This window comes from Actinoplanes sp. NPDC051411 (genome assembly GCF_040682075.1).
Lineage (GTDB): Bacteria > Actinomycetota > Actinomycetes > Mycobacteriales > Micromonosporaceae > Actinoplanes.
In genome coordinates this window covers 1-43,193 of record NZ_JBFBAD010000084.1, presented here as the reverse complement: position 1 = coordinate 43,193, position 43,193 = coordinate 1, and the positions used below count along the sequence as shown (strand labels likewise).

32 protein-coding genes and 3 pseudogenes are annotated in these 43,193 nt (G+C 71.4%); 15 read left to right on the top strand and 20 right to left on the bottom strand.

The annotated features are described in order from the left end of the window. The first annotated feature begins 129 nt into the window (after positions 1-129). Positions 130-915 (top strand): class I SAM-dependent methyltransferase, encoded by a 786-nt coding sequence (locus AB0M88_RS35850; protein ID WP_364110260.1) that lies wholly within the window; start codon positions 130-132, stop codon positions 913-915. Between the two features lie 34 nt (positions 916-949). Beyond that, entirely contained in the window at positions 950-1,660 is a 711-nt protein-coding gene (locus tag AB0M88_RS35845; protein ID WP_364110259.1) for an alpha/beta hydrolase, read from the top strand. A gap of 120 nt (positions 1,661-1,780) precedes the next feature. Here the strand turns inward: AB0M88_RS35845 and AB0M88_RS35840 are convergent, their stop codons facing one another. Continuing rightward, positions 1,781-2,656, bottom strand: a complete 876-nt coding sequence (locus tag AB0M88_RS35840) for an aminoglycoside phosphotransferase family protein (RefSeq protein ID WP_364110258.1) — start codon at positions 2,654-2,656, stop codon at positions 1,781-1,783. 29 nt (positions 2,657-2,685) lie between these two features. Between AB0M88_RS35840 and AB0M88_RS35835 the strand changes: the two genes are divergently transcribed. After that, positions 2,686-3,414 (top strand): metallophosphoesterase family protein, encoded by a 729-nt coding sequence (locus AB0M88_RS35835; RefSeq protein WP_364110257.1) that lies wholly within the window; start codon positions 2,686-2,688, stop codon positions 3,412-3,414. Here the strand turns inward: AB0M88_RS35835 and AB0M88_RS35830 are convergent. Together AB0M88_RS35830 and AB0M88_RS35825 are read right to left on the bottom strand one after the other, a co-directional pair. Next, entirely contained in the window at positions 3,407-4,000 is a 594-nt protein-coding gene (locus tag AB0M88_RS35830) for a DJ-1/PfpI family protein (RefSeq protein ID WP_364110256.1), read from the bottom strand. The two genes, AB0M88_RS35835 and AB0M88_RS35830, sit on opposite strands and share 8 nt — an antisense overlap. Before the next feature lie 113 nt (positions 4,001-4,113). Beyond that, positions 4,114-4,377 (bottom strand): hypothetical protein, encoded by a 264-nt coding sequence (locus tag AB0M88_RS35825; protein WP_364110255.1) that lies wholly within the window; start codon positions 4,375-4,377, stop codon positions 4,114-4,116. 473 nt (positions 4,378-4,850) lie between these two features. On the opposite strand from AB0M88_RS35825, the gene AB0M88_RS35820 reads away from it, so the two are divergent. Beyond that, a complete protein-coding gene (locus AB0M88_RS35820; protein ID WP_364110254.1) occupies positions 4,851-5,972 on the top strand; it encodes an XRE family transcriptional regulator in 1,122 nt (373 codons plus the stop codon). Positions 5,973-6,065: 93 nt separating this feature from the next. After that, a complete protein-coding gene (locus AB0M88_RS35815; protein ID WP_364110253.1) occupies positions 6,066-7,160 on the top strand; it encodes a hypothetical protein in 1,095 nt (364 codons plus the stop codon). Here AB0M88_RS35815 and AB0M88_RS35810 read toward each other — a convergent pair. After that, positions 7,081-8,196, bottom strand: coding sequence for an MFS transporter (locus tag AB0M88_RS35810; RefSeq protein ID WP_364110252.1), 1,116 nt, complete (start codon positions 8,194-8,196; stop codon positions 7,081-7,083). The genes AB0M88_RS35815 and AB0M88_RS35810 overlap by 80 nt on opposite strands. A gap of 188 nt (positions 8,197-8,384) precedes the next feature. Between AB0M88_RS35810 and AB0M88_RS35805 the strand changes: the two genes are divergently transcribed. Further along, a complete protein-coding gene (locus AB0M88_RS35805) occupies positions 8,385-9,686 on the top strand; it encodes an FAD-binding protein (protein ID WP_364110251.1) in 1,302 nt (433 codons plus the stop codon). Here AB0M88_RS35805 and AB0M88_RS35800 read toward each other — a convergent pair. Then, on the bottom strand, positions 9,656-10,510 hold the full coding sequence (locus tag AB0M88_RS35800; RefSeq protein ID WP_364110250.1) for an SDR family oxidoreductase: 855 nt from the start codon (positions 10,508-10,510) through the stop codon (positions 9,656-9,658). The genes AB0M88_RS35805 and AB0M88_RS35800 overlap by 31 nt on opposite strands. A 53-nt stretch (positions 10,511-10,563) precedes the next feature. Between AB0M88_RS35800 and AB0M88_RS35795 the strand changes: the two genes are divergently transcribed. Together AB0M88_RS35795 and rox are read left to right on the top strand one after the other, a co-directional pair. Then, entirely contained in the window at positions 10,564-11,097 is a 534-nt protein-coding gene (locus tag AB0M88_RS35795) for a TetR family transcriptional regulator (RefSeq protein ID WP_364110249.1), read from the top strand. A gap of 153 nt (positions 11,098-11,250) precedes the next feature. Further along, complete coding sequence (gene rox, locus AB0M88_RS35790) at positions 11,251-12,708, top strand: rifampin monooxygenase (protein ID WP_364110248.1); 1,458 nt, start codon at positions 11,251-11,253, stop codon at positions 12,706-12,708. Here the strand turns inward: rox and AB0M88_RS35785 are convergent. The 3 genes and pseudogenes from AB0M88_RS35785 to AB0M88_RS35775 all read right to left on the bottom strand — a co-directional run bounded on the left by AB0M88_RS35785 (position 12,684) and on the right by AB0M88_RS35775 (position 14,476). Next, complete coding sequence (locus tag AB0M88_RS35785) at positions 12,684-13,676, bottom strand: molybdopterin-dependent oxidoreductase (RefSeq protein ID WP_364110247.1); 993 nt, start codon at positions 13,674-13,676, stop codon at positions 12,684-12,686. The two genes, rox and AB0M88_RS35785, sit on opposite strands and share 25 nt — an antisense overlap. Before the next feature lie 10 nt (positions 13,677-13,686). Next, positions 13,687-13,890: pseudogene (locus AB0M88_RS35780) on the bottom strand (hypothetical protein); the annotation flags it as partial. Between the two features lie 40 nt (positions 13,891-13,930). Next, entirely contained in the window at positions 13,931-14,476 is a 546-nt protein-coding gene (locus AB0M88_RS35775; protein WP_364110246.1) for a dihydrofolate reductase family protein, read from the bottom strand. Positions 14,477-14,990: 514 nt separating this feature from the next. Between AB0M88_RS35775 and AB0M88_RS35770 the strand changes: the two genes are divergently transcribed. Next, a complete protein-coding gene (locus AB0M88_RS35770) occupies positions 14,991-15,623 on the top strand; it encodes a CPCC family cysteine-rich protein (protein ID WP_364110245.1) in 633 nt (210 codons plus the stop codon). Between the two features lie 39 nt (positions 15,624-15,662). Here AB0M88_RS35770 and AB0M88_RS35765 read toward each other — a convergent pair whose 3' ends face one another. The 6 genes and pseudogenes from AB0M88_RS35765 to AB0M88_RS35740 form a co-directional block, all read right to left on the bottom strand. Then, positions 15,663-18,122 (bottom strand): DNA topoisomerase (ATP-hydrolyzing), encoded by a 2,460-nt coding sequence (locus AB0M88_RS35765; RefSeq protein ID WP_364110262.1) that lies wholly within the window; start codon positions 18,120-18,122, stop codon positions 15,663-15,665. Between the two features lie 189 nt (positions 18,123-18,311). Next, a pseudogene (locus tag AB0M88_RS35760) lies at positions 18,312-18,956 on the bottom strand (LAGLIDADG family homing endonuclease); the annotation flags it as partial. Between the two features lie 171 nt (positions 18,957-19,127). Next, a pseudogene (locus AB0M88_RS35755) lies at positions 19,128-19,388 on the bottom strand (DNA gyrase subunit A); the annotation flags it as partial. Positions 19,389-19,402: 14 nt separating this feature from the next. Further along, positions 19,403-21,454 (bottom strand): DNA topoisomerase IV subunit B, encoded by a 2,052-nt coding sequence (locus tag AB0M88_RS35750; protein WP_364110244.1) that lies wholly within the window; start codon positions 21,452-21,454, stop codon positions 19,403-19,405. Between the two features lie 143 nt (positions 21,455-21,597). Continuing rightward, on the bottom strand, positions 21,598-26,721 hold the full coding sequence (locus tag AB0M88_RS35745; protein WP_364110243.1) for a diguanylate cyclase: 5,124 nt from the start codon (positions 26,719-26,721) through the stop codon (positions 21,598-21,600). Between the two features lie 46 nt (positions 26,722-26,767). Next, entirely contained in the window at positions 26,768-27,412 is a 645-nt protein-coding gene (locus AB0M88_RS35740; RefSeq protein ID WP_364110242.1) for an adenylate/guanylate cyclase domain-containing protein, read from the bottom strand. Between the two features lie 175 nt (positions 27,413-27,587). Here AB0M88_RS35740 and AB0M88_RS35735 point away from each other — a divergent pair, with 175 nt between their 5' ends. Further along, on the top strand, positions 27,588-30,425 hold the full coding sequence (locus AB0M88_RS35735; protein ID WP_364110241.1) for an AAA family ATPase: 2,838 nt from the start codon (positions 27,588-27,590) through the stop codon (positions 30,423-30,425). Positions 30,426-30,644: 219 nt separating this feature from the next. Then, entirely contained in the window at positions 30,645-31,415 is a 771-nt protein-coding gene (locus AB0M88_RS35730; protein WP_364110240.1) for a DUF5995 family protein, read from the top strand. A 76-nt stretch (positions 31,416-31,491) separates the two neighbouring features. Here AB0M88_RS35730 and AB0M88_RS35725 read toward each other — a convergent pair whose 3' ends face one another. The 6 genes from AB0M88_RS35725 to AB0M88_RS35700 form a co-directional block, all read right to left on the bottom strand. Next, the gene (locus AB0M88_RS35725; RefSeq protein WP_364110239.1) at positions 31,492-32,037 is read right to left on the bottom strand and encodes a hypothetical protein; all 546 of its coding nucleotides are present in this window, start codon (positions 32,035-32,037) and stop codon (positions 31,492-31,494) included. Between the two features lie 35 nt (positions 32,038-32,072). After that, positions 32,073-33,428 (bottom strand): HAMP domain-containing sensor histidine kinase, encoded by a 1,356-nt coding sequence (locus tag AB0M88_RS35720; protein WP_364110238.1) that lies wholly within the window; start codon positions 33,426-33,428, stop codon positions 32,073-32,075. Then, on the bottom strand, positions 33,421-34,107 hold the full coding sequence (locus AB0M88_RS35715) for a response regulator transcription factor (protein ID WP_364110237.1): 687 nt from the start codon (positions 34,105-34,107) through the stop codon (positions 33,421-33,423). The genes AB0M88_RS35720 and AB0M88_RS35715 overlap by 8 nt, the downstream gene beginning before the upstream one ends. A 29-nt stretch (positions 34,108-34,136) precedes the next feature. Next, a complete protein-coding gene (locus AB0M88_RS35710) occupies positions 34,137-35,339 on the bottom strand; it encodes a sigma-70 family RNA polymerase sigma factor (protein ID WP_364110236.1) in 1,203 nt (400 codons plus the stop codon). Beyond that, positions 35,339-35,698 (bottom strand): YciI family protein, encoded by a 360-nt coding sequence (locus tag AB0M88_RS35705; protein WP_364110235.1) that lies wholly within the window; start codon positions 35,696-35,698, stop codon positions 35,339-35,341. The genes AB0M88_RS35710 and AB0M88_RS35705 overlap by 1 nt, the downstream gene beginning before the upstream one ends. An 80-nt stretch (positions 35,699-35,778) precedes the next feature. After that, positions 35,779-37,158, bottom strand: a complete 1,380-nt coding sequence (locus tag AB0M88_RS35700; protein ID WP_364110233.1) for a GH1 family beta-glucosidase — start codon at positions 37,156-37,158, stop codon at positions 35,779-35,781. A gap of 289 nt (positions 37,159-37,447) precedes the next feature. Between AB0M88_RS35700 and AB0M88_RS35695 the strand changes: the two genes are divergently transcribed. The 4 genes from AB0M88_RS35695 (at position 37,448) to AB0M88_RS35680 (ending at position 42,976) form a co-directional block, all read left to right on the top strand. Beyond that, positions 37,448-40,888, top strand: coding sequence for a discoidin domain-containing protein (locus AB0M88_RS35695; RefSeq protein ID WP_364110261.1), 3,441 nt, complete (start codon positions 37,448-37,450; stop codon positions 40,886-40,888). A 118-nt stretch (positions 40,889-41,006) separates the two neighbouring features. Continuing rightward, a complete protein-coding gene (locus AB0M88_RS35690; RefSeq protein WP_364110232.1) occupies positions 41,007-41,687 on the top strand; it encodes a hypothetical protein in 681 nt (226 codons plus the stop codon). A 22-nt stretch (positions 41,688-41,709) separates the two neighbouring features. After that, positions 41,710-42,063 carry a VOC family protein gene (locus AB0M88_RS35685; protein WP_364110231.1) on the top strand — a complete coding sequence of 118 codons (354 nt, stop codon included), beginning with the start codon at positions 41,710-41,712 and terminating at the stop codon, positions 42,061-42,063. Between the two features lie 121 nt (positions 42,064-42,184). After that, positions 42,185-42,976, top strand: a complete 792-nt coding sequence (locus tag AB0M88_RS35680; RefSeq protein ID WP_364110229.1) for an endonuclease/exonuclease/phosphatase family protein — start codon at positions 42,185-42,187, stop codon at positions 42,974-42,976. Positions 42,977-43,193 lie beyond the last annotated feature (217 nt).

Genomic DNA, 43,193 nt, shown 5'->3' with positions numbered 1-43,193 from the left:
GCCTGGGTATCTAAACCTATCTTCCCGCCCCCCCGGCCCCCCACCCAAAAAACCCAACCCCCCCCCCCCCCCCCGCCGCCCCCCCCCCCCGCGCCGGCCCGGCCGGCGCCTTTCGAAGGGCCTTCAGAGTTGCTTCGCGACACGTTCGGTGAGGACGCCGAACTCTACGACCGGTGCCGCCCCGGCTATCCGCCCCGGCTGTTCGCCGACCTGGCCGCGCCCGCCGGCCTGGGCCCGCACACCCGCGTGCTGGAGATCGGATGCGGCACCGGCCAGGCGACCCTCCCCCTGGCCGAGCTCGGCTGCACGATCGTCGCGATGGACCTCAGCCCCGACATGGCCGCGGTCGCCCGGCGCAACCTGGCCGAGTTCCCGAACGTCACCGTCGTCGCCTCGGCGTTCGAGGACTGGCCACCCCCGGCCGAACCGTTCGACGCCGTGCTCTCCGCGACCGCATTCCACTGGATCGACCCGAACGTACGCATGCGGAAAGCCGCCGACCTGCTGCGCCCCGGCGGAACCCTCGGCATCGTCTCGACCCACCACGTCGCCGGCGGAACCGACGCCTTCTTCGCCGCCGCCCAACGGTGCTACGAATGCTTCGACCCCACGACGCCGCCCGGCCTGCGCCTGTCGACCGGCGACGAAATCCCCGACGAGACCGCCGAATTCGAGCAGTCGGCCCGCTTCGGACCGGTCGAGTTCCGGCGCTACCGCTGGACGCGGAGCTACACCTCACCCGAATACCTCGACCTGCTGATGACCTACTCCGGCCACCGGGCCATGGCACCCCAGGCCCGCGACGGCCTGCTCGCGTGCATCGCCGGCCTGATCGACAACGACCACGGCGGCCGGATCACCAAGCAGTACATGACCCGGCTGGCGATCGCGCACACCGTTTCGCTCTCGGCTTGACCGCGGCGGCCCGCGATCGGGCAGGGTGGGTCGGGTGGACGCCGCCTTCGTACTCGTGCACAGCCCGTCCGTCGGTCCCGCGACCTGGACACCGGTCGCCGAACGACTGCCCGGGCCGGTTCTCGTCCCGTCACTCCTCGACGTGGCCGACTCGCCGCCGCCGTTCTGGCCGCGCGTGGTCGAACTGGTCCGCAAAGCCATCTCCGAACTGCCCGCCGGGCAACCCGTCATCGTGGCCGTCCACAGCAACGCCGGCCTGTTCGTGCCGCTGATCGTCGAGGCGAGCACCCGGCCGGTCGCGGGCTGCGTCTTCGTCGACGCGGCACTGCCGGCCCGGACCGAGGCCACCCCGGTCGCGCCGCCCGAACTGATCCGGTTCCTGGAGCCCAAACTGGGCGACGACGGGCGCCTGCCACAGTGGACGGCCTGGTGGGACGAGGCCGACGTGGCGCCCATGTTCCCCGACCCCGAGACGCGCCGCCGCGTCGAGGCGGAACAGCCCCGGCTGCCACTCTCCTACTACCGCCAGCTGATCCCGGTGGCACCCGGCTGGGACCGGCGGCCGTGCGCCTACCTGCTGTTCGGCCCGCCCTACGACGAGGTCGCCGAGGACGCCCGCGGGCGCGGCTGGGACGTCACCGAAATCCCCGGCCACCACCTGCACGAACTCGTCGACCCGGACGCCGTCGCCGCCCACCTCATCGCCTTCCGCGAGAAGGATCCACAGGCCAAAGGCCTTCATTGACCAAACGCCCGGACGCCCAAGCCGACCCGACGATCGCGCGGGCCGCGGCGGTCGCTCGCCGAGCGGGTCACCCTGGCCAGGCGTCCGGCACCGGCCAACTGCTCGGGCTGCTGGACCGGATCAGGTGAAGGCGCGGGTCAGCCGTTCGCAGCGTACCGGGTCCTCGGTCAGCCCGCGCGACAGGCACCACAGCCAGTAGTCGATCGCCCGGAAGACCACCCAGTCGCGGGCCCGGGCCACGTCGAGCCGGGCGGTCGCGACCACGATGTCGAACCCGGCGCGGATGTCGGCGAGCTCGTCCAGCCTCGTCCACAGCATCCGGCCCAGGTCGTAGGAGATGTCCCCGCGCAGCAGCACCGGGTCGACGGTCAGCCACTGTTCGCGCGTGCCCCGCAGCACCTGACCCGAATGCAGGTCGCCGTCGACGGCCAGGTCGCCGCCGGGCTCGGTCAGGCGGGCCGCGGCCTCGAGCGCCAGCGACAGGAACGCCTTGTCGAACGGCCGCCCCAGCCGCTCCCAGTCCGCCGACAGGGCGGCGGCCCGCGACTCGACGATCTCGGTCGTGCTCGGCACCGACTCCGGCGCGGGCACGGCCAGGCGGCGCATCATCTCACCGAGCACGGCCAGGGCCTCGTCGATCGGCAGCGCCCGCAGAGAACCACCCATCGCCAGGCGTTCCAACAGCATCGCTCCGGCCGCCAGGTCGGCGGCCTCCAGGCGTACGGTGCCCCGGCCGTCCCAGAATCGCAGCGCCGCGACCTGATCGGAGACCTCTTGTCCCGGCGGCGTCAGCCGCAGGGCGAGGCGTTCGTCGCCGCGCCGCACCGGAAGCACCAGAGCGTTCGAGCCGTGCGCGGGTTCGCCGTCGAGGCGAAGGCCCCAGCGCCGGCAGGCGGCCGCCGCCGTGTCGGGCAGGGCGGCCAGCCAGTCCGCGCCTTCGTGCCACCAGCGCGGCATGTCGAGGAACGCCTGCGGGACAACGATGCGCGGCTCCATGCCTTCCACTCTGGCCTACTGTGAATCGGATGGACACGGTCGCCGTCATCGCCGACGTGCACGGGGTGCTGCCCGTGCTCGAAGAGGTTCTCGCCCAGCCCGAGGTCAGGCACGCCGACCGCGTCGTCGTGTGCGGCGACCACGCGTCGGGCCCGCAGCCGGCCCAGGTGCTCGACCTGCTGACCAGCCTGGACAACGTCGTGCTGGTGCGCGGCAACGCCGACCGTGAACTGGTCGACATCCGCCGGGGCCTCCCGTGCCCCTACGAGATCAGCATCTGGGCGGCCGCCCAGCTGACCGACGACCACGTCCGGCTGCTGGACGGCCTGCCGCACCCGGTGACCCTGGACGTCACCGGTTTCGGGCCGGTCGTGTTCTGCCACGGCACCCCCCGCGACGACGAGGAGATCGTCCTGGTCGACACCCCGCTGGCGACGTGGGCTTCGGTTTTCGCCGACCTGCCGGACGCGGTTCGCACGGTGGTGTGCGGGCACACCCACATGCCGTTCGTGCGCCTGGTCGACCGCCGCACGGTCGTCAACCCGGGCAGCATCGGCATGCCGTACGGCGGCGCGGGCGGCCACTGGGCGCTGCTGCGGGCCGGCGAGGTGTCCCTGCGCCGGGTCGACATCGACGTGGACGCGGCGGTGGCGAGCGTGGTCGCCGGCTCGACCTATCCGGACCGGCAGGAGTGGGCCGACTACTACGTGCGGTCCCAGGGCAGCGACGCCGAGGCGCTGGCCGCCTTCACTAAATAGCCGCGGCGACGGCGGCTTTCCGCGCGGCACCCATCTCCCGCTCGGTGATCCACAGTCCGAGGTCGATGCCGGCACTCAGCGCGCCGGCCGTGATCCGGTCGCCGTCGTCGACGACCCGCTGCTCGAGGACGGTGACATCGTAGGCCCGGAGTTCGTCGTACGCGCCGCGGTTGGTGGTCGCGGTGCGCCCGCTGAGAAGGCCGGCCTCGGCGAGCAGCATCGCGCCCGTGCAGACCGAGGCCATCCAGCGCACGTCGCCCCCGCCGGCGACTTCGGCGAGACGCGCGGGCAGCAGGCCACGCCGGGCTTCGGCCCAGGAGCCGCGCTCGGCCCGGTTCATCCATCCCCCGCCGGCGACGACCACCCCGTCGGGGCGGCCCAGCACGCGGGGCACGGCCATCTCGATCCCCCGCATGCTGCGGACCGTCCCCGGGTCGCCGGCCACGACCAGCGCGACGTCGAACCCGGCCAGCGCCAGAACCTCGAACGGCCCGAACGCGTCCAGCTCGTCGAACCCGTCGAAAACCACGATCTCCACCCGCATCCCCGCAGACTCGTCCGGGTTGGCGGCGGGAGCCAGTGGCATCCGAGTCATCGTCCGTGAGTATCCGGCCATCCGGCCCGTCACCACGGCCGGGCCGGGAAACGGCTCGTCGCCCGCGACGGCTCGGGACCAGGCCGTCGCGGGGTGCCGGAGGGTCACGTGCCGAGGAGGGCCTGGACGGCGTGGATCGTCCTTATGACGACGACGTACACCGTCAGCAGAACCGCCGCGGTCGCGAGGGCTTGGAGGATGTACCAGAAGAGCTTGATGACGATCCTGATCACCGTGACGATGGCGATGAGGCTCCCGATCGAGTACGCCATCAGCTCGGCGCGTGAAGCGTCCGGGCCCGCGGCGGCCCCGGTTGTCAGGGCAAGGACGGCGATGACGGCGACGGCAAGGCAGCTCTGCCTGACCACGCGACGGGCCGGCCTCCGGCGGGGAAGTTGATTTACGGGGGCGGCCGAAGCCAGTACTTTCGGCATAACGGACTCTCCTGGAGTTCGTCAACAGCAGGCGCCCTCGAGTCATCGTTGGCAAGCGTTCCTTGGGGGCGCCTGTGCGGGATCTGAAGCATGCGTCTCGTTTCCGTCGGGTTCAGCGGTAGCGCGTCGGCGAGCACCGGGCTCCGGGGCGGCGAGCGAACTGACGGGGCGTTCCGTCGAGCGGCCGGCGACTTCATCCGGAGCCTCCAACTTCAGATAACTTCAGTGAAGTCCAGGCTAGGCGCCGCCACTATGCCCCACAAGCAGCATGAAATGTTCACGCATGTTCATGCGCTTCAATTTCCGCCATCTGCGGTGAAGATGGATCACCCTGGCGCTCGGAGACCCGCGGCCTTACTATTCACGGCATTTATCAAATTCACCTGAAATTCAGTGAAGGGCCAACGATGCAGTCGGCGACGCAGCCAGATGATCGACTCGCCCGGCGTCTGCGTGCCCTGCGGCACCAGCACTGGCCGGGCATCCGGGTCACGCAGCAGCAGATCGCCGAGGCGCTGGGCGGCGCCACCCCACTGAGCCTGTCGCTGATCTCGTCGTGGGAGTCCACGCGGCGGCCCACGATCCCCCCGGCGAGCCGGCTCGTCGGATATGCCACGTTCTTTGCCTCCCAGCGTTCGGTGGCCTCCGACCCCGCGCGCCTGCTCGCCGAGAACGAGCTGACCGAAGACGAACGGGTCACCCGCGACGGCCTGCACACCGAACTGCTCAGCCTGCGCTTCCCGGAAGGCGAGCACTATGTCGACGAGCCCCGGCAGCACAGCTCCCGGCCGCTCACGCTGTCGGGCCCGCTCGAGGGCACCATCGGCGGAGGCACGTGGTTCTTCCCCGACCAGCGGCCGATCGTCATCGTGTGCGGCAGCCTGCCGACCCGCATTCGCGAGCGGATGCCCTTCACCAACCCCGACGACCCTGACTACGTCCGGTCCTACAGCTTCGCCGACCTGGACGCACTGGTCGAACTGCACGGCCACATCCGCGCCGTCAACCCGGCCGCCGACGTCCGCATCCGGCGGGCCAACGAGCTCGACGAAGACGACTTCACCTCACATCTGGTTCTGCTCGGCGGTGTCGACTGGAACCCGATCAACCGGGACATCACCCGTCGTCTGGTGCTTCCGGTGCGGCAGCAGATGCGTCCCAGTGACGAGGACGCGGGCTTCTTCTCGACCCCCGAAGGTGCGGCTTTCGAGCCTGTCCTGGACGCGGACAGCGGCAGCCTTCTGGAAGATGTCGCGCACTTCTTTCGAGGAACCAACCCCTACAACGGCCGGCGGACTGTCACACTGTGCAACGGCATGTACGGACGCGGAACCTACGGCGCCGTTCGCGCGTTGACTGACGCGAAGTTCCGTGACCGAAACGAGGACTACGTCGGGAAGCGATTCGGCAGCGCGCCCGCGTTCAGCATCCTGATGCGAGTCCGGGTCAACCCAAACGGTACGGTGGCGACCCCAGACTGGACGAAGGATGAGGATCGGCTGCATGAGTGGCCCGTCGATGGTGCGTGAGGCGTGAGCAAGGCCGCCCACCACGCATCCCACCGAGGTCTTATCCCAGGGTCGGCCTCGACGCACGTCCGCGCGCGCGTCGACGCCATCATCGTGCCGAGCGCACGCCGGGCGGCCGCTCTGACCGAGGCCGGCCGGCTGGCCGAGCAACTCGGCTGCGCCGTGCTGGTCCTGTGCAGTAAGCATTCCGACGCGGCGAAGGCGGCCGCACGGCTGTCGCTGCGACCGGGATTCGACATCATCGCGGTCGACTTCCCGGACACCCGGATCGCCCGGCTTCCCGCTCTGGAGACGTCGACGATCCTCGGCGAGTCGAAGCTGAAACGGCGAACCGACACCAGCGCCAAACGCAATCTCGGGCTGGTGCTCGCCCGTGTGCTCGGCTGGAAGCGCGTGGTGTTCCTCGACGATGACATCGAAGTGCCCGACGCCACCGACCTGGAACGCGCGGTGGCTCTCCTGGACTCCCGCGACGGGGTCGGTCTGCACATCACCGGGTTCCCGGACAACTCGGTGGTGTGCCACGCCAACCGGGAGACCGGCGCCGCGCAGGACACCTTCATCGGCGGCGGTGCCCTGGCCGTCCCGGCCGACCGCATCGACTCGTTCTTCCCCGAGATCTACAACGAAGACTGGTTCTTCCTGCTCGGCAAGACGATGCTTCGCCCGGTGGGCCAGGTCGGGGTGGCGCGCCAACAGCCGTACGACCCCTATGCCAGCCCGGACCGGGCCCGCCGGGAGGAGTTCGGTGACGTCCTGGCCGAAGGTCTTTTCGCCTTGTTCGACGAGGGCGGCAAAATCGGCGACGCCGATGTGGGGTACTGGACCAGATTCCTCGCCGCCCGGCTGGCCCTGATCACCGAGATCAAGGGCCGGGTGCGCGAGAAGGCGCCGGCCGGCAAGGCCGCGCCGATGCTCGAGTCGCTGACCGCATCGAGCGGACGCCTGCTGATCATCGAACCCGAACAGTGCTTCGCCTACATCCAGGCCTGGCAGCGCGACCGGGAACGCTGGCGCGCCTACATGGCCGGCCTGAGCCCGATCCGGGCGACGGCGTACGGGAAGTCGGCGATCGAGGTCGCAGCGGACCGGTTCGGCTTCGAGCCGATCACTCGGCCGGCTCTCGACTCGCCCCGGTCAGCACCGGCGCGAGCAGTGCGACAAGGAGTGCGAGCGGCAGTAGGCTGAGGATCGCGACGCCGAGGCCGACGGTGTGGGCCAGCCAGCCGACCGCCAACGGCCCGACGATGCTCGCGCTGTAGCCGACCGCCGTCATGAAGGCGACGGCGGACGGGGTGGCGATGTTGCCGGTCGCGCTCAGCGCGGCCGGGAAGCCCCAGCAGATGCCGACCCCCCAGCACAGCGCGCCGACGAAGATCCAGCCGCTCGTCCGGGCCAGAACGACCAGCCCGATGCCGGCTCCGGCCAGGATGCTGCCGCCCCGGACGACCCCCGCCACCCCGACCGACCGATGTGGTCGTTCGGCCGCCAGCCGGCCGGCCGCCATGGCGCTGAGGAACAACGCGTAGCCCAGAGTCGCGCCGGTATGCGACAGCCGGCGCTCCTGGTTCAGATAGACCGCGAGCCAGTCGCCGGCCGCTCCCTCCACGGTCGCACCGCTGAACATCAGCACCCCGATCGCGACCAACCGCCGGACCGGCCGCCGCGCCGGTGAGCGCGCGGCGTCCGGCTGCGGCGCCTCGTCCGCGACGAGCGAGCGGGCGCAGACCAGGAAGGACGCCGCGCTGATCACGGCGACCGCGGTCAGGTGCCCGAGCAACGGCACGGAGAAGCGCGTGGCCACCACGCCCAACCCGGCGCCGACCATGCTCCCGATGCTCCACCAGCCGTGGAAGCGGCTCATGAGATGCCGGCCGAGACCGGCCTCGACGGCATAACCCTGCACGTTCATGCCGGCATCCCAGACCCCGCTGCCCACGCCCATGACGAGAAGGGACAGCGCCAGATGCGGCAGGGAGCGGCTGAGGGCGATGGCCACCAGGGAGGCGGCGCCGACAACCAGCCCGACGGCGAGGACCCGCCGGCTGCCGTACCGTTCGCAGACCGAACCGGTCGAGAGCATTGCGGCGAGAGTGCCCACACCGAGCAGAAGCAGGGCGATGCCGAGGCCGACGAAACCGGTGTGGGTCCGTTCGAGGATCGTGGGCAGCCGGGACAGCCAGGACGCCTGCGTGGCGCCGCTGAGCGCGAAGATGAGACTCACACTTCGAGCAGCCCGCACGCGTCACCCCCGCCGATCACTGTAGCGAGGTATCACCCTTCGTCGATCACTCGATAGCCCGCTGTGGTCGGCCGGTCAGCAGGGTTGTCAGACCGGCTGGTTGAATCGTCCCCACCCCCAGCGAGGGCGGGGCCGGGGCACATCCTCGCTTCGCTCGGGACGGAGCAGAGATGGTTCTCGCGCGCTTCGCCGCGGTGCGGCCTTTCGGCGTACGCCCGTGTGCCGCGACCGACGACGTCGCGGAAGCGCTCGCCGCGGCCCGCGGGGCCGCCCGGCCGGTGGCGGTACGCAGCGGCGGGCACTGTTTCGCCGGGCGGTCCACCACGACCGGCATCGTGATCGACGTGAGCCCGATGTCGGGAGTCGAGGTCGACGGCGACCGGGCGGTGATCGGCGCGGGGACGCGGCTGGCCGAGGTCTATGCCCGGCTGGCCGCGCGCGGGCGCACGATCGCGGCCGGGTGCGGGCCGACCGTCGGCATCTCGGGGCTGGCGCTGGGCGGCGGGCTGGGCATTCTCGGGCGGCGCTACGGGCTGACCTGCGACCAACTGCTGGCGGCCACCGTCGTGCTGGGCGACGGCCGCGTCGTCGAGGCCGGCGACGATCTGCTGTGGATGCTGCGCGGCGGCGGGGCGCCCGGAGTCGTCACGTCGCTGACCTTCCGGACGCTGCCGGCGCCCGATTCGACGGCCTTCCGCCTGGCTTTCCCGGCCGCGGCGGCCGCCGACGTGCTCGACGCCTGGCAGACGTGCCTGCCCGATCTGGACGACGCCGTGGCGCCGAGCCTGGTCATCACCGCCCCGGCCGATCCGGCCGATCGGGCGGATCCCGCCGATCTGGCCGATCCCGCCGATCTGGCCGATCCCGCCGCCGATCTGGCCGATCCCGCCGCCGATCTGGCCGATCCCGGCGCCGATCTGGCCGTGAGCGTCTTCGGTGCCGCGCCGGGCCCGGCGGCGGTCGACGATCTCATCGGCCGGCTCGGCGTGCGCCCGCTCTCCGACCGTCGTCAGCACGGGGCCCACCACCAGACCAAGCAGTGGCTCTCCGCTGGCGCCGACACGCCCGACCCGCGCTGGGCCTACCTCCACTCGGAATACTTCCGCGACCCCGTTCCGGCCGGGCGCCTGATCGCCCGCCTGCTCGCCGACCGCCGACCGGGCGAGGAGCGCGAGCTCGATTTCTCCCCGTGGGGCGGCGCCTACAACCGGGTCGCGACCGGCGCGACGGCCTTCCCGCACCGCGATGCCCGGTTCCTGCTCAAGCAGACGGCCACCGTCGCGGCCGGCGACCGGCCCGGGCCGTGGCTGGACGACTCGTACGCTCTGGCCCACCCGTACGGCACGGGCGGCGCCTACCCCAACTTCCCCGACCCGACGCTGCCGGGCGAGGAGGCCTACTACCTGGGCAACACCGAGCGGCGGGCACAGCTGTGGGCGCTCTACGACCCCGGTTCTATCTTCGCGAAATAGCGGCCCCAGTGCGGCCGGGCCCCGTCGACGTCGTCGAAGCGGTACTCCTCGGCCAGGTCCCACGACGTGAGCACCTGCCCGGCCCGGCCCGCCACCGCCGGATCCGCGGCCAGCGCGGCGACCGCCCGCCCGACGAACCGGGGTGTCTCCGAGGCCAGGAAGTGGGGGTCGCGCGCGCCGCCGTCCCGCCAGTTGGCCTCGGTCACGCCGAAGTGGTCGAGCATCGCCTCCGAACGCAGGAACCCGGGCGTGACCGCGAGCGCCGTCACCCCGTACGGCCGCAGCTCGGCCGCCTCGGCGAGCGCAAGCCGGTTCACCGCGTTCTTGACCAGGTCGTAGGCGAGGTTGCCGCGGTAGTCCGCGCCCACCCCGTCGGTGATCTCGATGATCAGCCCATGGCCCTGCCCGATCATGAGCGGGGCCACCGCCCGGCTGGTGATCACGTGGGTGAGGACGGCCCGGTCCCACAGGGCGCGCAGCCTGGCCAGGTCGAGTTCCCAGAACGGGGTGCCCCAGTCGGTCAGCGGATCACCGCCCCACACGTCGTTGACCAGCAGATCGAGGCGCTCGATGGGCTCGACCAGGGCGGCCACGTCCGCGGGGTCGCTGTGATCGCAGCGGACCGCGATCCCCCGGCCACCGGCCGCGGTGACCAGGTCGGCGGTCTCCTCGATGGTTTCCGGCCGGTCCATGTCGGAGCGGACGGCCCGGGTGCTGCGGCCGGTCACGTAGACGACCGCGCCGGCCGCGCCGAGCTCGACCGCGATCCCCCGGCCGGCGCCGCGGGTCGCACCGGCGACCAGGGCGGTGAGAGGTGTACTCATCGAGTTAGTGAACCACGGTTTACAAATGAGCGCGACGCGGTATCGTCCCCGGCATGGCACGCCCGCGGACGGTCACCGACGAGGCGATCCTGGCCGCCGCCGCCCGGGCGGTCGCGGCCACCGGGCCGGCCGACGTGACCCTCGCCCACGTCGGCGCCGGGGCCGGGCTGACGGCGGCGGCGCTGCTGCGGCGGTTCGGCTCCAAGCGCGGCCTGCTGCTGGCCCTGGCCCGGCACGGCGCCACGACGCTGCCCGCCCACCTGGGCGCGGCACACGACGTCGACGACCTCGTCGAACGCCTCGCCGGGATGGCCGCGGGCATGCGGGACCCGGTCGAGTTCGCCAACCACCTGGCGTTCCTGCTGCTCGACGTGTCGGATCCGGAGTTCCGGGCGATCAGCCGGGACTACACGGCCGCGGTCGAGGCGGCGATCGGGCGGGTGGCCGGGGCGTCGAACGCCCGGGCGGTGCACGCCGCGTACAACGGCGCGCTGCTGACCTGGGGGATGGCGGGCGGGGACGGCGATCCGGCCGAGGACGTACGCGACCAGCTCCGGCGCGTGCTGGGAAAGGGCTGGACGAGATGATGCCCCGCTTGTACCTTGCAGCTGATCGCGACGCCGACCGAGGAGGTGAGACCCATGAACGCTGTAACGATATGGGTGCTCCCCCTCCCGTCACGATCGGGCGACTGATCCAGCTGTCGCCGGGAGCGCCAAGGCACTCCCGAGAGGCAACACATGTTCGACGTAATCATTGCCGGGTGCGGCCCGACCGGCGCGATGCTGGCCGCCGAGTTGCGGCTGCACGATGTGCGGGTGCTCGTTCTGGAAAAGGAAACCGAGCCCGAATCGTCCGTCCGCATTGTCAGTCTGCATATTCGCAGCCTTGAGCTGATGGCGATGCGCGGGCTGCTGGAGCGCCTCCGCGAACGCGGACGGCAGCGCCCGGCCGGCGCCTACTTCGCCGGCATCGACAAACCCGCGCCCGCGGGCCTGGATTCGGCGTACGCCTATCTGCTCGGCATCCCGCAGCCGGTCGTCGTCCGCTTGCTCGAAGAACACGCGGTCGACCTGGGCGCAGAGGTGCGGCGCGGTTGCGCGGTGGCCGGTTTCGAGCAGGACGACGACGGTGTGACCGTCGAACTGGCGGGCGGGGAACAGTTGCGTGCGCGCTATCTCGTCGGCTGCGACGGCGCCCGCAGCACGGTGCGCAAACTGCTCGGCGTCGGCTTCCCCGGCGAGCCCTCGCGGAACGACACGCTGATGGGTGAAATGGAAGCGGGGGTGCCGCCGGAGGAGATCGCCGCCCGGGTGGCCGAAATCCGCGAGACCGACAAGCGATTCATCGTCGGGCCCGCCGGCGCCGGCGTCTATCGCGTCGTGATCCCCGCCGCGGGAGTCAGCGATCGGGCCGAACCGCCGACCCTCGCGGATTTCCAACAACAGTTGCGCGCCCTCGCCGGAACCGACTTCGGCGTGCACTCCCCGCGCTGGCTCTCCCGCTTCGGTGACGCCACCCGGCTGGCCGAACGCTATCGGGTCGGACGGGTGCTGCTGGCCGGCGACGCGGCACACATCCATCCGCCCACCGGCGGTCAAGGCCTCAACCTGGGCGTTCAGGACGCGTTCAACCTCGGCTGGAAACTGGCCGCCCAGATCCGCGGGTGGGCGCCGGACACACTGCTCGACACCTACCACGCCGAGCGTCATCCGGTCGCCGCGGACGTGCTGGACAACACGCGCGCCCAGATGGAACTGTCGTCCGCCGAACCGGGCCCGCAGGCCGTGCGCAGGCTGCTCACCCGGCTGATGGACTTCGACGAGGTGAACCGTTATCTGCTCGAGAAGATCACCGCGATCGGCGTCCGCTACGACTTCGGCGATGGTCCCGACCTGGTCGGCCGCCGCCTGCGCGACCTCGAGGTGAAACAGGGCCACCTCTACGATCTGCTGCATCGCGGCCACGGCCTGCTGCTGGACCGCACCGAACGCCTGACCGTAGGCGGCTGGTCGGACCGGGTCGACTACCTCCCGGATCCGACCGCGACGCTCGACGTTCCGGGCGTCCTGCTACGCCCCGACGGCCACGTCGCCTGGATCGGCGACGATCAGCGGGACCTGGACGCCCACCTGGCCCGCTGGTTCGGCCGACCGCTTCGTCAACCCCTTCGTCAACTGAGCGGGAAGAACGACTGAGCCCAGGGCGGCCGGTCGGAGGGCTGGATCGAGGTCACCCACTTGACCCACCAGAAGCCGCGCCGGCCGGGCGCGACGATGCGGGCGGGGAAGCCATGGCCGTACGAAAGAGGGAAACCACCCACGTGGGTGACCAGCCAGACGTTGTCGAGGGTTTCGGCGCCGAACCAGCGGGCGAAGCCCGTCGCCGACCGGACCTCGACGCTGCGCCCCGGGGTGACCCCGGCGGCGGTGAGCAGAACGCTCAGACGGACGCCCTGCCACCGCTGGCTGCTGTACCACCCGCTGGTGCAGTCGAGGACCGCCTCGAAGGTCTCCCGCGGCAAAGCAAGGACGGCGTCCAGGTCAAGCTGCGCTTTCCCCGCCCTCAGCCGGTACGCGGCGGGATCGAGCTCCGGAATCCCGTCGTTGATCCACGCGGTGACCTCGAGCTCGGCCTTCGGCACCGAGCCGGTGAAGCGCCGGTTGGCGGCGGCCCACGTGTCCCAGGCCGCGGTCGCGACGGCCGCGGCCCCGCCGAGCACGGCCAGCCGGAGCAGGGCGCGGCGGTCGGCGTCCTGGCGGCGGGGACGCACCGCGTGCAGCAGGAAGTGGGCGACCAGCACGGTCACCGCCCCGACGGCCGACCCGACGTGGATCTGCATGAGGGTGAGCGGCCCGACGAACTCGACCCGGCCGGTCGAGTGGAGCAGACCGCTGCCGGCGGTGACCAGCACGAAGAAGGCCAGCGCGAGCGACAGCCCCTTGGTCGGCCAGGGTCGCCGCTTCTTGCGCAGGCCGCCCCGGGCGACAACGAACTTCCACGGCGTGAGCAGCAGAATCGCCAGCGCCGCCCCGGCGTGGATCTGAATCAGATCGAGCGGCCAGTCGACCCCGATGGTGTTCGCCGTGATGCCGGTGAGCACCCCGGCGAGCAGCAGCAGCCCGAGCACGAGGTCGACCCGCCGCCCACCCTGCCGCAACCGCATGGCCGAAACGCTAGCGCGACGCGCGCCCGTGGCCGCCGAGATGATCGGCCAGAGTCGCTGGGGATTCGGTCGTCGTTGCCGAAATCGGCAGCCGGCCACCTTTCCCACGGCGCGAGAATGACGTCCGGGCGGGCCGGCCGACCGTGTGGGTCAGCACGTGCCGCGGCGTCGCCGTGGCCTTGCCGTGCTCACCGAACTCGGGCCAGAAGTCGCTGACCGGGGTGTCGCTGAAGCTGGTGCGATATCCCCGGTTGTCATTCGCCGAGGGTGCTACGGACCGGCCGGTAGCGCAGGTCGACGGTGCGGGTAGGTGTGTCGCCGTCGCGCCGGAGGTCGAGTGGCTGGCCGCCGAGTGCGTCGTAGAGCCGGATGCCGTCGCCGAGCAGGACCGGGGCGATGTGGACGTCGATCTCGTCGATCAGGCTCAGGCGCAGCAGCTGCGCGCAGATGGTGGGTGAGAACACCTCGACGTTCTTGCCCTGGGCCGCGTCGAGCGCGATCCGCAGTGCCTCGTCGACCGGGCAGGACAGGAACGTGACGTGCTCGGCCGGGCGGGCGTCGTCGGGGTGGTGGGTGAGCACGAAGATCGGCCCCTGCCACGCCCCGCCGTACGGCCGGGAGTCACCGATGGCGCTGTCGAAACCGCTGCGCCCGGCGAGGACCGCCCCGGTGCTCTCGATGTATTCACGGTGCAGGCCGTCCCGGACCGTCGTTTTCGCCAGGAAGCTCATGTCGTGGCCCGGTCCGGCGACGAACCCGTCCAACGACATCGCGAAATGCATCAGCACCTTGCCTGGCATGGTCACTCCCTACGGTCCTGGCTAGTGATTGCAATCTGCCACTGGTTCCGAACGCCGCCGTCGAGGTGCTCGGCGCATCGTGGGTGATGCTAGTGCTGCGCGACGGCGGTCCCGAGCTGATGGCCGCGATGATGGACGAGCTCCGGGAGCTGCACATCTGCATCCCGCGGCAGAACCTCTGCGCGGATTCCTGTTCTGGTACGGCGCCGCACTCGGCCGCCGCCCGGGAAGCCGCCGCTCTGCTGGCCGCCGACTTCAACCCCCCACCCGGCCCGGACGACGTCACGCTCTATTCGTGGCCCCGCCCCGGCGCCTGCGTCGACGCCCTGCCCGCCACGGTCGAACTGCTGCGCTTCGCCGGCGTCCCGACCTGGCCCGCGCGCATGCCCGCAACACCTACCGGCTCTGCGGCCGCCCGGACGGTGCGCTGCTGCAATGCGCCGACCGGAACGGTGCGTTCTCGCAGAACGGCGCTTCGCGGACCAGCGTCTGGTCGCGGGGCCACGCCTGGGGCATGCTCGGCCTCGTCCAGGCCGGTCAGACCGACCTGGCGACAGCGGCCGCCGACTGCGTCGCCTACTGGGACTTCTCCTCCACCGAGGTACGTGACACGTCGGCCACGGCGATCGCGGCCGCGGCCATGGCCCGGCTGGGAGGGCGATATCGCGAGGCCGCCCGCACGACCGTCGACGCCCTCATGACCGCGCGCCGCAACGCCGACGGCGCGCTCGTGGACAGCTGCACCCGCTCGAACTCGACTGAAGCGCCGCCCCGGCCGCAGAATGGTGCCGTGCCAGAGCATCCGGTGTTGCGCGGGCCCGATGACGACCCGTCGATGTCCGATGAGGAACTCCTCCACCGGCGGACGGCGTGGTTCAACGCCTACACCTCGCTGAAGAACGTGGTGGCTCCGCCGCGGGATGTGCCCTACACCTGCCCGTGCTGCGGCCACGCGACGTTGCCCGAGCGAGGCGTCTATGACATCTGCGGCGAATGCGGGTGGGAGGACGACGGTCAGGACAACCACGACAGTCACCTCGTCCGAGGCGGCCCGAACGGCCGGGAGAGCCTGGACCAGGCACGGGCCAAATCGGCGCGGCAGGGCGTAACGCTGCAACCGCACGTGCCGCCTTCCGAACCGATTTGACACACTGCGCGGCCCGGCGGAAGCGGGCCGCGCGGAGCGTCAGCCGCGTTCGATCAGGTGGCCGATGATCTGGGGGGCCATCAGGACCGCCGTGCCGGAGCCGTCGCGGCGGGCGTCGGGCTCGGGGAGCTCGACCGCGTCGCCGGTGGTGGTGGCGCCGACCGGGCGGGGGCCGACCCAGGCCAGGGTCAGCCGGGACTCGCCCTTGAGGAAGCGCTGCACCCGGACGCCGCCGGTGGCCCGGCCCTTCGCCGGGTAGGAGGCGAACGGGGTCAGCTTGACCTGGGTGCCGGTCGAGGTGACGACCATGGGCTCGCCGTGGGTGTCGTCGGCCGTGTTGATCACGTTGAACGAGAGGACCTCGGCGTCGGCGGTCAGGTTGATGCCGGCCATGCCGCCACCCTTCAGGCCCTGCGGGCGGACCAGCTTGGCCGGGAAGCGGAGCATCGACGCGTCGGACGTGACGAAGGCGACGGACTCGGCGGCCTCGCCGGTCAGCCAGGTCGCCTGGAGGACCTCGTCGCCCTCCTTGAGCGTGATGACCTCGAACTCGTCGGAGCGGACCGGCCACTCGGGCGCGCACACCTTGACCACGCCGAACTTGGTGCCCATCGCGAGACCGGGCGTGTCGCCGGCCGTCAGCGGGGCCAGGCCGATCACCTTCTCCCCCGGCTCGAGCGGCACCAGTTCGGAGGCGGACATGCCGCCGCGGATCGACACCGTGCCGATCTGCTCGGGCAGGACGGGCAGCGGCAGCACGTCGGTCTTGAACGCGCGGCCCCGGCTGGTGACGAGCAGGATCCGCCCGCGGGCCGTGGAGTGGATCACCGCGCGTACGGCGTCGTGCTTGACCCGCCCGGAGCGCCGCCGGGCCTCGGTGGCCTCCTCGCTCTCGGCCGCGGTCCGGGCGATGAGCCCGGTCGCCGAGAGAATGACCTGGCACGGGTCGTCGGCCACCTCGAGCGGGCCGGCCGGCGCGGACGCGGCCAGCACCTCCTTGAGGTCGCCGTCGATCAGCGTCGTGCGGCGCGGCGCCGCGAAGTCACCGGTGACCGCGGCCAGTTCGTCGGAGACGACCTGCTTCAAAACGTCTTCATTGTCCAAGATGCGGGAAAGGGCAGCGATCTCCTCGCGCAGATTCGACTGCTCGGTTTCCAGCTCGATGCGGTCGAAGCGGGTCAGCCGGCGCAGCGGGGTGTCGAGGATGTAGTTGGCCTGGATCTCGGACAGCGAGAACTCGGCCATCAACGACGTGCGGGCGGCCGCCGCGTCGTCGCTGCCCCGGATGATCGCCACCACCCGGTCGATGTCGATCAGGGCGATGAGCAGGCCGTCGACCAGGTGCAGACGGTCCTGCCGCTTGGTGCGGCGATATTGCGTCCGCCGGGTGACCACGTCGTAGCGGTGCTCGACGAACACCTCGAGCAGCGCCTTGAGCCCGAGCGTCTGCGGCTGCCCGTCGACCAGCACCAGGTTGTTGATGCCGAACGAGCTCTCGAGCGGGGTCAGGCGGTAGAGGTCGGCGAGCAGCGCCTGCGGGTTGACACCGACCTTGCACTCGATGACCAGCCGGGTGCCGTGTTCGCGGTCGGTCAGGTCCTTGACGTCGGCGATGCCCACCAGGCGGGCCGCCTGCCGCTGGCCGCGCTTCGGGCCGGTGGTGATCAGCTTGCCCTTCACCTCGTCGGTGATGGCCTCGATGATCTTCTCGGTGCCGACGCCGTACGGAAGCTCGGTGACCGTGATCGCCTGCCGCCCGCGGCCGCCCTCCAGGAGACCGGTCTGCGCCCGGGCGCGCATGCGCACGACGCCGCGGCCGGTCTCGTAGGCCCGCCGCACCTCGTCGAGCCCGAGCAGCTGGCCGCCGGTCGGCAGGTCGGGGCCGGGCACGAAACGCATCAGCTCGTCGAGGTCGGCCTCGGGATGGGTGATCAGGTGCTGCGCGGCCGCGACGACCTCGCCGAGGTTGTGCGGGATCATGTTGGTCGCCATGCCGACCGCGATGCCGGACGTGCCGTTGACCAGCAGGTTGGGGAAGGCGGCCGGCAGCACGCGCGGCTCGAGGTCGGACCCGTCGTAGGTCGGCTTGAAGTCGACCGTGCCCTCGCCCAGCTCGCTGACCAGCAGCATTGCCTCATTGGACATGCGTGCTTCGGTGTATCTGGAGGCGGCCGGGCCATCGTCCGGGCTTCCGAAGTTTCCATGCCCGTCAATGAGTGGCGCATTCAGGGAGAAGTCCTGAGCGAGCCGCACCATGGCGTCGTAGATCGCCACATCGCCATGGGGATGATATTTACCCATGCAGTTGTGGACGACGCTGCCCTCGGCGACGAAAGCGTGGTCGTCGGTGCCGATCTGAATGTCGTAGGTGGTGTCGTCCGGAAGCTCCTCCACCGACTCGACCCCGAGGAACGAGAACCCGGAAAGCGCCGCCAGACGCGGGGCGAGCGGCGAGCCGATCCGGCCGAGCTCCTCGACCCATCCCTCGCGCTCGGCCATCGTCAGAGGGAAGCCTCGCTCCGCGAGCGACCCGCCGCTGAACGCCTCGAACAGGGCCTTTCCGGGAAGCCGGTCGCTGCCCTGCTTCTTTCCATACCGGTTCGTGACATCGAGCATCGAGCGGAGCCCGTCCTGCTTGATTCCGATCTTGACGAACGGCAGCATGGCCGCGGCCAACGCTCGCGCGTCCTCACCGGAAAAGGACAGCCCGGACAGCGGCTTGTGATCCGAGCCGCGGCCACCGGTCGAGTAGTGCCCGGTGATGCCCAGGTCGGCCAGGATCGCGTAGATCTGGGCGAGCAGCCTCCGGCTGGTGCCGGCCAGGACGATTTCCCGCCGGGTCTTGCGGACGTACCCGTCGCCGTCGAAGAAACCGGCCAGGAAAGGCAGCCACGCACCGCGGTCGGCCAGCACGTCAGCGGGAACGCTCTTCTGATCGCTGAGCGGCGACCCGGCCTCGAGAAGCCCCTCGTGCCTCGCGAAGGTCAGAATGTGCTGATCGCGGTGGGTCGGCTTCGCCCGCTCCCGCTTGCCCCGCGAGGCATTCACGCCGGTCTCGATGGCCCAGCCGTGGGCGTAGTCCAGCGGCTCGACGTCGTACATGTGGATGCGGACCCGCCCGTCCGCGGCCCGCGACCGATCGACGGCGAAACCCTGGGCCACGATCAGGCCGCGGACGTAGGCGTAGGCGTTGTCGGCACCCGGACGGGCGGTGACCGGCCGGCCGGGGCTCGCCGTGACGACCGACCGGCCCGGGAGATCCTTCGCGTCGACCCACTCGGTGAGGTAGTCGTCGGTGAGGACCCGGAATCGCTGGCCCGGCGTCACGGTCATCGTGTGCCCGTTGGTCCACGTGACCTTGATGAGCGACGAGGTGGGATTTTCGTAGACGCCCTCCACCGGGACGACACGGCCCTCCGGATCGTGGACGAGGTCACCGACCTCGAAGCTCTCGATCGGCCGAAGGCCCTCCGGGGTGGAGACGAGAGTTCCGCGCACGAAGCAGTCGCCGACCACGCGGGCCGACTTGACGTACGGCCGGTCGGGGCGGTGACCCTGCTCGTACATCGACCAGAGGATGCGGCGGTGGACCGGCTTGAGGCCGTCGCGGGCGTCGGGCAGGGCCCGGGAGTGGATGACCGAGTACGCGTACTCCAGGTAGGAGTCTTCCACCTCGGTGGTCAGCGGGTTGTCGATGACCCGGGCGCCGGCCTGGTCGAAGGCGGACAGGTCGACGCGCTGGGATTCGTTCTTGCGGCGTGCCATGGAAACAGGACCTCTCAGGCGTCGATCGTCTCTTGGTCGATGCGGCCGGACGACTCGATCAACCAGTTCTTCCGCGGTTCGACCCGCTCACCCATCAGCAGTTCGAGGGTCGCCTCGGCGCGCTCCACGTCGTCGAGCGTGATGCGCCGGACGGTGCGGGTGGCCGGGTTCATCGTGGTGTCCCACAGCTCGTCGGCGTCCATCTCGCCGAGGCCCTTGAACCGGGGCACCGGCCGCTGCACGCTCTTGCCGGTGCGCTCGATGCGGGCGACCGTCGACTCCATCTCCTGCTGGGTGTAGGTGAAGACGGTTTCGCCGTTGCGGCCCTTGGTGACCACCTTGTGCAGCGGCGGCATCGCGGCGAACAACCGGCCGTCCTCAATCACCGGCCGCATGTACTTCGCGAACAGCGTGATCAGCAGGGTGCGGATGTGGGAGCCGTCGACGTCGGCGTCCGCCATGATCATGACGCGGCCGTAGCGCATCGACGACATGTCGAACGTGCGGCCCGAGCCGGCCCCCAGCACCTGCACGATCGCCGAGCACTCGGCGTTGTCGAGCACCTGCTGCAGCGACGCCTTCTGCACGTTGAGGATCTTGCCCCGGATCGGCAGCAGCGCCTGGTATTCCGAGCTGCGGGCCATCCGGGCGGTGCCGAGCGCGCTGTCGCCCTCGACGATGTAGAGCTCGCTGCGGGCGATGCCGGTGGCCCGGCAGTCGACCAGCTTGGGCGGCATCGACGCGCCCTCGAGCGCGGTCTTGCGACGGGCCGCGTCCTTCTGCTGCTTCTGAGTGAGGCGCACGCGGGCGGCGTCGACGATCTTCTGCAGGATCGTGCGGGCCTCGGCCTTGGTCTTGCGGCCGTCGACGTACTCCTTGAGGTGGGCCTCGATCAGGTTCTGCACCACGCGGGTGACGCCGGCCGTAGACAGTTCGTCCTTGGTCTGCGAGGTGAACTGCGGCTCGGGCACCCGCACGTGGATGACCGCGGTCATGCCCTCGAGGAAGTCGTCGAGAACCGGCACGTCTTCCTTGGGCTTGAGCAGGCCGCGCGTGTTGCGGATCGCGTCGGCCAGGGCCCGCACCAGCGCGCGCTCGAAGCCCTTGCGGTGGGTGCCGCCGTGCGTGTTGCGGATCGTGTTGGTGAAGCACTCGACGGTGCGCTCGTAGCCGGTGCCCCAGCGGAACGCGACCTCGATCTCGGCCCGGCGCTCGACGTTGGACTGCATCACACCGTTGGCGTCGGCGGCGTTTTCCTTGTAGGTGCCCTCGCCGGTGACCAGCAGGATGCCCGACACCGGCTTGTCACCCGACGGGGTGAGGAACTCGACCATGTCGGAGAGGCCGTGCGGGAAGTGGAAGGTCTCGGTGACCGGTTCCTCGGCCGTCTCGTCGCGCAGCGTGTAGGCGACGCCGGGCACCAGGAAGGCCGTGTTGCGCAGTTTGGCGCGCACCGTCTCGACGTCGAGCTGGGCGGTGCCCTCGAAGTAGCGAGCGTCGTACCAGTAACGGATCGAGGTGCCGGTGGACTCACCCTTCTTCATCCGCCGGACGACCCGCAGGCCCGACACCGGTTCGAAAGGGGCGTCGGGACCGTCGGCCGAGAAGACTCCCGGCACGCCGCGCTGGAAAGACAGCGCGTGCACCTTGCCGTCGCGCTTGACGGTCACGTCGAAGCGCAGCGACAGCGCGTTGACCGCCGACGCGCCCACACCGTGCAGACCACCGGACGCCTTGTAACCCGAGCCGCCGAACTTGCCGCCGGCGTGCAACCGGGTCAGCACCAGCTCGACGCCGTTGAGCCCCGACTTCGAGTTGACATCGGTCGGGATGCCTCGGCCGTCGTCGTCGACCTGCACCGACCCGTCGGCGTGGAGGATCACCGAGACCGCCGTCGCGTGCCCGCCGACGCCCTCATCGGTCGAGTTGTCGATGATCTCGTTGGCCAGGTGGTTGACGCCCCGGCTGTCGGTCGAGCCGATGTACATGCCGGGGCGCTTGCGGACGGCGTCAAGCCCTTCCAGGTGCGTGAGGTCGTCAGCCCCGTACAGGATTTCCGCGGTCACAGGGTCGCACTCCCGAGTCAGCCATGGTGGTCAAGTCGCGGCGAGCCTACCGGCCCGGTCCGACAACTCCGGTGAGCCGAGCCGTGCGCGGCGATCCACTCCACCGGACAAACCACGCAAAAGTTACGGCTGGCCGATGAACTTTAAACCAGGTGAGCCACGACACGGTTCCGGCCGCCCTGCTTGGCGGCGTAGAGACCGGCGTCGGCCCGCCCCAGAAGGGTATCCGGCGTCTCGTCCGGCCCGCGGCGCACGGCCACCCCGACGCTGATGGTCACGGTCACCGGGCCGACCCGGGTGCCGATCGGCTGGTCGGCCACGGCCGCCCGCAGAGCCTCGCCTACGGCGTCGGCCGATGCGGAGACTCCGGGCAACAGCAGGGCGAATTCCTCGCCGCCATAGCGGCCCACGATCCCGGACGTACGCGCCACCAGCCGCGCCACCACGCCGGTGATCACGTCGTCGCCCACCTGGTGACCGTACGAGTCATTGATCTTCTTGAAGTGATCGATATCGATCATGAGCGCGGCGAGGGGCTGCGCCGACTCGAACGCCGAGCGGGCGAGCTCGAAGAACCGGCGCCGGTTGGCCACCCCGGTCAGGCTGTCGGTCGTCGCCATCTCGTTGACCTGGCTGAACAGCCGCGCGTTCTCGTAGGCGACCATCGCCTGGGAGGCGAGCGCGGCCACCACGCCGAGGTCGGCGTCGGTCCACGCGCCGGCGGCCGTCGCGGCGAGCACCAGCACGCCGGCCGGCCCGTCCCGGGTCTCCAGCGGCATGACCAGCCAGCTCTCGGCCGCACCGGAAGAGGCCGGGTGAAGCAGGCGGGTCCACGGTCCGCCCCCGAGCCGCGGCGAGCGCACGCCGAGCAACGAGGCGAGAGCCGGCTGCATCGGCAGGACCGATCCGTCCAACAGGGAAACCGACGAATCGCCCGGCGCGCCGAGCAGCACCCAGCCGTGGTCGGCGCCCGGCGACTCCAGCGAGGTGGAGAGCAGCTCGCGCAGCACGGTCGACGGGTCGAGGACCTTGCTGAACCGGGCCATCGCCGCCCGCAGCGTCTCGGCCAGGTCGCGCTGCCGGTTGGCGGTCGCCACCGCCACCTCGAGCTGGGCCGCCCGGGCGGTCTCCAGCGCCACCGCGATGTGGTGGGTCACCGCGGCCAGCAGGTCGACGTCGTCGACCGTGAACACGCCCGCGGCCACCCGGCTGTCCAGATAGACCACTCCGAGCAGCCGCTCGTCGAGCAGCAGCGGCGCGGCCAGGATGCTGCGCAGCCCGAAGGTGACCACGCTGCGGGCGCCCATCGCCTCGCCCTCGTCGGTGCCGGTGACGACCAGCGGCTTGCGCGACGCGCGCACCCGGTGCACGACGGTCGCGCTGTAGCCGGACAACTCGCCAAGGTCGGATCCGCCCGCGTCGCGACCTGCGTACGGGGCCAGCGTCTCGGTGGCCGGGTCGACCAGGAACAGCACCGCGCGTTCGGCCCCGAGCAGCCGGATCGTCTCGTCGAGCGCGATCCGGGTCAGCTTGACCGGGTCGAGGATCCGCGACGCGGCCAGGGTGACCTGCTCGAGCGCGGCCGAGCGCCGGTCGCGTCCCCGCGCCGCGGCCGCCTGCTGAGGCATGGCACCGGCGCTGTCCAGGGCGAACTCGGCCACGACCCGGCGCGCGCGGGGAAGCCAGCCGTGCTCCTGGGCGATGGTCAGGGCGAGCCGGGCCTGCCGCCCGGCCTCGCCGGGGACACCCAGTTCGGTCAGGCACCGGGCGGTGAGCAGCGCTTTCTCGTACGCGGGAGCCGGCGCGTCCAGTTCGCGGAGCACCTTGTCGGCCGCGGCCAGCTTCTCCAGCGCTTCCTCGGGCGCCCCGTCGACGTACGTCAGGAAAGCGGAAGCGATAGCGGAATGCCCTCGCAGAATGGTCCGCTTCGCGAGCTTGCGAAGCGTGGCGATCGCCCGCCGCGCGGCGAGAATCTCGGTGACCCGCTCGTCCCCGGTGGCCCGGCGGGCCCGTTCGAGGCGGCCGTAGGCGAGCCAGACGAAGTACGCCCCGTGGGTCGGCAGCAGGTCGAACCAGCGCAGCCCGAGCCCGTCGAAGCTCGCCGCCAGCTGCTCGAACGTGGCCCCGAGGTCATCCCGCTCGTACGCGCCCTGCATGCGCGCGACCAGCAGGTCCATCCGCTCGTGCACCGGTGAGTTCTCGTCGTCGCCGAACCGCTCGACCAGCGACGCCGCGTCCCCGGCCCGGCCCTCGAGGGCGAGCAGGAACGCGTCGACCGCCACCACCGAGCTGCGGTTGTCGTGCCCGCCCCGCTCCAGGAAGTGCCGCCGGCGGCCGGCCAGCCGTTCGGCCGCGCCGGTGTCGCCGCGCAGCACCTGGTCCCACATGACCGTCGCGTACGCGTCGAGCGCCAGCCCGGTGTCGATCAGGTCCCGCCGCTCGGCCAGCAACTCGGCCAGCTGCCGGCCGTCGTCGGTGCCGGCGGCGTGCTTGCCCACCCCGTCGATCCAGTCGATCCAGGTCAGCGTGCTCTGGTCGCCGAGCGCCGTCGCCTCGGCGACCGCGCCGCGCACCATCCGGTCGGCCAGAGCGTGCAGCCCGACCGCGCGCAGCGGCACCGCCACCGAGGCCAGGCTGCGCACCCGCTGCGGGTTGGGCCCGAGCCGGTTGACCGGCCACGCCTGCAGCACCGCGAACAGCAGCGAGTAGACCGGCCGCAGCGTGCGGACCGCGCCCGAGCCGGCGTAGTAATACAGTGCGCTCTGGGTCTGGAGCACGTCGCGGGTGTGGTTCTCGGCCGTGCCCCGGCCGAGCCCGGTGGCCCGCACGGCCAGGCCGGCGGCGCCGATCGCCATGGTCTTGACCAGCCGGCGGGTCCGGCCGGCGGGCAGTGGGCGGCCCAGCGCGGCCAGCCCTCGCACGGCGGTGTCATAGAGGTCCTGGCCGAGGCCGGCGCTCTCCTGCACCTCGGCGATCAGGCGATAGACGTACGCCCGCGGATAGTGGCCGACCGTACGCTCGAGCGCCCGGTGCAGCGCGTCGAGCGCGTCATCGAACCGGCCGCCGCGGTGGTAGGCGACGCCGAGCAGCCGGTCGAAGCCGGGGTCGAGTGGGAGGGCGTATCCGGCCGCCACCTCCCGGGCCTTCTCCAGATAGGCGAGCGCGGTCTGCGGGGCGTACTCGGCGAGCGCCCGCTGCCCGGCGGCGCGCGCCGCCCGCACGAGCCGGGCCGGGTCGTGTCCCGGCTCGCCGGCCAGACAGTGCTCGACCAGGGCATATTCGTCGACCGCCTCGGTGCATCCGTCCATCAGCCCGGCGATCAGGTCGTGCGTGCGGCGGAGCTCGGCGGCGGGCAGCGTGGCCAGAAACGACTCGCGCATGCTGTCGTGGCGGAAGACGTACCGGTCGTCGCCGGCCGCCTCGACCAGCCCGATCCGGGCCGCCTCGGCCAGCACGTCGAGCACCTTGCGCCCGGGCGTGCCGGACGCGCTCACGATCAGCCGGGCCGGGAACTTCGCGCCGGCGATCGCGGCGGTCCGCAGCACGTGCTGGGCCTCCGGGTCGAGCCGGGCGGCCCGGCGCAGCATCAGCTCGGCGGCGTCCTCGGGCAGGGCGAGCTCGCGCAGGCCGGCCTCGTCGGTGCGCCAGGTGCCCCAGAACGGCCGGAGCAGGCCGTTGTCGAACATCGCCCAGGCGTACTCGATCACGGTGAACGGGTTGCCGCCGCTGAGCATCGCGACGCGGGCCGCGGTGGTGGTGTCGAACCGCATGCCGCGGCCGATCGCGTGCAGCAGGTCGTCGACCGCGGTCGGGGGCAGCGGGCCGAGCTCGATCTCGGTGCCGACGTCGGCGACCGGGCCCGGTGCCGTGACCACGATCAGCAGCGGGATCCCGGCCAGGCCGGCGGCCAGGCGCGACAGCACCCGCTCGGTGGTCTCGTCGAAGAACTGCGCGTCGTCCAGGTGCAGCAGCACCGGACCGCCCCCGGCCAGGCCGGTCAGCAACCCGGCCACCGCGGCGGCGTACGACTCACGGTTTACGGCATCAGCCGCCTGCGGCGAGCCTTGAGCGCCGCCGATGGCCGGGGAGAGCTGCTGCAGCAGTCCGGCTCCGGTGCCGGCCGCTTCCCGTACGCGGGTGACGGCGGGCTCGCCGCCCCGCAGATAGTCCTCGATCGCGCCCCGGATGCCGGCGAGTGGACGATGGTCGCCGGCGATGGCCGCGCCCCGCAGCACGGTCCCGCCGGCCGCCTCGGCGTAGCCGGCCAGCTCGACCGCGAGCCGGGTCTTGCCGCTGCCGCTGTCGCCGCGCAGCACGACGAGGCCGCCGTCACCCGCGGCGGCCGAGTCCCAGCGGTTCCGCAGCCGGGCCAGCTCGTCGTCCCGGCCGGTCAGCGGGATCTCGGCCACGGTGGCCGGGCAGTCGTCGGCGCCGAGCTCGAAGTCGCGGTCGCCCCGGTCGAGCCGGTGCAGGTCGGTGAGCAGGCCGGGTGCGCTCTGGTAGCGGTCGTCGGGGTCCTTGGCCAGCAGCTTGCGGACGATCCCGGCGAACGTCGCGCTCAGCTCGGGGGCGGCCTCGCGCGGGTCGGGCACGGGCGCCACCGCGTGCAGGCGGAGCAGCTCGCCGACGTCGGCCGCGGCGTACGGCGGGCGCCCGGTGACACACTCGAAGAGCACGACGCCCAGGGCGTACAGGTCGGAGCGGGCGTCGACCGGCCGGTTGAGCATGCCGGTCTGCTCCGGCGGGCTGTAGATCATGGTGCCGGCGATGTTGTGTTCCGCCGCGGCCGGCTCGACGCCGACCAGACGGGTGGCCAGCCCGAAGTCGACCAGCCGGCCCCCGCCCGAGGGCGTGACCAGGATGTTCTCCGGCTTGACGTCGCGGTGCACGAGGTTGACCCGGTGCGCGGCGCCGAGCGCCGCGGCCAGGTCGGCGGCGAGCCGGCTCGCCGCCGCCTCGGCGAACCGGCCCGCGGCGATCCGGCTGTCCAGCCGATCGCCCGGGATGAAGTCCATGACCATGTACGGGCTGCCGTCGCCGGTCGTGGCGGACGCCAGCACCCGCGGCAGCCCCGGGTCGTCGGCGCAGGCCAGCAGCGCGGCCTGGCGGTGGAAGTCGCGGACCGCGTCGGTGTCGCGGGCCAGCGCCTTCGGACCCAGCACCTTCACCGCGTAGTCGGCGCCGCCCCGGCGGGCCCGGTAGACGACCGCCTGGTCACCCCGGCCGAGCTCGCCCAGCACGACGAGCCCGGCGTCTTCGCCGAGCACGAGTTCGCCGAGTTGGGGGGGTGCCGGGGGACGCGACCACGCAGCACTATTCGGCCCCCGCCCCGCAAAGTTGAAGTTTCATGCCGGCTCGGATTCCGGCCGGCCGGCCCTGGGGCTCGAGCGCCCGGAAGAGATCCAGCGGATAGGGCTTCCCGGCCACCCGCACCGGTGGCATCTCCTGATAGGCGATCAGGTCCTGGGTGACCTCGCGGGTCGCCGGGCAGACCACCACCGTGTCGTGCGGTGCGTACGCCTGGAGCCGGGACGCGGTGGCGACCACGCTCCCGCAGACCATCCCGTAGCCGTAGTCACGCGTGGCGGCCAGGTCGACGATCACGTCGCCGGTCGCCAGCCCGACCCGGGTCCGGACAGCGAACCTGCCGGCCAGGAGTTGCCCCCTCAACGCCTCCTGAACCGACAGGCCCACCCGTACCGCCGAGGCGGCCGCTTCCGGGCCGAAGCCGTCATCCGAGGTTCCGAAGACCGCCATCACCGCGTCACCCACGTATTTCTCGACGACTCCCCCGCCGTCGCGAATCACCCGCGAGACGATCGCGAAATAGTCACACTGCAACGCCCGGACTTCCCCGCAGTCGAGGTCGTCGACCAGCGAGGTGAAGCCCACGATGTCGATGAAGAGGACGGTCACCGTCTGGCGCCGCTCCTGGTCGGCCATGGCGATTGCGGTCATCTTGCACGCTCCCCCAGATCACTGCTTGCCAAGGGAAGACGGTGCCAGGCGCCGTCCAGAGACGGATCGGCAGAACGACGTATCTCTGACAGCGTGGACGCCCGTCAATTTTGTGACGAAGAAAGGTCCGAACCGACGAGAACGTGGTAGGCCGATTCGGTTTAGGCTGCCCTTCATGGTCCGCGAGGGGGATGACGGGCCGCTTGTCGGACGCACCGGCACGCTGGCCGCAGTCCAGTCCGACCTTCGCAACGTCGGTCCGGGTGGAACCGCCGCGGTGTTCGTCACCGGGGAGAGCGGCGTCGGCAAGAGCCGGCTGCTGCGGGAAACCGCCGACGCGTTGCGAGGGACGGGCTTCGCCGTGCTGTCCGGAGCCTGCCTCGACATCGGCGACGCGTCCCCGCTCCACCCGGTCCTCCAAGCCCTCCGCCAGTTCCAGTCCGGCCAATTCGGCCACAGTGGTCCGGCCGGGCCCCCGGCCGACGCGGGCGCCCTGCTCGAGCGGGTCTCCCAGGATCTCCGCGACGCGGCCGGTGGGCGGCGCCTGCTCCTGGTCCTCGACGACCTGCAGTGGGCCGACCGCTCGACCCGCCAGCTGCTGCTCTACCTGCTGGCCGGCCTCGGCGAGGTGAAGCTGTCGGTGCTGGCCGCCGTCCGGGCCGAGGCCCTGCACGGCGCCCACCCGCTGCGCCGCGTCCTCGCCGAGCTGCGCCGGCTGAGGTCCGTACGCGTCGTCGACCTGGCCCCGCTCGACCGCGAGCAGACCGTCGAGCTGGTCACCGCGATCGCCGGCGACCAGGTCCAGCCGGAGGACGCCGAGCGGGTCTACAAGCGCTCCGGTGGCAACCCGTTCGTGGCCGAGGAGCTGGCCCGTGACCTGCGCGACGGCCGGGTCGAGCTCTCCGACACGCTGCGCGAGATCTTCCTGGCCCGGGTCGACGAGCTCTCCCCGACCGCCCACGCGGTCGTGCACGCGCTGGCCGCGGGCGTCGAGCCGGTCGACCACGCGGTGCTGGCCGGGGTCGTCCGGGTGCCCGAGCCCGACCTGCTCGAGGCGATCCGGGCCGCGGTCGCCCACCGGTGGGTGGCGAGCGACCGCGAGGGCTACCGCCTGCGCCACCGGCTGGTCTCCGAGATCCTCGAGGCCGAGGTGCTGCCGGCCGAGCGCTCCGCCCTGCACCGGCGCTACGCCGAGACCCTGGAGGCCCTGGAAGCGGCCGGTGCCGGCACCGACCACGCCCGGCTGGCGCACCACTGGCAGCGGGCCGGCGAGCCCGCCCGGGCGCTGCCCTCGGTGGTCGCGGCCGCGCGCGGCGCCGAGCAGCTGTACGGCTTCACCGAGGCCCATCGCTATTGGACCGTCGCGCTCGATCTGACCACCGAGGACGCCCCCGAGCGCACCGAGCTGCTGGCCCACGCCGCCGAGTCGGCCCACCAGTGCGGCGAGCACGTGCGCGCGCTGTCCCGGCTCGAGGAACTGGCCGGCCGCCCGGACGCCCCCGGCCAGTGCGACGTGCACCTGCGCCGCGCCCGCTACCTGGCCTCGGCCGGCCGCTCGGCGACCGCCGAGGTGGAATACGAGCGGGCCCTGTCGGCGCCCGACTGCACGCCCCGGCAGCGCGCCTCGGCCGCCGCGTACCTGGCCGAACTGCTGCTCCACCTGGGGCGGTACGCCGACGCCGGCGCCCGGGCCCGCGAGGCCCTCGACCTGGCCGAGGCTGGCGGCTCGACCAGCGACCTGGTCCGCGCGAGCGCCGCGCTCGGCTTCAGCGCGGCGTTCCGGGAAGACCCCGACGCGGGCCTCGCCGTCATCCGGCACGCGGTCGAGATCGCCGAGCGCTCCGGTCGCCCCGACGACCTCGGCGTGGCCTACCTCCACCTGGCCGAACTGCTCACCGGCCCGCTCAACAACATCGAGGAGGGCGTGCTGGTCGCCCGCCGCGGTGCCGAGCGGCTGGCCACGCTGGGCGTCGGGCGCACCTATCAGACGCGCCTGCTCGCGATCGCCGGCAACGGCCTGTTCCGGGTCGGCCAGTGGAGCGAGGCCGACGCGGTGCTCGAGACCGCGATGCGGCACCGCCCGTCCGGGGCCGACGCGGTCGAGTTGCTGCTGGCCCGCTGCCGCCTCTGGGTCGCGTTCGGCGACCTCGACGCCGGCCACCGCGACCTCGACGCGGTCGCGACCGTGCTGGCCGGCGGCGGCGCCCGGCACGTGCTGCCGATGCTGACCCTACGGGCCGGCCTGGCCATATGGGAGGGCCGCCACGCCGACGCCCGGGCGGCCGTGCAGCGGGGGCTCACCGAGACCCGCTCCGACGACCTGGTGCTGCTCGGCGTGCTGGCCTGGCACGGGCTGCGGGCCGAGGCCGAGGCGCACGTCGCGGGCGCGGCGACCGACCCGGGCGCGATCCGCCGCCTGACCACCGTCGTCGAGCGCATCGAGGCCGGCGCGGGTGACGCCGGGCCGCGGGTCCGCTCCATCCTCGACGGCTACCTCAACCTGTGCGCGGCCGAGCTCAACCGCATCGGCGACCGCCACGACCCCGAGCCGTGGGCCCGCGCGGCGCAGGTCTGGGACCGCATCCAGCAGCCCTACCCACTGGCCTATTCCCTGCTCCGCCAGGGTGACGCCGCCCTGCAGCGCAAGGTGAAGCGGCCGGCCGCGGTGAGCGCGCTGCGCAAGGCGTACGACATCGCGACCACCATGGGCGCCCGCCCGTTCGCGGCCGAGATCGTCAGCATCGCCCACAAGTTCCGGGTCGCCCTGGCCGACGACGCGGACACCGTGCAGATGCCCGCGCCCGGCCCGGAACCCGAGGATGAGCTGGGCGTTCTCACGACCCGCGAGCGCGAGGTGCTGGCCGCGGTCGCCGAGGGCCTGACCAACCGCGAGATCGGTGAGCGGCTGTTCATCAGCGAGCGCACGGTCGGCGTGCACGTGGGTCACATATTCGACAAGCTCCAGGTGCGCACGCGGGTACAGGCCAGCCGGGTTTATCTCACCGCCGCATGACCGCCTGCACCGGGCTGCGGCCGGCTGGACCGAACGACGACGCCATACAGCGTGACCTTTTCGTTACCTACGTATCGCGAATACGTAGTTCTACCGATCCCCTCGTAGGTAGGCAGTGCCAGGCTTGCCAGCACGGGGGAGCACCGCCCGGCGGCGACACTGGTTGCCGGGCGGTGCTGGGGGCCCTCCGCGACGAGAAGTAAGCCCGTGGAGGATCCGATGAATCAGTCGGTCTGGGGGCCGGTGCAGCAGGAGATGCGCTCTCTGCTGCAGGGACACCCCGACGACGTACCCGCCGTGGTGGAGCAGCTCACCGAGCTGCAACGCATGCTCGACCGCGTACCACCGCTGCTGCACGACAACCCGCTGTCCGACTTCAACCGGCTCTACCTGGAAATCACCGAGGGCGTCCTGGAGCGGCTCTACGCCGGCCGGTTCGCCGACCCGGCGTTCCTGTCCCGGCTGGACGTCGAGTTCGCGGCGCGCTACTTCGACGCGCTGCGGGCCTGGAGCGACTCGAGCCCGCGCTGTCCGCAGGTGTGGGCCGGGCTGTTCCGCCGGATCCCCGACCCCGCGCATCGCCCGCTGCCGGCCGCCGGCGCCGGCATCAACGCCCACGTCAACTTCGACCTGCCGTTCGCGCTGGTGACCACGTTCGACCACGTGGGCATCGACCCGCTCGACGACAGCGACCAGCACCACGACTACCTGCAGATCAACGCGATCTTCGCGGCGGCGGTGCCCGGGCTGAGCACCGGCTACCTCGACCGGTGGCAGGTGCTGATCGACACGATGAACGGCACGCTCGACGACTGGTGGCAGGGCGACGCCGAGGCGTACACCCGGAATGTCGCCTGGCGCAACGCGCAGAAGCTGTGGTCGATGCGGCACGACATGGCGGCCACCGACAAGGAGCGCGCCCACCTCGACCGCATCTCGGCCGACCTGGGCCGGCTGCTCCTCTCCCCGCTGGGAGCCTTTTTGCAATGACTTTGCCGGGGGCATAGGTCGGCCCGGCGTCGGGGAGGGAGACGCCGGGCCGACCGACTTACCTCCACAGCGGTCTTTACTTGACGGCGATCAGCCGGGCGTCGTCGGCCGAGCCGTCCTTGGTGCCGGCAACGCCGACCTGCTCGCCGGTCTTCAGGGCCGAGGCCTCGACCTTCTTCTTGTCCTGCACGATCGTGGCCTTGTCGGCCAGCGTCCAGGTCAGCGTGTAGCCGTCGGTCGACTTGACGGTGAGGCGGCCGCCGCTGACCGCGGTCACCGCGCCGCGCTGCACGACGATCGTCTTCGCGCCGTCCTTGGTCTGCACCGCGACCTCGCCGTGCAGGGTGTTCTTGCGCAGATACTTGCGGATCGCCTTGCGGCCCACCTCCCGCTTGCCCAGCTCCGACGTGGCGCCGGCCGATGCGGACGCCGACGGGGTGGGTGTGTCCTGCAGGCCGGTGTCGAAGCCGACCTGGGCCAGCGCGACCGCCTCGTCGCCCAGGTCGTTGCCGGCTCCGGCGAGGCCGCTCGGCGAGCCGGCCCCGGCACCGCAGCCGGCCAGGCCCAGCACGCCGGCCAGGCCGATGGTGGGAAGGATCAGCGCCATCCGGGTTCGAGTCATGGCGGCCATCCTGCCGCCGCTCTTTGAAGCCGGGATCAGTGCGGTGTTCGGGTTGTGTAAGGGAGCTCGACCGTGAACATCGCCCCGCCCTCGGGCGCGTGCCCGGCCGTGATCCGGCCGCCGAGTCGCGCGACCAGCCGGGCTGCCAGCGCCAGCCCGAGCCCGCTGCCGACCTTGCGGATGCCGCGGTAGCGCCGGTTGAGCGCGCCCCGCTCGAACGCCACCGCGAGGTCGTCGTCGGTGAACCCGGGGCCGCCGTCGCGCACCTCGACGATCCCCGCGTACTCCCCGGCCCGGGCGGCCAGCACCAGCGGCGCCCCGGCCGGGACGACCCGCAGCGCGTTCTCGCACAGCCCGTCGATCACCTGGCGGATGCGGCCCGGGTCGGTGTCGACCGGGATCGGATGGTCGGGCAGCTGCACCCGCAGCACCGGGCCGTCCGGGCCGCAGCGGGCCGCCCACGCCTCGCCGGCCGCCCGGATCAGCTCGGCCAGGTCGACGCCGACCACGTCGAGCGGCAGGTCGGCCGCCTCGAGCCGGGAGAGCACGAGCAGGTCGGAGATCAGCCGGTCGAGCCGTTCCGCCTCGGCCAGCATGGTCGCGCCCGCCTTCTCGGCCCCGTCGGCGCCGACCACGCCGTCGGCCAGCGCCTCGGCGTAGCCGCGGATCGTCGACAGCGGCGTGCGTAACTCGTGCGAGACCGAGAGCAGGAAGTCCCGCTCGCGGCCCTCGCTGACCTGTAGGGCGGCCGCGAGCTGGTTGAACGCGTCGGCCAGGCCGGCCGACTCGGCGGATCCGCGACGCGAGATGCGTACGGAACGATCGCCGGCGGCCAGCCGCCCGGCCGCACCGGCCGCGAGTTTGATCGGGCGCGCGATGAATCGCGCCAGCACCGCTCCGGCCAGGACGCCACCGAGCAGCCCGGCGAGCAGCGCTATCCAGACGCTGCCCAGCACCTTGGCCGCGGTGCCGTCGGCGACCGCGCGGGTGAGCACGACGCCGCTGTTCACCCCGCGCAGCGGGCGCCCGACGATGAACGACGGCCGCCCGGCGACCGGCGACCGCGTGTCGACCAGGGTGCCGTCGGCGACCTGCTGCACGACCCGGGGCGGCAGCCCGGCGCGATCGACCTTGCCCCGCCGGATCAGATAGATATCGATCTTGTCCTGCCGGAGCGACTTGGCGATCTGCTCGCGGGCCGGCTGCTTCTCGTCGGCCAGCAGCTCGACCGCGAGCGCGCTCTTCTCGATCAGCGCGGCCCGGGCCTGCACGTTGGCCGCGCGGACCGCGACCGGCACCGCGACCAGCGCCGTGATGATCACCGAGATGACCGCGGTGGCCGCCGTGACCAGCACGACCCGGCCGGTCAGCGTGCGGAAGAAGTCACGCATCGGCGGTGTAGCCGACGCCGCGCACGGTGCGGATCAGCGAGGCCGCGTCGCCCAGCTTGGCCCGCACCTGGGCCACGTGGACATCGACCGTGCGCGTCCCGGCGTGCGACGCGTAGCCCCAGACGCTGGCCAGCAGCTCCTCCCGGGTGAAGACCCGCCCGGGCCGGCCGAGCAGGTGGCCGAGCAGCTCGAACTCGGTCGGCGTGAGCGCGAGCGGCACGCCGCCGACCGTCACCTGGCGGCGACCCGGGTCGAGGGTGACCGGCCCGAGCGTGCGCACCCGGCCCTCCTGCGGACCGGCGGCCCGGCGCAGCAACGCCTTGACCCGGGTGACCAGCTCGCGCGGGCTGAACGGCTTGGTGACGTAGTCGTCGGCACCCATCTCCAGCCCGATGATGCGGTCGACCTCGTCGTCCCGGGCGGTCAGGAAGATCACCGGTGTCCAGTCGCCGTCCTCGCGCATCCGCCGGACGATCTCGGTGCCCTCCATCCCGGGCAGCGCGATGTCGAGGATGCACGCGACCGGGCGTACGCGCCGGGCCGCGGCCAGCCCGGCCGCGCCGTCGTGTTCGACGTGCACGCCGAAGCCGTCCCGGCTCAGATACATCCGCACCAGGTCGGCGATCGGGCGCTCGTCCTCGACCACGAGGACCAGGCCCTTGCTCGGTGCGTCGGTCACGGCTCCATCATGCCCGGCGGCGTGCTCGATCAGTGTTCGGGCAACGTAAGGGCGCGCTGGTTCAGATAGCGCTGCTCGGGGATGCTCGTGGTCAGCCTGGCGGCTCTCCTGAACGCGGCCTGCGCCTCGGCGTGGAAGCCGGCCTGCTCCAGCAGGTGCGCCCGGACCGCCTCGACCCGGTGGTTGCCGGCCATCCGCTCGTCGCCGTCGAGCTCGCCGAGAGCGGCCAGCCCGGCGAGCGGCCCGCTGGTCCGGGCCACCGCGACCGCCTTGTTGAGGGTGACCACCGGTCCGGGCGAGACCCGCTCCAGAACGTTGTAGAGCGCGAGGATCTGCGGCCAGTCGGTCTCGGCGTCGGACGCCGCCTCGTCGTGCAGGGCCGCGATCGCCGCCTGCAGCTGGTACGGCCCGATCGGGCCCCGCCCGAGGGTGGCCGAGACCAGTTCGAGCCCCTCGGCGATCTGCTCCTTGCTCCACAGCGACCGGTCCTGCCGGTCGAGCGGCACCAGGTCACCGGCCGCGTCGGCGCGGGCCGCCCGCCGCGCGTCGGTGAGCAGCATCAGCGCTAGCAGCCCGCCGCACTCGGTGTCCTTCGGCGCGGCGGCCCGCAGCATCCGGGCCAGACGGATCGCCTCGCTGGTCAGGTCGGCCCGCTGGAGCTGAGGGCCGCCGCTCGCGGTGTAGCCCTCGTTGAAGATCAGGTAGAGCACCTGCCGGAGGACCCTCAGCCGCTCGGCCCGCTCGCCGGCCGGCGGCGGCTCGAACCCCAGCCCCGACTTGCGGATCGTCTGCTTGGCCCGGCTGATGCGCTGGGCCATCGTCGACTCGGGCACCAGGAACGCGGCCGCGATCTCGGCCGTGGTGAGGCCGCCGACCGCCCGGAGGGTCAGCGCGAGCTGGGAGGGCGGCGACAGCGACGGGTGCGCGCAGAGGAAGAGGAGCGTGAGCGTGTCGTCGGTGTGCGGCACGTCGGGTTTTTCCAGCTCGGCCTCGGCTTCCCGGCGCCGCCGCGCGCTGTCGCTGCGGAACTCGTCGATCAGCCGCCGGGTGGCGACCGCCGAGAGCCAGCCGCGCGGATTGTCGGGAACGCCGTCGTGCGGCCACTGCGTCGCCGCCGCCAGCAGGGCCTCCTGCACGGCGTCCTCGGCCGCGTCGAACTGGCCGTACCGCCGGGCGAGCGCCCCGAGGACCTGCGGCGCGAGCTCCCGCAGCAGGCCCTCGACCGGCGTCATCAGACCTCCGGCGGCGCGTCCGCGACCCGGCGCAGCTCGACCCGCCGCGCCCAGACCACGACCTTGCTCGCCAGCTCGACCGCCCGCGCCTCGTCGGCCACGTCGAAGATCCAGAAGCCGGCCAGCGCCTCCTTGGCCTCGGCGAACGGCCCGTCGGTGACCACCACCTGATCGCCGACCAGGCTGACCGTGCGGGCGGTCGACGGGAAGTCGAGCCCTTCGGCGCTCACGAACTCGCCCCTGGTGGCCAGATCCTGGTTGAAGCCCTCCATGAAGGCGATCATGTCGCGCACCCACTCCTTGGGCCGCTCGTCGAGCATCGTGCCCGCGTCACCGAACATCATCAGCATGTACTTCATGTGAACCCCTCCGTCGGTAGCTTTCTACCCCATGTCGGAGCGGCCCGGCCTCGCTCGACATCGCCGGACGGGAAATATCGTCAGAAGCCGCCCGCGGCGATCACGTCGCGGTACCAGAAGGCGCTGTCCTTCGGCGTACGCTCCTGGCTCTCGTAGTCGACCCGGATCAGCCCGAACCGCTTGCCGTAGCCGAAGGCCCATTCGAAGTTGTCGAGCAGCGACCAGACGAAATAGCCACGCAGGTCGACCCCGTCGGCCAGCGCCCGGTGGGCCGCCGAGAAATGCGCCCGCAGATATTCGATGCGCGCCGGGTCGTGCACCCGCCCGTTCGTCACCGCGTCGTCGAACGCCGCCCCGTTCTCGGTCACATAGAGCGGGATCGAACCGTAATCGCGCGTGATCCGCACCAGCGTCTCGTGCAGTCCGGACGGGTCGACCGCCCAGCCCATCCCGGTCACCGGCCCGTCGGGCGGCCGCCAGGAAACGCGCCCGCGGGTCGGATAGGGCAGTAGAGGCCCGTCGCCGGCGGCCACCACATCGGGCTGGTAGTAATTGACGCCGATCGCGTCCAAGGGCTGACTGATCTCGGCCAGATCCCCGTCCCGCACGAACGACCAGTCGCTCACCCAGGCCGTGTCCTCGACGACGTCCGAGGGATAGGAACCGCGCAGCAGCGGGTCGAAGAAGATGCGGTTCAGCATGCCGTCGATCATGCGAGCCGCGTCCCGGTCGGCGGCGGTGCCGGTGGCCGGACGGACGGTTCCGGCATTGAGCGCGATCGACACTTGAGCCGACGGGCACCGGGCCCGCAGGATCTCGGCCGCACGACCGTGCGCGAGCAGCAGGTGGTGGGTGGCGGCCAGCGCGTCGGCGTACGAGGTGCGGCCGGGCGCGTGGATCCCGGCGCCATATCCGAGAAAGGCCGAACACCACGGTTCGTTGAGCGTGTTCCACATCGCGACCCGGTCGCCGAGACGATTCGCGACCGCCGCCGCGTACTCGGAAAAGCGTGACGCGGTCTCCCGGACCGCCCATCCGCCGCGATCCTCGATCGCCTGCGGCAGATCCCAGTGGTAAAGGGTCGCGGTCGGCCGGATCCCGGCGGCGAGAAGCTCATCGACCAGGCGGTCGTAGAAATCCAGACCGCGGGGGTCGGGCTTGGCGTCCGGGTCCGGCATGACGCGGGGCCAGGCGACCGAGAAACGGTACGCGGTGAGCCCGAGCTCAGCCATCAGCCGCACGTCGCCGGCATAGCGCCGGTAATGGTCGCAGGCCGTTTCCGCGCTGTCGCCGTTCTCGATGTTGCCGGGAACGGCGGCGAAGGTGTCCCAGATCGATTGCGCGCGTCCATCGTCGCCGGCCGATCCCTCGATCTGATAGGCGGCGGTCGACGCGCCCCACCAGAAACCGGCCGGGAAGCGCAGCCGGGTGCCGGCCTGCGGAACTGCGAGCGTGCTCATCGGGGCCTCCCGGGGGTGCGGGCCAGGGCGTGGCCGGCGAGCCCCCTTAGGCATCGCCGGCCACTGCTTGGAGAGCGCTCTCCAAGGTCTGCCCACCGTGCTTTGTCCGACGCCCCGCTGTCAAGACCACGATGGCTTTTCTCCGTATTTGATGGGCTTATCGAGGCAACGGATCCGGGTCACTATTGACACACCAGAAAACCCGGCGTAACACTTCGGCCATTGACGGAGAGCGCTTTCCCCCTCGCTCCCGGGCCCGAGATCACTCCCATCCCCTGGAGTCCCCGTGATACCGGCAACCTCCCCGCCACGCGCGTGGCGGCGTCTCGTCCCGATCGCCGTGCTGGCCCTCGTGGCCGCCTACGTCGTCGTCGTGTCGCTCGGCGCGCACGCCGCCGACACCCTGCTCTCGCAGGGCAAACCCACCACCGCCTCGTCGAGCGAGGGCGCCGACACGGCCGCCGCCAACGCCACCGACGGCAACACCGGCACCCGCTGGTCGTCCACGTTCTCCGACCCGCAGTGGCTGCAGGTCGACCTCGGGCAGACCGCGACGATCACCTCGGTGGTCCTCAACTGGGAGTCCGCGTACGGCAAGGCCTACCAGATCCAGACCTCGCCCGACGGCACCAACTGGACGCCGATCTACTCGACCATCACCGGCGCCGGCGGCACCGAGACGCTCACGGTGAGCGGCTCCGGACGGTATGTGCGGATGTACGGCACCGCGCGCCCGGGCGGCTACGGCTACTCGCTCTGGGAGTTCCAGGTCTTCGGGGCGGTCGGCACCTCGACCAGCGCCTGCGGCCCCACCAACGCGGCCCAGGGCAGAACCGCGACCGCCTCGTCGTCCGAAGGCGCCGACGTGGCGGCCTCGATGGCGGTCGACGGCAACGCGGCCACCCGCTGGTCGTCGGCGTTCACCGACCCGCAGTGGATCCAGGTCGACCTGGGCGGCACCCAGTCGATCTGCCAGGTCGTGCTGCAGTGGGAGAACGCGTACGGCAAGGCGTACCAGATCCAGACCTCGCCCGACGGCACCAACTGGACATCGATCTACTCGACCACCACCGGCGCCGGCGGCACCGAGACGCTCACGGTGAGCGGCTCCGGACGATATGTCCGGATGAACGGAACCGCGCGGGGAACGGGTTACGGCTACTCGCTGTACGAGTTCAAGGTGTTCACCGGCGGTGCCGGCACTCCGCCTACAACGCCTACATCCGCTCCCCCGACCACTCAACCGCCGGGAAACTTCACCACCGTCTGGTCGGACGACTTCAACGGCGGCGCCAACACGTCACCGTCGAACGCCAACTGGCTTCTACGCACCGGCACGGCCTACCCGGGCGGGGCCGCCAACTGGGGCACCGGTGAGGTGGAGACCGCCTCGGCCTCGACCGCCAACGTCGCGCTCGACGGCAACGGCCACCTGAACATCAAGGCGATCCGGGACGGCGCCGGCAACTGGACCTCGGGACGCCTCGAAACCCAGCGCACCGACTTCGAGCCGAAGGCCGGCCAGCAGACCAAATTCACCGCGGTCATCCAGCAGCCCAACGTGGCCAACGCACTCGGTTACTGGCCGGGCTTCCGGGCCACCGGGGCGGCGTACCGCGGGAACTACAACAACTTCCCGTCGGTCGGCGAGACCGACATCATGACCGACGTCAACGGGCGCAGCCAGCTCTCCCAGACGCTGCACTGCGGCACCGCGCCGGACGGTCCGTGCGCCGAATACAACGGCCGCCAGAGCGGCTTCGCGAGCTGCCCCGGCTGCCAGACCGGCTACCACGAGTACTCCGAGGTGGTCGACCGCACCAAGACCGACGAGGAGATCCGGTTCTACCTCGACGGTCACCAGAGCTGGATGGTCCGCGAGTCGCAGGTCGGGGTCACCGCCTGGAACGCGGCCGTGCACCACGGCTTCTTCCTCCGGCTCGACCTCGGCATCGGCGGCTCGCTGCCGAACGCGATCGCCGGCGTCACCACGCCCACCGCCGACACCACCTCCGGCGGCACCATGAGCGTCGACTCGGTCAGCGTGGCCACCGCGACCGGCTCCACCCCGGCCGCGATGACCGACCCGGCGATCCCGGCCGGGCCCAGCGTGGTCAAGGTGACCGGCTCGCAGGGCAACTGGACGCTGACCGTCAACGGCGCGCCGTGGCAGGTCAAGGGCATCACGTACGGCCCGCCGGCCCAGGCCGCCGACGGCTACGTGCGCGACCTGAAGAACATGGGCGTCAACACGATCCGGGTGTGGGGCGTCGACCAGACCAACACGCCGATCCTGGTCGACACCGCGGCCCGCTACGGCATCAAGGTGATCGTCGGTGAGTGGCTCAACCAGGGCGCCGACTACGTCAACGACACCGCGTACATGAACTCGGTGAAGACTTCGATCGTCAACGACGTCAACCTGCTCAAGGGTCACCAGGGCGTGCTGATGTGGGACGTCGGCAACGAGGTCATCCTGACCATGCAGGACCACGGGCTGTCCGCGGCCGACGTGGAGGCCCGCCGGGTCGGGTACGCCAAGTTCGTCAACCAGGTCGCCGACGCGATCCACGGCGCCGACCCCAACCACCCGGTCACGTCGACCGACGCGTACACGGGCGCCTGGCCCTACTACAAGCAGTACTCGCCGTCGCTCGACCTGATGGCGGTCAACTCGTACGGCGCGATCGGCGGCGTCTACAACGACTGGGTGGCCGGCGGCTACACCAAGCCGTACGTCGTCACCGAGGGCGGCCCGTCCGGCGAGTGGGAGGTGCCGAACGACGTCAACGGCGTCCCGACCGAGCCGACCGACCTGCAGAAGCGGGACGGCTACACGGCGAGCTGGAACGCGGTCAACGCCCACCCCAAGGTCGACCTCGGCATCACCGAGTTCCACTACGGCATCGAGAACGACTTCGGCGGCATCTGGCTCAACACGTTCACCGGCGGCTGGCGCCGGCTCGGCTACTACGCGCTGAGCAAGGCCTACGGTGGATCGCCGGGCACCAACACGCCGCCCGAGATCAACTCGATGTCGGTCTCCAACCCGACTGCGGTCCCGGCCGGTGGCACGTTCACCGTCAACGCCGGTGTCTCGGATCCCAACGACGACTACCTCCGCTACAACCTGATGTACTCCAACAAGTACGTCAGCGGCGGCGGCACCGGCCTGATCAACGTGAACTTCACCGACAACGGCAACGGGTCGTTCACGGTCAAGGCGCCGGAGCAGCTCGGGGTCTGGAAGGTGTACGTCTACGCGTACGACGGCCAGGGCAACGTCGGCATCGAAACCAAATCGATCAAGGTGGTCCCGCCGACCATCGCCGGCACCAACCTGGCCAAGGGCAGGACCGCGACCGCGTCGACCTACCAGCCGACCGGCACCAACGGCCCGCAACTCCCGTCCTACGCGGTCGACGGCGACTACAACACCCGGTGGGCCAGCGAATGGCTCGACACCGCGTGGATCCAGGTCGACCTCGGCTCGTCGCAGTCGTTCAACCACGTGCAACTGGCGTGGGAGAACGCCTACGCCAAGGGGTATCAGATCCAGACCTCGAACGACGGCAGCAACTGGACCACGGCCTATTCGACGACCACCGGCAACGGCGGATTCGACGATCTGAACATCAGCGGCACCGGCCGCTATGTGCGGATGAACGGCCAGACCCGGGCCACCGCCTACGGCTATTCGCTCTGGGAGTTCGGCGTCTACAAGAGCTGAACCTTTCGCCTCCCCCGGCGGACGTCTGGCGGTGGACGCCGGGGGAACCACCTTCGGCCGGGACGCTCCTCGAAATATCGAGGAGCGCCCCGGCGCCTTTCCGGCTAGACATGGCAGGGTGCGGGAGATCGCTTGCGACGAGTCCGGGTACGAGGGTGAAAAACTGATCGGCTCGACCACTCGACTGTTCGCCCACGCCTCGGTCCTGGTCCCCGCTCCGGGCACGATCCTGGCCGAACTGCGTGACCGGATCCGCTCCCCCGCCACCCAGTACAAGGCGAACCACCTGCTGCGGGAAAAGCATCGCGCCGTCCTCGTCTGGTTCCTCGGCCCGGATGGCCCGATGCTCGGGAACGGCCACGTCTTCCTGCTCGACAAGGCCCAGTTCGTACGGGAAAGGTTTGCCGGGGTTTTCGGTTTTGATCCTCCCGACCTGTCCGCCGCGAACGATGTGCTCCGGGCGCGCAGCGTGCTGCCGGTTCCCGTGTTTGCCACCGCATTCCGGGCCTGGCTTCTCGAAGACCCGATCGGGCGGTCGGTGCTCGACCCGCTGGTGCCGGCCATCGAGGCGGCGGTCGAGCATTGGGGACCGGTGGCGATCGCGCACGACCGGCAGACCCAGTTGCCGCCGCGGCGCCTCGAGATTCTGCGGTCGCGGAGCCCGGTGCTCGGCTTCCGATTCCTCGACGCCGAATCGCACCCGCAGATCCAGCTGGCCGACATCCTGGCCGGCACGGTCCGGGCCATCACCGAAACGGGGGACGACGAACTGGAACCGCTGGTCGCACCCTACCTGTGACCACTTTTTCCGGGAGGCAGTCATGGACAAGGTCGTGCACTTCGAGGTCCCGTTCGACGACGGAGAGCGGGCCATGGCGTTCTACCGCGAGGCATTCGGGTGGCAGCTCAACTCGATGCCCCAGATGCAGTACACGTTGGTGACCACAACCGACTCGGAGTCCCTCGGTATCAACGGCGGAATGCTCCACCGGCAGGGCCCGATCACGTCTCCGGTCATCACCATCGGCGTCGACGACATCGACGAGTCACTGGCCCGAATCGAAAAACTCGGCGGCAAGGTGGCGCTCGGCCGCCAGCCGGTCGGCGAGATGGGGTTCAGCGCCTATGTGCACGACACCGAGGGCAACCTGATCGGCCTCTGGCAGAACGCGTAGGACCCGATCTTCGGGAGGCCGCATCGTTCTTCCGCATGTCGCACTTCTCTTGGCCGCACTTCTGTCTGTTGCACTTCTGTCTGTTGCACTTCTGTCTGTTGCACTTCTGTATGTTGCATCGATGAGAGCGATGGTCTGGAACGTCTGGTGGCGGTTCGGCGACGACTGGCGGGCGCGCGAGAAGGGCATCCTGGCCACCCTCGAGACCTATCGACCCGACGTGCTGGGCCTGGTGGAGAGCTGGTCGGGCGACGGCACCGACCAGCCCCACCGGCTCGCCTCCTACGCCGGCGGACTGCACTCGGCCTGGGTCCCGGCGGCGGCTGCCGCTTATGTCGATCCGGACCATCCCGGCATCGACGCCGGGCTCGGCCTCGTCAGCCGCTGGCCGATCCTCTCGGTGGAGACCATCGGGCTGCCTCACGAGCAGCGCGGTGGCCCTGATCCGTACGCGCTGGTCGCCACCCTCGACCACCCGCGCGGGCCGCTGCACGTGATCGTCGCCGGCACGGAGTGGGAGGCCCGGTACGCCGGCGACCACCTGGCCCAGACCCGGTTCCTGGCCGCGCTCGCGACCGACGCGCGCTTCGACGGGCCGCTGCCGGTGCTGCTGCTGGCCGACCTCAACGCGGCGGCCGACCAGGTCGAGTTGGCGCCGCTGCTCGACGCCATGGTCGACACGTGGGAGGCGGCGGGCGCCGACCCGGACGCGGTGACCCTCGACGGGCGGCTGGCGATCGCCCCGCGCGACGCGGTCAAACAGCTGGACCGCCGCGTCGACCACGTCTTCGCCCGCCCCGGCCGGCCGGGACTGCCGGTCACGGTGCACGGCGCGTTCCTGGCCGGCGACCGCCCGATCGACACGGTCTATCCGTCCGACCACTACGCGGTCGGGGTCAACCTGGAGCCGTGACCTCGCTCAGGCGGGCGAGGTCGTCGCGCATCATCTGCCGGAGGCTCACGTCGCGGCCGGCCCCGTCGTGGCGGCCGGGCCCCCCGGCGGGGCGGGGCCCGCCCGGGGGGCGGGGCCCCGCCGCGGGGCGGGGCCCGCCGGCGGGGGCGGGCCCCGCCCCCGGCCGCGCCACACAGAAAAGGTAGTATAAACACAGGACAGAGATCACAACCCGAGG

Excerpts from the sequence above, each read along its gene's own strand:
- AB0M88_RS35840 (WP_364110258.1), bottom strand. The coding sequence starts at position 2,656 with ATGGAGCCGCGCATCGTTGTCCCGCAGGCGTTCCTCGACATGCCGCGC.
- AB0M88_RS35835 (WP_364110257.1), top strand. The coding sequence starts at position 2,686 with ATGGACACGGTCGCCGTCATCGCCGACGTGCACGGGGTGCTGCCCGTG.
- AB0M88_RS35830 (WP_364110256.1), bottom strand. The coding sequence starts at position 4,000 with ATGCCACTGGCTCCCGCCGCCAACCCGGACGAGTCTGCGGGGATGCGG.
- AB0M88_RS35820 (WP_364110254.1), top strand. The coding sequence starts at position 4,851 with ATGCAGTCGGCGACGCAGCCAGATGATCGACTCGCCCGGCGTCTGCGT.
- AB0M88_RS35805 (WP_364110251.1), top strand. The coding sequence starts at position 8,385 with ATGGTTCTCGCGCGCTTCGCCGCGGTGCGGCCTTTCGGCGTACGCCCG.
- AB0M88_RS35800 (WP_364110250.1), bottom strand. The coding sequence starts at position 10,510 with ATGAGTACACCTCTCACCGCCCTGGTCGCCGGTGCGACCCGCGGCGCC.
- AB0M88_RS35795 (WP_364110249.1), top strand. The coding sequence starts at position 10,564 with ATGGCACGCCCGCGGACGGTCACCGACGAGGCGATCCTGGCCGCCGCC.
- rox (WP_364110248.1), top strand. The coding sequence starts at position 11,251 with ATGTTCGACGTAATCATTGCCGGGTGCGGCCCGACCGGCGCGATGCTG.
- AB0M88_RS35785 (WP_364110247.1), bottom strand. The coding sequence starts at position 13,676 with ATGCGGTTGCGGCAGGGTGGGCGGCGGGTCGACCTCGTGCTCGGGCTG.
- AB0M88_RS35775 (WP_364110246.1), bottom strand. The coding sequence starts at position 14,476 with ATGCCAGGCAAGGTGCTGATGCATTTCGCGATGTCGTTGGACGGGTTC.
- AB0M88_RS35770 (WP_364110245.1), top strand. The coding sequence starts at position 14,991 with ATGCTCGGCCTCGTCCAGGCCGGTCAGACCGACCTGGCGACAGCGGCC.
- AB0M88_RS35765 (WP_364110262.1), bottom strand. The coding sequence starts at position 18,122 with ATGGCCGAGCGCGAGGGATGGGTCGAGGAGCTCGGCCGGATCGGCTCG.
- AB0M88_RS35740 (WP_364110242.1), bottom strand. The coding sequence starts at position 27,412 with ATGACCGCAATCGCCATGGCCGACCAGGAGCGGCGCCAGACGGTGACC.
- AB0M88_RS35735 (WP_364110241.1), top strand. The coding sequence starts at position 27,588 with ATGGTCCGCGAGGGGGATGACGGGCCGCTTGTCGGACGCACCGGCACG.
- AB0M88_RS35730 (WP_364110240.1), top strand. The coding sequence starts at position 30,645 with ATGAATCAGTCGGTCTGGGGGCCGGTGCAGCAGGAGATGCGCTCTCTG.
- AB0M88_RS35725 (WP_364110239.1), bottom strand. The coding sequence starts at position 32,037 with ATGACTCGAACCCGGATGGCGCTGATCCTTCCCACCATCGGCCTGGCC.
- AB0M88_RS35720 (WP_364110238.1), bottom strand. The coding sequence starts at position 33,428 with ATGCGTGACTTCTTCCGCACGCTGACCGGCCGGGTCGTGCTGGTCACG.
- AB0M88_RS35710 (WP_364110236.1), bottom strand. The coding sequence starts at position 35,339 with ATGACGCCGGTCGAGGGCCTGCTGCGGGAGCTCGCGCCGCAGGTCCTC.
- AB0M88_RS35705 (WP_364110235.1), bottom strand. The coding sequence starts at position 35,698 with ATGAAGTACATGCTGATGATGTTCGGTGACGCGGGCACGATGCTCGAC.
- AB0M88_RS35700 (WP_364110233.1), bottom strand. The coding sequence starts at position 37,158 with ATGAGCACGCTCGCAGTTCCGCAGGCCGGCACCCGGCTGCGCTTCCCG.
- AB0M88_RS35685 (WP_364110231.1), top strand. The coding sequence starts at position 41,710 with ATGGACAAGGTCGTGCACTTCGAGGTCCCGTTCGACGACGGAGAGCGG.
- AB0M88_RS35680 (WP_364110229.1), top strand. The coding sequence starts at position 42,185 with ATGAGAGCGATGGTCTGGAACGTCTGGTGGCGGTTCGGCGACGACTGG.